Origin of the sequence: Raoultibacter timonensis (assembly GCF_900240215.1) — a bacterium.
GTDB lineage: Bacteria > Actinomycetota > Coriobacteriia > Coriobacteriales > Eggerthellaceae > Raoultibacter > Raoultibacter timonensis.
This window is the reverse complement of the sequence record NZ_LT964679.1, coordinates 1,534,810-1,592,480: the sequence shown is the minus strand read 5'-3', so window position 1 is coordinate 1,592,480 and position 57,671 is coordinate 1,534,810. Positions and strand designations below refer to the sequence as shown.

General features: G+C 60.4%; 42 protein-coding genes and 4 pseudogenes. 34 read left to right on the top strand and 12 right to left on the bottom strand.

Features of this window, described 5'->3' with window-relative positions:
• Nucleotides 1-241 precede the first annotated feature (241 nt).
• The 7 genes and pseudogenes from dnaE (at nucleotide 242) to C1722_RS07065 (ending at nucleotide 12,122) form a co-directional block, all read left to right on the top strand.
• Nucleotides 242-3,469 (top strand): DNA polymerase III subunit alpha, encoded by a 3,228-nt coding sequence (dnaE, locus tag C1722_RS07100; RefSeq protein WP_425319341.1) that lies wholly within the window; start codon nucleotides 242-244, stop codon nucleotides 3,467-3,469.
• 142 nt (nucleotides 3,470-3,611) lie between these two features.
• Nucleotides 3,612-4,763 (top strand): tRNA pseudouridine(38-40) synthase TruA, encoded by a 1,152-nt coding sequence (gene truA / locus C1722_RS17675; protein WP_102379570.1) that lies wholly within the window; start codon nucleotides 3,612-3,614, stop codon nucleotides 4,761-4,763.
• A 378-nt stretch (nucleotides 4,764-5,141) separates the two neighbouring features.
• Nucleotides 5,142-6,233 (top strand): annotated as a pseudogene (locus tag C1722_RS07090) (PHP domain-containing protein); the annotation flags it as partial.
• Between the two features lie 232 nt (nucleotides 6,234-6,465).
• A complete protein-coding gene (gene truA, locus C1722_RS07085; protein WP_342352757.1) occupies nucleotides 6,466-7,275 on the top strand; it encodes a tRNA pseudouridine(38-40) synthase TruA in 810 nt (269 codons plus the stop codon).
• Nucleotides 7,268-8,263 carry a prolipoprotein diacylglyceryl transferase gene (locus C1722_RS07080; protein WP_102378613.1) on the top strand — a complete coding sequence of 332 codons (996 nt, stop codon included), beginning with the start codon at nucleotides 7,268-7,270 and terminating at the stop codon, nucleotides 8,261-8,263. Before truA (C1722_RS07085) ends, C1722_RS07080 begins: the two co-directional genes overlap by 8 nt.
• Before the next feature lie 87 nt (nucleotides 8,264-8,350).
• Nucleotides 8,351-10,363 carry an arsenosugar biosynthesis radical SAM (seleno)protein ArsS gene (arsS, locus tag C1722_RS17125; protein ID WP_219724285.1) on the top strand — a complete coding sequence of 671 codons (2,013 nt, stop codon included), beginning with the start codon at nucleotides 8,351-8,353 and terminating at the stop codon, nucleotides 10,361-10,363.
• Nucleotides 10,364-10,607: 244 nt separating this feature from the next.
• On the top strand, nucleotides 10,608-12,122 hold the full coding sequence (locus C1722_RS07065; RefSeq protein WP_219724284.1) for an SLC5/6 family protein: 1,515 nt from the start codon (nucleotides 10,608-10,610) through the stop codon (nucleotides 12,120-12,122).
• 447 nt (nucleotides 12,123-12,569) lie between these two features.
• On the opposite strand, the gene C1722_RS07055 is transcribed toward C1722_RS07065, so the two are convergent.
• The 4 genes from C1722_RS07055 to C1722_RS07040 all read right to left on the bottom strand — a co-directional run bounded on the left by C1722_RS07055 (nucleotide 12,570) and on the right by C1722_RS07040 (nucleotide 18,439).
• On the bottom strand, nucleotides 12,570-13,865 hold the full coding sequence (locus tag C1722_RS07055) for an MFS transporter (protein ID WP_102378611.1): 1,296 nt from the start codon (nucleotides 13,863-13,865) through the stop codon (nucleotides 12,570-12,572).
• Between the two features lie 185 nt (nucleotides 13,866-14,050).
• On the bottom strand, nucleotides 14,051-15,370 hold the full coding sequence (locus tag C1722_RS07050; RefSeq protein ID WP_102378610.1) for an MFS transporter: 1,320 nt from the start codon (nucleotides 15,368-15,370) through the stop codon (nucleotides 14,051-14,053).
• A 180-nt stretch (nucleotides 15,371-15,550) separates the two neighbouring features.
• Complete coding sequence (locus tag C1722_RS07045) at nucleotides 15,551-15,904, bottom strand: 4Fe-4S dicluster domain-containing protein (protein WP_102378609.1); 354 nt, start codon at nucleotides 15,902-15,904, stop codon at nucleotides 15,551-15,553.
• Between the two features lie 27 nt (nucleotides 15,905-15,931).
• Nucleotides 15,932-18,439, bottom strand: coding sequence for a molybdopterin-dependent oxidoreductase (locus C1722_RS07040; protein ID WP_102378608.1), 2,508 nt, complete (start codon nucleotides 18,437-18,439; stop codon nucleotides 15,932-15,934).
• An 881-nt stretch (nucleotides 18,440-19,320) separates the two neighbouring features.
• On the opposite strand from C1722_RS07040, the gene C1722_RS07030 reads away from it, so the two are divergent.
• From C1722_RS07030 to C1722_RS07020, 3 genes are all read left to right on the top strand, one after another.
• A complete protein-coding gene (locus tag C1722_RS07030) occupies nucleotides 19,321-19,875 on the top strand; it encodes a hypothetical protein (RefSeq protein ID WP_102378607.1) in 555 nt (184 codons plus the stop codon).
• Nucleotides 19,876-20,133: 258 nt separating this feature from the next.
• Entirely contained in the window at nucleotides 20,134-21,399 is a 1,266-nt protein-coding gene (locus tag C1722_RS07025; protein WP_180995072.1) for a helix-turn-helix domain-containing protein, read from the top strand.
• An 81-nt stretch (nucleotides 21,400-21,480) separates the two neighbouring features.
• Nucleotides 21,481-22,149, top strand: a complete 669-nt coding sequence (locus tag C1722_RS07020; protein WP_180995071.1) for a DnaA/Hda family protein — start codon at nucleotides 21,481-21,483, stop codon at nucleotides 22,147-22,149.
• Between the two features lie 31 nt (nucleotides 22,150-22,180).
• Here the strand turns inward: C1722_RS07020 and asnB are convergent, their stop codons facing one another.
• Nucleotides 22,181-24,118, bottom strand: coding sequence for an asparagine synthase (glutamine-hydrolyzing) (asnB, locus tag C1722_RS07015; protein WP_102378604.1), 1,938 nt, complete (start codon nucleotides 24,116-24,118; stop codon nucleotides 22,181-22,183).
• Between asnB and C1722_RS17835 the strand changes: the two are divergent.
• A pseudogene (locus tag C1722_RS17835) lies at nucleotides 24,009-25,778 on the top strand (FAD-dependent oxidoreductase); the annotation flags it as partial. The gene asnB and the pseudogene C1722_RS17835 sit on opposite strands and share 110 nt — an antisense overlap.
• Before the next feature lie 54 nt (nucleotides 25,779-25,832).
• On the opposite strand, the gene C1722_RS17830 reads toward C1722_RS17835, so the two are convergent.
• A complete protein-coding gene (locus C1722_RS17830; RefSeq protein WP_425319370.1) occupies nucleotides 25,833-26,726 on the bottom strand; it encodes a LysR family transcriptional regulator in 894 nt (297 codons plus the stop codon).
• A gap of 152 nt (nucleotides 26,727-26,878) precedes the next feature.
• Between C1722_RS17830 and C1722_RS07000 the strand changes: the two genes are divergently transcribed.
• The 8 genes and pseudogenes from C1722_RS07000 to ychF all read left to right on the top strand — a co-directional run bounded on the left by C1722_RS07000 (nucleotide 26,879) and on the right by ychF (nucleotide 38,470).
• Nucleotides 26,879-28,285, top strand: coding sequence for a DHA2 family efflux MFS transporter permease subunit (locus C1722_RS07000; protein ID WP_102378602.1), 1,407 nt, complete (start codon nucleotides 26,879-26,881; stop codon nucleotides 28,283-28,285).
• Between the two features lie 202 nt (nucleotides 28,286-28,487).
• Nucleotides 28,488-29,870: a sodium-dependent transporter gene (locus tag C1722_RS06995; protein ID WP_102378601.1), complete on the top strand. Its 1,383-nt coding sequence runs from the start codon at nucleotides 28,488-28,490 to the stop codon at nucleotides 29,868-29,870.
• A 675-nt stretch (nucleotides 29,871-30,545) separates the two neighbouring features.
• Complete coding sequence (locus C1722_RS06990; protein WP_102378600.1) at nucleotides 30,546-33,173, top strand: DMSO/selenate family reductase complex A subunit; 2,628 nt, start codon at nucleotides 30,546-30,548, stop codon at nucleotides 33,171-33,173.
• A gap of 13 nt (nucleotides 33,174-33,186) precedes the next feature.
• Nucleotides 33,187-33,639, top strand: a pseudogene (locus tag C1722_RS17360) (4Fe-4S dicluster domain-containing protein); the annotation flags it as partial.
• 241 nt (nucleotides 33,640-33,880) lie between these two features.
• Complete coding sequence (locus C1722_RS06980) at nucleotides 33,881-34,591, top strand: TorD/DmsD family molecular chaperone (protein ID WP_102378599.1); 711 nt, start codon at nucleotides 33,881-33,883, stop codon at nucleotides 34,589-34,591.
• A 91-nt stretch (nucleotides 34,592-34,682) separates the two neighbouring features.
• Nucleotides 34,683-36,377, top strand: coding sequence for an ATP-binding protein (locus C1722_RS06975; protein WP_244902475.1), 1,695 nt, complete (start codon nucleotides 34,683-34,685; stop codon nucleotides 36,375-36,377).
• Complete coding sequence (locus C1722_RS06970) at nucleotides 36,352-37,086, top strand: response regulator transcription factor (protein ID WP_102378597.1); 735 nt, start codon at nucleotides 36,352-36,354, stop codon at nucleotides 37,084-37,086. The genes C1722_RS06975 and C1722_RS06970 overlap by 26 nt, the downstream gene beginning before the upstream one ends.
• 319 nt (nucleotides 37,087-37,405) lie before the next feature.
• Nucleotides 37,406-38,470 (top strand): redox-regulated ATPase YchF, encoded by a 1,065-nt coding sequence (gene ychF / locus C1722_RS06965; RefSeq protein ID WP_102378596.1) that lies wholly within the window; start codon nucleotides 37,406-37,408, stop codon nucleotides 38,468-38,470.
• A 72-nt stretch (nucleotides 38,471-38,542) separates the two neighbouring features.
• On the opposite strand, the gene C1722_RS06960 is transcribed toward ychF, so the two are convergent.
• Complete coding sequence (locus tag C1722_RS06960) at nucleotides 38,543-38,749, bottom strand: helix-turn-helix domain-containing protein (RefSeq protein WP_342352756.1); 207 nt, start codon at nucleotides 38,747-38,749, stop codon at nucleotides 38,543-38,545.
• Nucleotides 38,750-38,981: 232 nt separating this feature from the next.
• On the opposite strand from C1722_RS06960, the gene C1722_RS06955 reads away from it, so the two are divergent.
• From C1722_RS06955 to C1722_RS06945, 3 genes are all read left to right on the top strand, one after another.
• Complete coding sequence (locus tag C1722_RS06955) at nucleotides 38,982-39,587, top strand: cytochrome c3 family protein (protein ID WP_102378594.1); 606 nt, start codon at nucleotides 38,982-38,984, stop codon at nucleotides 39,585-39,587.
• Between the two features lie 77 nt (nucleotides 39,588-39,664).
• The gene (locus tag C1722_RS06950; protein WP_102378593.1) at nucleotides 39,665-41,413 is read left to right on the top strand and encodes an FAD-dependent oxidoreductase; all 1,749 of its coding nucleotides are present in this window, start codon (nucleotides 39,665-39,667) and stop codon (nucleotides 41,411-41,413) included.
• 133 nt (nucleotides 41,414-41,546) lie between these two features.
• Entirely contained in the window at nucleotides 41,547-42,671 is a 1,125-nt protein-coding gene (locus C1722_RS06945; protein ID WP_102378592.1) for an aldo/keto reductase, read from the top strand.
• A gap of 99 nt (nucleotides 42,672-42,770) precedes the next feature.
• On the opposite strand, the gene C1722_RS06940 is transcribed toward C1722_RS06945, so the two are convergent.
• The 3 genes from C1722_RS06940 to C1722_RS06930 are packed head-to-tail and all read right to left on the bottom strand — an operon-like array spanning nucleotide 42,771 to nucleotide 44,816.
• A complete protein-coding gene (locus C1722_RS06940; RefSeq protein WP_102378591.1) occupies nucleotides 42,771-43,847 on the bottom strand; it encodes a DUF4097 family beta strand repeat-containing protein in 1,077 nt (358 codons plus the stop codon).
• Nucleotides 43,840-44,505, bottom strand: coding sequence for a DUF1700 domain-containing protein (locus tag C1722_RS06935; RefSeq protein ID WP_102378590.1), 666 nt, complete (start codon nucleotides 44,503-44,505; stop codon nucleotides 43,840-43,842). The genes C1722_RS06940 and C1722_RS06935 overlap by 8 nt, the downstream gene beginning before the upstream one ends.
• Entirely contained in the window at nucleotides 44,502-44,816 is a 315-nt protein-coding gene (locus tag C1722_RS06930; RefSeq protein ID WP_102378589.1) for a PadR family transcriptional regulator, read from the bottom strand. Before C1722_RS06930 ends, C1722_RS06935 begins: the two co-directional genes overlap by 4 nt.
• A 193-nt stretch (nucleotides 44,817-45,009) precedes the next feature.
• Between C1722_RS06930 and C1722_RS06925 the strand changes: the two genes are divergently transcribed.
• Together C1722_RS06925 and C1722_RS06920 are read left to right on the top strand one after the other, a co-directional pair.
• Complete coding sequence (locus C1722_RS06925) at nucleotides 45,010-45,972, top strand: DUF5692 family protein (RefSeq protein WP_102378588.1); 963 nt, start codon at nucleotides 45,010-45,012, stop codon at nucleotides 45,970-45,972.
• Nucleotides 45,973-46,084: 112 nt separating this feature from the next.
• Nucleotides 46,085-46,732, top strand: coding sequence for a TetR/AcrR family transcriptional regulator (locus C1722_RS06920; protein WP_102378587.1), 648 nt, complete (start codon nucleotides 46,085-46,087; stop codon nucleotides 46,730-46,732).
• A gap of 40 nt (nucleotides 46,733-46,772) precedes the next feature.
• Here C1722_RS06920 and C1722_RS06915 read toward each other — a convergent pair whose 3' ends face one another.
• Entirely contained in the window at nucleotides 46,773-47,174 is a 402-nt protein-coding gene (locus C1722_RS06915; protein ID WP_102378586.1) for a pyridoxamine 5'-phosphate oxidase family protein, read from the bottom strand.
• A 133-nt stretch (nucleotides 47,175-47,307) separates the two neighbouring features.
• On the opposite strand from C1722_RS06915, the gene C1722_RS16675 reads away from it, so the two are divergent.
• From C1722_RS16675 to C1722_RS06870, 9 genes and pseudogenes are all read left to right on the top strand, one after another.
• Nucleotides 47,308-47,514 (top strand): P-loop NTPase family protein, encoded by a 207-nt coding sequence (locus C1722_RS16675; RefSeq protein WP_146040616.1) that lies wholly within the window; start codon nucleotides 47,308-47,310, stop codon nucleotides 47,512-47,514.
• A gap of 207 nt (nucleotides 47,515-47,721) precedes the next feature.
• The gene (locus tag C1722_RS06905) at nucleotides 47,722-49,347 is read left to right on the top strand and encodes an FAD-dependent oxidoreductase (RefSeq protein ID WP_102378584.1); all 1,626 of its coding nucleotides are present in this window, start codon (nucleotides 47,722-47,724) and stop codon (nucleotides 49,345-49,347) included.
• A gap of 172 nt (nucleotides 49,348-49,519) precedes the next feature.
• On the top strand, nucleotides 49,520-51,037 hold the full coding sequence (locus C1722_RS17585) for a response regulator transcription factor (protein WP_102378583.1): 1,518 nt from the start codon (nucleotides 49,520-49,522) through the stop codon (nucleotides 51,035-51,037).
• 276 nt (nucleotides 51,038-51,313) lie between these two features.
• Nucleotides 51,314-51,733 carry an AbrB/MazE/SpoVT family DNA-binding domain-containing protein gene (locus tag C1722_RS06895; RefSeq protein ID WP_102378582.1) on the top strand — a complete coding sequence of 140 codons (420 nt, stop codon included), beginning with the start codon at nucleotides 51,314-51,316 and terminating at the stop codon, nucleotides 51,731-51,733.
• A gap of 11 nt (nucleotides 51,734-51,744) precedes the next feature.
• A complete protein-coding gene (locus tag C1722_RS06890) occupies nucleotides 51,745-52,050 on the top strand; it encodes a type II toxin-antitoxin system RelE/ParE family toxin (RefSeq protein WP_180995070.1) in 306 nt (101 codons plus the stop codon).
• Between the two features lie 171 nt (nucleotides 52,051-52,221).
• Nucleotides 52,222-52,533 carry an Asp-tRNA(Asn)/Glu-tRNA(Gln) amidotransferase subunit GatC gene (gene gatC, locus C1722_RS06885; RefSeq protein WP_102378580.1) on the top strand — a complete coding sequence of 104 codons (312 nt, stop codon included), beginning with the start codon at nucleotides 52,222-52,224 and terminating at the stop codon, nucleotides 52,531-52,533.
• A gap of 129 nt (nucleotides 52,534-52,662) precedes the next feature.
• Nucleotides 52,663-53,658, top strand: a pseudogene (locus C1722_RS06880) (amidase family protein); the annotation flags it as partial.
• Nucleotides 53,659-55,197 carry an Asp-tRNA(Asn)/Glu-tRNA(Gln) amidotransferase subunit GatB gene (gatB, locus tag C1722_RS06875; protein ID WP_102378579.1) on the top strand — a complete coding sequence of 513 codons (1,539 nt, stop codon included), beginning with the start codon at nucleotides 53,659-53,661 and terminating at the stop codon, nucleotides 55,195-55,197.
• A 202-nt stretch (nucleotides 55,198-55,399) separates the two neighbouring features.
• Nucleotides 55,400-55,672 carry a holotricin-3 gene (locus C1722_RS06870; protein WP_102379568.1) on the top strand — a complete coding sequence of 91 codons (273 nt, stop codon included), beginning with the start codon at nucleotides 55,400-55,402 and terminating at the stop codon, nucleotides 55,670-55,672.
• Nucleotides 55,673-55,776: 104 nt separating this feature from the next.
• Here C1722_RS06870 and C1722_RS06865 read toward each other — a convergent pair whose 3' ends face one another.
• On the bottom strand, nucleotides 55,777-56,418 hold the full coding sequence (locus tag C1722_RS06865) for a class I SAM-dependent methyltransferase (RefSeq protein ID WP_102378578.1): 642 nt from the start codon (nucleotides 56,416-56,418) through the stop codon (nucleotides 55,777-55,779).
• Between the two features lie 783 nt (nucleotides 56,419-57,201).
• On the opposite strand from C1722_RS06865, the gene C1722_RS06860 reads away from it, so the two are divergent.
• Nucleotides 57,202-57,671, top strand: a 470-nt coding sequence (locus C1722_RS06860) for an ATP phosphoribosyltransferase regulatory subunit (RefSeq protein ID WP_180995069.1), incomplete at its 3' end; no start/stop codon positions are given.

Here is a 57,671-nt window from a genome sequence, read left to right as displayed (position 1 = left end):
GCCGCCTTCGATCACGAGTGCACCGCGATTCACGCGCACGGCGCCGCCGGCGACGTTGCTCGTGCAGTTCTGGATCGTGGCGCCCGCCTTCAGGGTGAGCGTGCCCCTTTTGCCGTCGACGAGCACGCCGCCGCCGACGGTGCCGCCGTCGAGCACGACGTTCTCGAGGATGAGCGACATGTTGTAGGTGGAGCTGCTGCCGTCGACTTTGAAATGGCGCGCATTCGCCGTTGCCTGCGTGATGGTAAAGGTGTTGCCGTCTTTCGAGGTCAATGTGACGACCCGATTGAAGGGGGCGTCGATGGTGCCCGATATGGTAAAGCTGTTCTGCAGCTCGATGGTACCTGCCGTGCCGACGGGGATGTCCCACATGGCGTCTTGGAGCTCGGTCTGGTTGGNTTCCGCCGCTCGTGTACACGCCGCCGCCGACATCCGCATGGTTCTCGGTGATCGTTGCGTTGTCGCGCATTTCGATGGTCGCGCTCGCCGTATTGTAGCGGTTGAGGCCGCCGCCCTGCTCGGCGGTGTTGTTCTTGATGAGGCTCTCGCCTGTCATGGTGAACGTTATGTCGCGACCCGACCAGTCGGCGTACAGGCACACGCCGCCGCCCGATTCCGCCGTGTTGGCGTCGGCAGCGCTGTCGCCGCCGATGACGCCGCCGTTCATGATGAAGCTGCCGGCGCCGTTCACAAGCACGCCGCCGCCATGGATGCCGGCGATGTTCGCACGTATCGTTCCGCTGTTCATGGTGAAGGACGATCCGTCCTGCAGCACGTTGACGCCCGCGCCGCGGTCGCTCTCGTTTTTCTCGATAAGGCTTTCGCCGCTCATGGTAAACGAGCTGCCTCCAGCAACGAGTACGCCGCCGCCTTGGTTGACGGTGCTCGTGTTGCTGCTGATAGTACCGCCCGTCATGGTGAAGGTGGAGCTGCTCACGAGGTTGATGCCGCCGCCGTTGCCTGCGGTGTTGCTGCCGACCAGTCCGCTCGACATCGTAAGGGAGCCGTCGGTTACGTATATGCCGCCGCCCCCGACGCTGCGGTCGCTGATCGTGCTCTTGTTGTTNGGGCGCGAAGCCAGGGCATCGGCGTCGGCCCCGGCCGCGGTTCGGCCGCTGGCGCCATCGTGGCCTACGCGATGGGCATCACCGACCTCGACCCGCTTTCGAACGGGCTTCTGTTCGAGCGCTTCCTTTCGCCTGAGCGCGTGGAGATGCCCGATATCGACGTCGACTTCGAGGACGAGCGCCGTGGCGAGGTCATCGAGCACATCAAGGAAGTGTACGGCGAGGATCACGTGTCGGGCGTCATCACGTTCGGCAAGCTGCAGGCGAAGAACGCCGTGCGCGACGCCGCGCGCGTGCTCGACTACCCCTACGGCGTAGGCGACCGCATCGCCAAGCTCATCGGCGACGAGCTCGGCATCACGATCAGCGACGCCCTCGCGAAGAACCCCGACCTCAAGAAGGCCTATTCGACGGAGGAAGACGTCAAGCAGGTGCTCGACGCAGCCCTTTCCATCGAGGGCCACGTCCGCGGCGAAGGCGTGCACGCGTGTGCGACGATCATCTGCCGCGATCCGATGGCCGACCACGTTCCCATGAAGCGCGACACCAAGGGCGGCGGCATCATCACGCAATACGATGGGCACTACACGCCCGATCTGGGCCTTCTCAAGATGGACTTCCTCGGCCTGCGCACGCTCGGCGTTATCAGCCGCGCCTGCCGCAACATCGAGGCGCGCTTCGGCGAGCATATCGTGCCCGAGGAGATCCCGATCAACGACGAGAAGGCGTTCGAGCTCATGCGCTCGGGCAACATGGACGGGCTCTTCCAGGTGGAGGGCGCCCTGTACGTGAGCCTGTTCGCGCGTCTTCCCCCGAAGCGCTTCTCCGACATCGTCGCTTCGATCGCGCTCAACCGTCCGGGCCCGCTCGAGTCGGGCATGGTCGACGACTACATCAAGGTGGCGAGCGGCAAGACGTCGGTCCACTACTACGACGACCGCCTGCGCCCGATCCTCGAGGAAACCTACGGCACCATGGTCTACCAGGAACAGATCATGCAGATTTCCATGGCCATGAGCGGGTTCTCGGCGGGCAAGGCCGACAAGCTGCGCAAGGCCATGGGCAAGAAGAAGCTCGACATCATGCGCCAGCTCCAGGAAGACTGGAACAACGGCGCGGTCGAGAACGGCTTCTCGCTCGATATCGCCAAGCAGATCTGGGAAGACGCCGAGAAGTTCGCCAAGTACGCGTTCAACAAGTCGCACTCGGCGGCCTACGCCATCCTGGTCATGCGCACGGCGTTTTTGAAGGCGTACTACCCACACGACTTCATGGCCGCTGTGCTTTCGTCCTACATGGGCAACTCGGACCGCCTGATCAAGTACATTGCCAGCTGCAACCGTTCGGGCATCCCGGTTTTACCCCCCGACATCAACGCGTCGAACCTCGAGTTCACGCCGACCGACGAAGGCGTGGTCTTCGGCTTGGCGGGCGTGCGCGGCGTCGGCGAGAAGGTGGCCGAGGAGATCATCCGCGAGCGCGAGAAGGGCGGAAGGTTCTCGTCGCTCCACGATTTCGTGAACCGCATGGATTCGAAGGCCTACAACCGCAAGACGCTCGAAGCGCTCATCAAGGCCGGCGCGTTCGATTCGACGGGGTACACCCGCAAGCAGCTCATGTACTTCATCGAGGAGACGCCGCTGCTCGAGGGCGCCTCGAAGCGGCAGAAGGACCGCGATATGGGACAGGTGAGCATGTTCGACCTGTTCGCCGACGACCCCGATTCGGATTTCAAGGAGGAGATTCCCGAGCCAGACAACGTCGAATGGGACAAGCGCACCAAGCTCGCCTACGAGAAGGAGATCCTCAAGATCTACGTGTCCGACCATCCGCTGCGCCCGTACGAGGGGCTCATCTCCAGCATGACGAAATTCTCGCTGGGCGACCTGGCCGATCGCGAGAAGGATATCGCGAGCGCGACGTTCGTCGGCATGGTGTCGACCGTCGTGACCAAGCTCACGAAGCGCGGCACGAAGATGGCCACGTTCACGCTCGAGGATACGACGGGGCATGTGGACGCCATCTGCTTCAAGTACGACGACAACGCCGAGGCGATCCAGGAAGACGCGATCGTCAAGGTGAAGGGCAAGTTCGAGCACAGCGATCGCGGCAACCAGCTCATCGCCTACGAGATGGAGGTCATCGAGCTTTCGGAGGACGATGTGCGCCCCTCGCATCTCGAGCTGAAGATCGCCTCGTCGGATTTTGACCAGAACACGTCGATGCGCTTGAACCGCATCCTGAAATCATATCCGGGTCGCGACGGGGTGGTGCTGTTCATCAGCCAGGCCGACGGGCGAAAGTTCAGGGCGGAGCTTCCCGTTACCGTGGACGCCCGCAGCCAGGTCATGCGTTCCGAGATTCAGGATCTGTTCGGAAAGCCGGTCTGGATGGCGTCGTAGGTCGCTGTGCGCCCGATGCCGGGCGTCGATTGTGCGCGGGCGGGATCGAGTTGGATACGCCCCTCGCCGGCGCGTGTCGAGCGGCGCTGTTCGGGTCTTCGAGAGCCGTGTGCGGGTATATTGGCATCGCTGCCATCACAAAATGCTGACGATTCGGCTGTTCCGCTATGTGGGGCAGCCGTTTCTTCTATACTGGAAAGATATGGAAAACGTTATGGAACATACGGTTGCGCTCGAGGTCTCCTATGACGGGGCTCCGTTTTCGGGCTTCGCCCGCCAGCCGGGGCAGCTGACCGTGCAGGGGTCGATCGAAGACGCGCTCGCTCTTTTGTACGGCCGGCCCGTCGAGACGACGTGCGCCGGCAGAACCGATGCGGGCGTGCACGCGCGCGGTCAGGTTGTCAGCTTCGATCTGAGCGGAGACGAGTTCGCTTCGCGCCCGCTTTCCGCGTTGTCCCGCTCGCTGAACGCCCTCATCGACGATCGCGCGTCGGTCAAGCGCATCGGGGAGGCTTCCTTCGGCTTCTCGGCGCGCTTCGATGCCGTCTCTCGGGAGTACCGGTACTTCATATACGAGGGAGCCGACCGCCCGGTGCTCGTTTCCGACCGCGTGTGGCACCTGAAGCGGCGCCTCGACATCCAAGCCATGGCCGAAGGCGCCTCCTATCTTGTGGGTGAGCATGATTTCAAGAGCTTCTGCATGGCGGTGTCCGCCGAAGGGAAGCCTACCTGCAGAAACGTTTCCGAGATCACGATCGGCCGCGAAGAGCTGCTCGGCGAAGAGGTCGCGGTCGTCAAGGTGATCGGCAACGCGTTTCTCCACTCCATGGTGCGAACGATCGTAGGCACGCTCGTCGCNCGAGATGGGCCCGGCGCGCAGTTCGGCTTCGGTGCCTGTCTGGTCGTCGTCTGCGGCCAAAGCCGTCGCTTCGTTCGAGTTCGCCTCGGCGGGGCCGGCAAGGCCTTCCGCATCGATGCCTGGAGCGCTGTCGGCAGGCGGTGCCTGCTCGGGGTCAAGCGCCGTCTCGCCGGACGGGTTCTCGGTTGTATCGTCTTCTGCTTCGCCCGGTTCGCCTTCAGCCTGTTCGCCGAGCGCTGCTTCCTCGGTTGCCGAGGGGTTCGGAGCCGCCGGCGCATCGGTCGAGGCCAGTGCGGATCCGCCGGAAACGCCCCAGAATGCAAGCATTGCAGCAAGGGCTATGAGGAGGAGCTTTGGGGGTCGTTTGATCGTCGGCATGTGTCTCCTTCGTCGTATGTACACCGCATGCTGTGCATGCACAAGCGAAGAATATAACATCTTGCATATATAAAGGCAAGATGTTTCATAGTTTGCCACAAATCAACATCTGAAATGGGGTTATGAAATAGAGAAAGTAATATAATAAACTATATATCATGATGAAGGGGAAGACCGCAACGCGGAAGCGGGCGTTGAGATCCGGGATCGGATGGGCAGGGCATCACTGCCGGCAAGGGCACGTTGTCGGTTGGGCGCGCTCCTCTCTCGGCAGCCGGGCGGATGCCGGTTGGGACACGCTATGCTGTCGAGCGCCTTGCACCATCGGTTGATCGGATAAAAATCCACGCTTTATCCTCAGCGGTTGCGACGGTAAGCTGCTATCATGGTGACGACACCAGAGAAGGCATGCGAGAATTTACAGAGGCACAAGATATGGCATTCGTTCACCTGCACAATCACACCGAATACTCCCTGCTCGACGGCGCAACGCACATCAAAGATATGGTGCGCCGCGCCGCCGAACTCGGCATGCCCGCCGTTGCCGTCACCGACCACGGCGTCATGAGCGGCGTCCCCGAGCTGTGCGATGCGTGCGATGCCGTCGAGGCCGAGACCGGCATCCGCGTCAAGCCCATCTACGGGTGCGAGGTGTACTTCACGACCGACGAGGAGCTGCGGAAGGACACCAAGCCGAAGCTCTACCATCTGCTGCTGCTCGCCAAGACGAACGAGGGGTACCACAACCTCGTGCGCCTCGTATCCGAGTCGCACGTCGATAACTTCTACTACAAACCGCGCACCACGTTCTCGATGCTCGAGAAGTACGGCAAGGGCATCATCGGCTCGAGCGCGTGCATCGCGGGCATCATCCCGAAGATGCTCGACGACCGCCGGTTCGACGATGCGGTCGAATGGGCCAAGAAGTTCGCGAGCTGCTTCGAGCCGGGCGATTTCTACATCGAGCTGCAGAACCAGGGCATCGTAACCGACGCAGGCCTTACGCAGACCGAGCTCAACCACCAGCTTACGAAGGTCGCGCAGACGGCGGGCCTCAAGACCATCGCCACGAACGACTTCCATTACCTCGTGCAGGAGGATGCGCGCGCGCAGGACATCATGCTGTGCATCGGCACCGGCTCGGCGGTCAACGATACGAACCGCATGAAGTTCGAGAACGATCAGTTCTACATGAAGACCGAAGAGGAGATGCGCGAAGCCCTCAAGGATTTCCCCGAGGCGTGCGACACCACCGTCGAGGTTGCGGAGAAGTGCGATGTCGTGCTGGAGCGCGATTCGATCCTGCCGCGCTTCCCCTTGCCCGAGGGCGAGACCGAGGAGAGCTACTTCAAGAAGCGCATCCAGGAGGGCCTCGTCAAGCGCTACGGTGAGCCCATACCCGCCGAGGCGCAGGAGCGCGCCGACTACGAGGCCGGCATCATCATCCAGCAGGGCTTCCCGGCCTACTTCCTCATCGTGCAGGAGTACATCGAATGGGCGCGAAGCCAGGGCATCGGCGTNAAGCCGGTCTGGATGGCGTCGTAGGTCGCTGTGCGCCCGATGCCGGGCGTCGATTGTGCGCGGGCGGGATCGAGTTGGATACGCCCCTCGCCGGCGCGTGTCGAGCGGCGCTGTTCGGGTCTTCGAGAGCCGTGTGCGGGTATATTGGCATCGCTGCCATCACAAAATGCTGACGATTCGGCTGTTCCGCTATGTGGGGCAGCCGTTTCTTCTATACTGGAAAGATATGGAAAACGTTATGGAACATACGGTTGCGCTCGAGGTCTCCTATGACGGGGCTCCGTTTTCGGGCTTCGCCCGCCAGCCGGGGCAGCTGACCGTGCAGGGGTCGATCGAAGACGCGCTCGCTCTTTTGTACGGCCGGCCCGTCGAGACGACGTGCGCCGGCAGAACCGATGCGGGCGTGCACGCGCGCGGTCAGGTTGTCAGCTTCGATCTGAGCGGAGACGAGTTCGCTTCGCGCCCGCTTTCCGCGTTGTCCCGCTCGCTGAACGCCCTCATCGACGATCGCGCGTCGGTCAAGCGCATCGGGGAGGCTTCCTTCGGCTTCTCGGCGCGCTTCGATGCCGTCTCTCGGGAGTACCGGTACTTCATATACGAGGGAGCCGACCGCCCGGTGCTCGTTTCCGACCGCGTGTGGCACCTGAAGCGGCGCCTCGACATCCAAGCCATGGCCGAAGGCGCCTCCTATCTTGTGGGTGAGCATGATTTCAAGAGCTTCTGCATGGCGGTGTCCGCCGAAGGGAAGCCTACCTGCAGAAACGTTTCCGAGATCACGATCGGCCGCGAAGAGCTGCTCGGCGAAGAGGTCGCGGTCGTCAAGGTGATCGGCAACGCGTTTCTCCACTCCATGGTGCGAACGATCGTAGGCACGCTCGTCGCGGTGGGCACGGGCCGTCGCGAGCCTTCGTGGGTCGGCGAGGTTCTCGAAGCGCGCGATCGCCGCGCAGCGGGCGAGAACGCCCCGGCCGCAGGGCTTGTTTTCTGGCATGTCGATTACGGCGACGCCGTATCGGCGCCTATGCGAAAAGAGGGAAACCGTGTTTAGGAAAAGCGCCGAACAGCAGATCATGCGCGAGGCCGACAGGATCGTGTCCATGAAGGAAGACGTCGACGCTATGTCGTGGGGTCGCGTGACGGAGATCGCCAAGCTCCTGCAGGCCGACCACACCGAGGAGCAGCGCTTGGAATGGGCGCGCGAGCTGCTTTCCATCGCGCGTACCAACTCGTGGGTGCTCGACAAGTTCGGCGTTGCTGCTGAAAGCATGACAGGTCAGGTCATACCCTCGGGAATCGAGATCCAGCAGGGTGATCGCTACCTGAACGAGATGGCGGCGGGCGATCTTTCGTCCGTGGGCGAGCAGCCGTCGGCGGCGGATGGCGCAAAGTCCGATTCGCGCGTATTCGCATCGACGGATCCTCTGCAGCCTGAGCCGGGTGCTCGCATATCGTCCGATGCGGCGTGTGATGCGTATTGCGCGTGCGAGGACGCCGAGCCGAAGCCGACGGCGGATCCCGCCGCTTCCGCTTCCGGGGGGACCGCCCCCGAAGCGATTGCGCCCGAAGCATCCGTTATCGACGGGTCCTTCATCGAGACCAAGGGCATGCTCAGGAAGAAGCGCCGCGCCGAGAAGCGCGCCCAGCGAGAGCAGCGCGATGCGGAGGCCTTCATCATTCCGACCGCTCGTCCCGCAGACGATGCGGTATTCGGTTTCGAGCAGATCGCCACCCCCGCTTTGGGGCAGGATGCAACGAGCCTCGACGAATTAAGGGGAGCGAAACCGCAGGTGCAGGCGGAATCTGCTTCGATGCAAGCCGAGGAAAGCGCGTCGGAACACCCCGATTCCATCGATCCGTGCTCAGCGGGTCGATCTGAGCAAACGGCGGACGGTCGGTCCGAGGAAGCTGCTCCGGGGCAATCCCCTCAGGATTTCGCGCGGTTCAAACACCTCTATTCGAACAAGAAGGGGAGCCTGTGTCTGTACGAGGATGCCGATGGGCATCTCGTTGCCGTGGATCCTTCGAGATTCGCATAGACATAGTCAAATACTTGCTGTAATCTCATATTAATCGAACCACCACTATGGCGCGTAGCGCCGATGCTCAAACGCAAGGAGATTTTCATGAGCGGCTGTTCTGCGGCAGGCGGCAAACGACGCAACTTCAAGGATGCGGGCAGGGTCTGTCCGATCGACTACCGGCTTGATCCGAGCCTGTTTCGAGCCGAACCCGCGTTTTCCTGCGACACGCTTTTCGTCGTGGGGGGCGTGTACGGCAATCCGTTCGCACTCGATGCGCTCGATGCCCTTGTTTCGGCTGAGTCGGGGGAGGTTCGCGCGGTTTTGAACGGCGACGTTCACTGGTTCGATCAAACGGCCGAGAACTTCGAGATCATCGAACGCCGTGCAGCGCGCTACGTGCCGCTTGCAGGCAACGTCGAGGCGGAGCTTCGCAGGGAGACCGACATCGGCGTGGGATGCGGTTGCTCGTATCCCGATTGCACGCCGGATGCCGATGTCAGCCGCTCGAACCGCATTCACAAAATGCTGTCGACGGCGCTGTTCCACCGCCCCGAACTTCGCGATATGCTCCAGGACCGCCCTGCCGCCTTGACGGCGAAGGTCGGATCGCGGACGGTCGGAATCACGCATGGTGACGAGCGGCTTATCGGGGGTTGGGGATGCTCGCGCGAATCGCTGCAGGATCCCATCAGACAAGACGAGCTGTCGCGATGGATGCGGGAAAGCGGTATCGATGTGCTTGCCACAACGCATACGTGCTCGCCGGTTGCGATGGCTCTTGCCGACGGCGTCGTGATCAACAACGGGGCGGCGGGGTTGCCCAACTTCGCCGGCCAGAACTTCGGCATCGCTACCCGCGTTGCGACGACCCCCGCAGCCGACGCGCTGTTCGGCGCTCAATACGAGGGGCTCTACATCGAGGCCGTGCCGCTCAGGTACGATCAGGATGCTTACGTGAAATGGTTCGATGGATTGTGGTCGGAAACCAGCCCGGCGGCCGTTTCGTACAGGGACCGCATCGTGGCGGGTCCCGACGACTACATCGAAGACGCCCTTCTCGGCGGTTTTTCGGTTCGTCCGACGTATCGGGCGGAGTCTCGCCGTCCTCGGACGCGGGCGACGGCGCATGACGTCGAGCTGGCGCTCGCGCGACTCATGTACTTCGAAGACATGCTCGAACCCGATCATCTGAAAACGGCTCCCCGTCTGAGTACCGTGCAGGCCAACGTCGGCAAGCTGTGCAATCTCGCCTGCGAGCACTGCCATGTCGAAGCGGGGCCGGGCAGAACCGAGCTGATGAGCCGCGCATGCATGGATGCGATTCTCGACGTGATGGAGTCTCGCGGCATCGAGACGCTCGACATAACCGGCGGCGCACCCGAAATGAACCCCGATTTCGAGTGGTTCATCCGCGAGGCGGCCCGGCGCGTCGGGCACGTCATGGTGAGGAGCAATCTGGTCATTCTGCTTGAACCGGGATACGGGCACCTGATTGATCGGTATGCGGAGCTCGGCATCGAGGTGGTCGCGTCGCTGCCGAACGTCAGTGCTGCGCAGGTGGATAAGCAGCGCGGTGCGCGGGCGTTCACCGGATCGCTCGACGTGCTGAGGCGGCTTAACGAGAAGGGGTACGGAAACGGGGAGGGGCTGGTGCTCGATCTGGTGTTCAATCCCCAATGGCCCGTTCTCGCCCCGAAGCAGGACGAACTCGAGCGGGTGTACAAGCATCGGCTCGCAAAGGATTTCGGTATCGTGTTCGATAAGCTGTTCGCTGTTGCGAACAACCCGATCGGGCGTTACGGAGCCCACCTTATGGCAACCGATCGATTCGACGGCTACATGGACCTGCTCATGGACGCGTTCAACCCGGAAGCGTGCGAGGCGATGATGTGCCGCCACCAGATCTCGGTCGGCTACGACGGACGCATCTACGATTGCGATTTCAACCAAGCCGTCGGCCTCGTGCAGAAGCGCGACGGGCGCGATCTGACCATCTTCGATTATGCTGACGATTCCGCTTTGCCGCTTACCCGGTTGATCGAGTTCGGCAACCACTGCTACGCGTGCGCTGCGGGGTTCGGATCGAGCTGCGGGGGAACGCTCGTTCAGGAATAGCCGTTCAATCGGGTGCGAGCGATGGACCGGCGCTCGAGGTAGTCACGTCGCACGCTGTGCGAAGCGGATGGGCGGCAGCACGTAAAAGATGTAATCTTCTATTGGCAAAACAATATTATTAGATATAATCCAATAATAATATGAGCAGCCGTGATCGGATTTTCGCGGTATCCGGCGTCGGGCTTCCGAAACGCGATGACGGCTGTTCATCCCAGTCTGCAGCAATAAGGAAGGGATGTACGGAATGGACTCGACAACCGGAATATTCTTCTGGGGATTTCTCATCGTGTACGGCATCGTCATGTTTCTCCTTTCTCCGAAAACCGTCAGCTTGGGCGGGTTCTTCAAAGGGGAAGACAAGCACGGACGCGCCGCCAATCCGTGGATGATCACCGCATCCATCTTCATCGCATGGATCTTTGCGAAATCGGTCACCAATGCGGCCAACATGGGTGCGCAGTTCGGCATTGTCGGAGGCATCGGATACGCCATGTACTGGCTTTGCATACCCCTGACCGGTTTTGCCCTCTATCGTTTGCGCCGCAGGTTCGGGGCAACGGGAACGGTGAGCTTTCTGACCAAGCACTACGGTGTCGCGGCGGCGTTCTGCTTTTCGGCGGCCATCCTCGTGCGCCTCTTCAACGAGGTGTGGTCGAACACCTCGGTCGTGGGTGCCTACTACGGCGATTCGGGTTCGGCGCCGTTCATCGTTGCGGCCCTGCTGTTCACCGCCATTACGGTGGGGTATTGCTGCTGGGGCGGCATGCGCGGCTCCATCATCACCGACATCGCCCAGGCCGCGCTGTTCGCCGTGCTGCTTATCGTCGTGCTCGTCTGGGTCGTGCCGCAGGACAATCCCGTCGACTACGTCACCTCGGGCGTGTGGTCGCTCGAGGGCGGTGTCGACTTCATCATAGGCGCGGGGCTCCAGTGCCTTTCGTACGGCTTTCACGATGCGGTACTCACCGATCGCGGGTTCATCTGCGAAGAGAAGAAGATGCTCAAGTCGTTCATCGTGGCCGGGCTGTTGGGCTTCGTGGCGATCGTGCTCTTCTCGCTGATCGGCGTGCACGCCTACGTCAACGGGATGAGCATCGCGGGCTCGAGTGCGCCGGTGGTGGTGGCGCAGAGCCTCGGCATCGTCGCGTTTTTCCTGATGGCCGTCATCATGATAGCTACGGCGGGCTCGACGCTCGATTCGACGTTCAGCTCGCTTGCGAAGCTGACCGCGCGTGACCTTCCGGGCATTCTCGGCGTGACGCCCCAGACGAACCCGCGTATCATCGGCATCATCTTCATGGTCGTCTTCGGCATTGTGGGCAACCTGCCGATGATCATGGGCGCCAACATCATCGCGGCGACCACCATCTCGGGCACGATGATCATGGGATTGGGCCCGATCTTTCTCATGCACGGCGTGGTCAAGCCGACGAAGGTCGGTTTCCAACTGGCATTTTGGATCGGCATGGTGCTCGGCATCGTCGATACGGTCGCGCCTGCGTCGCTCGGTTTCATGAACATCGGCCAGGGAACGTACGCGAATTTCCTCGGCGTGAACCTGTGGGGTGCGATCGCCTGCTGGGCGGCCTATATCGTTCCCGGTCTGATATCGCAGTCCAAGGACAGGAAAAACGGTGTCGAGCCCACGTGGAAGGGGCTATCGAAGGAAGAGATCGCCCGCCTTGATGCAGAACGCGCCAAAGGCGGCTGCGGCGAAGCTATGCCGGAAGCCGACGAACTTGCTCCAACGGGGGCGTAGCGCGGGCTTTCGAGGCGAGCTCGCCCGTTGCGTGTGCGCCCTAAACGCCTATTTGCTTGATGCTGCCTACAGGACGCTCGGACGCTTGCCACCCGATGCTCGGACGGTTGGATGCCCGGTGGGCGGCGGAAGGATCCGCCCCGTTCGCCCGTCTCCTGATGCCCGGTTGGCAGGCGGGGCTTCTCAGGCTCCCGGCTTGTCGGGAAGAGGCGGCGGGAGCTTCGCGCCGCATGACGGACAGGTTGTTGCTTGCCTGTCGGCTACTTCGGCGTTGCACGATGGACACGGTCGTTTGCCCGCAAGTTCCTTCAGCTTGCTGACCTTTCCGCACGCATCGCACAGGTCGCAAACATAACACATCGACATAAGCGGTCTCCTTTCTACGGTACATTTGTTTAGAATAGCTGGCGCATTCGCGGTCCTGCGGATTGTTCGGCTGTTTCCGGATCACTGCTGCGAGGCGTTTTCCCTCCAGTGGAACCGATTCAGGTATCGAAGCGCGATGGCGACGAACACGAAGCAGAGCGCAAGAAGACCGAGCCCGATTACAAGCGTTCCGTAATAGCTTCCGCCTATGTCGTAGAACACGGCGATCATCGTCGTCGTTATGCCGTTGGTGAGCCCTTTGACCGATTGGATCGCCCCGTAGATCTTGCTATGGTCTTTAGGCCCGAAGATATCGCGGATGAGCAGAGGGATGGCATTTCGCATGATCGATCCGTTGAAGCCGTAGAATGCGGCGGCGACGTAAAGGCCGAGAGGCGATCCGCCGAAGAAGAGCATGGTGATGAAAAAGCAAGAGTAGAGACCGAGCCAGATGTAGAGCGCGGGTTTGGTTCCGAATCGGTCGATCACGACTCCTATGGTAATGTTGCCGAGGAAGTCGAACACGCAGTCGACGGAAAGCATGATCGCGGCGATCATGGCGGCATCGGCCATCCATCGCGTTCCCGCCAAGAATTCATCGGCAAAGCCGCTAAAGCTCGATTCGTATCCGCCCCCGGTCGAGAGCAGCAGCACGATGATGATGATTACGAAAAACGGAACGCTTCTGCGGGCGGTTTTGAAGGAGACGCCCCGATCGAGATCGGCATCGACAAGCAGGGCTTCGTTGTCGGTTTTGAGCCCGAGGGGTCTGAGCCCCATTTCTTTCGGCGTTCTCACGTACACGAACAAAGCCCACGGCAGCATGAACACCGCTGCCATCATAAACAAGAACAGATATCCCGCACGGTAGCCGAAGTTGTTGATGATCAGCTGAATGATGATAGGCATGACGATGCCCGCGATGCCTTGAAAGCATACTGCGATGCCCATGAGCTTTCCGCGTACGTTCGCCGCAAACCAGTTTGACGAGAACGTGGTTGTTGCGAGGATCTTCGTTCCCGTCATGCCGAGAGCGTTGAAAACGCCGGCGGCGTAGAGCATCCAGGGAGTCGTTGCCGTGGCAAACAGGATGCAGGCTATTAATACGCACGAAACGCCAGTGGTCATGACGGCGCGTATAGAGACGTTCTTGTTTTGAAGGAGGCTTCCCCAGAGCGGGGAGGCGATGAAATAGGTTATCGCATAAAACGTCATGAACAGGAGAACGGCGGATCGGCTGATTCCCAGCGCATGGGCGAGCGGTAGCACGAACAGGCTGTTGTATGCCGTCTGGTAGCATGCGAACTGGTTACAGCAGATGGCGATAAAAATGAACCAGCCGTAATGTATATTCCCATGGAGTAATCGCAAAACCATGGTTCCTTCCAATCCGATTGCTTGTTATTCGTTCGATTGGGAACAGTCCGAACGCCGATTGAGCATCGCTCGAAGCGAAGAAGCGGCGCTGCTGCTGCTTCTTCGCTTCGCCGAGCGATTGATCTAGGGACGAATCAAACCCAAGTCGTTATCCTTGCATCCGAACACGGTAAGATGCTACTTTACTACGATAGCGTGCTGGTTTCGCCCTTCGGTTGGCCCCAATCGTACTTGCCGACGAAACGAGTGGCTACGAAATAGAGTATGTAAATGATGGCGGCCATGATCATACCGAAGATCAGGATTCCTGAATAGGTACCCGAGAGATCGTAGGCGAACGCTATGCAGGTTGCCATAACGCCAGCGGTCCAGGGCTTGATGGCGTTGCATACGCCCCAGATGGAACCGAAATGCTTATTGCCGAACAGCTCGCGTATAGTGAGCGGTATCGGTGTGCGCAACAGGCATCCATTGAATCCGAAGCATGCGGCTGCGATATAGAATGCCCAGATCTGATTCTCGAAGAGAAGCAGGATGACGAAAAAGAGCAGGAATATCGTCAATCCTGCGAAGGCTGCTTTCATGGGACCGATCTTATCGGTGACGGCGCCGATGAGAAGGTTGGCAACGAAGTCGGTGCCCGACGCGATCGAAACCATGATAGCGGCGACCATGGCAACGTCTTCTTCTCCCATCATGCCGCCGAGACCTTCAAGCGCTATACCGCTGAAGTTCGATTTGAAGCCGTTTTGCATGCCGATGGCGAATACGATGATCAGCATGGCCCAGAAGGCGATGGTCTTCATCGACTGCTTCAATGTCATGCCGTACAGGTTGGCGGTCTTTTCCCTCTCGTCGCTCTTGCCCTCGCGATAACCCAGAGGCAGCAGGCCGACATCCTGGGGCGTTCTCTCGAAGACGAACAGCGTGAAGGGCAGCACGAGCACGACGGTGACGGCGATGAGGAACCAGTAGCCCGCTTGAAAGCCGAAGGCGTTGATGATCAACTGGATGATAACGGGCATCGCCATGCCGCCGAGGCCTTGGAAGCATGACGAAACGCCGATGAGCTTGCCGCGGATGCTTTTGTCGAACCAGTTAACTGCGAAAACCGAGTTTCCGATGATCTTGATACCCTGCATGCTGAACGGGATGAGAAAGCCCGCAGCGTATACCATAAACAGGTTCTGCGCGTATGCCCAGAGAAGATACGAGCAGAGGCTCAGGATGACGCCGATGGTCATCGACACGCGAACCGGAATCTTTGGATTCGAGTACAGGGCACCGAACATGACCGAAGCAATTGCGGCGCCGAAGGCGTATACGGTGGTGAAGAACATGATCGCGCCTCGGGTAACGCCGAGCGCATTGGCCAGAGGCAAGGCGAACAGGCTGTTGAATCCCGTTTGGTACAACGCGAAATTCGCCAGGCATAGGCCTGCGAAAATAAGCCAGCCGCGATGGAGCTTTCCGTCGGGCGTTTTCAATAATGAGGTGACTTTCATAGATGCTATCCCCCTTTGTGAATGGATAGACGAAGGCTGGTATGACTGTGTTCGCTATGTTCGGATGAACGCTCGTCTGACGATCCCCTCGACGTCGTCGACCGTTGGTCCGCCGAGTAGCCAGAGGTTGGCGGACCGAACCTGCGCCGAAGCGTTCGGCGCAGGTTAACGCTTCGGCGGCTAATCTCCCTTTGCGGTAAGCAGCGCCCAACGGGTTTTGCCGTCCATCTTCTTGGCGAGATCCTCGACTTCGCCGTAGTACATGCACCATGCTTGGCAATGCTGCACGCACATGGGCATCTTTCCTGCTTCCACGCGGTCCTCGCACAGGTTGCATGCCTTGGTGAGCGTGGGGGCGAAATGCCATTCCCAGCGATCCTTCCCTTTGCCGGTTCCGTTTTCGATTTCGTACGGACCGACCTCGTTGATCTTGATGCCGAACTCGCCTTTCGGCAGGTGCAGGTATTTCTTGCACGCTACCTCGCAACTATGGCAGTTCGTGCAGTATTCGTAGTTGACCAGAATGCCTTTCATTGGTTCCTCCTTCGGGGCGGCCGGCGGCTAGTTGTTTTCGATGCCCTGCTCTTTCCACATGGTCCTGCAGGCTTCGCGGCGCTTTTGCTGCAGGGGGAATCCGCCCTTTTCGAGAACCTGCTCTGTTGGAGTGATGTCGCCGGGGCGCACGGGATAGATCGTGCATACGCTCGTCTTGTGCGTATTGCCGACACCGTAGGGCGATACCTCGTCGAAGGAGAGCATGTTGTTGGCGTTGGAATCGAACGTGCGGTACAGCGTCGGTTCGTTCGAATCGTCTTCGGGATACCACCATCCGGCTTCGACGGAGATGCAGTAATCCTTCATGGTGGGTACGATGCAGGCTTTCTGCATGAACCGGCCGATCGGACTCTCGATCCACGTCCATTCGCCGTCTTCGATGCCGAACCGGTCGGCGACGTTTTGGTTCATGCACACGAGCGGCCAGGGGTGGAACTCGCGCATGGTTTCCAGCTGGCGGTGCTCGGAATGGAAGAACTCGTAGGAACGAACGCCGTTATTGCAGATGAGCGGGTATTTCTCGAACTCCTCGGGATTGCCGATGGGGCCGTGAATAGGCTCGATGTACTCGGGCAGGGGAGGAACGCCCCAAGCCTGGTAGGTGAGCGAGTACAGCTCGATGCGGCCGGTGACGGTGTTGAAGCCCGGCTGCCCGTCGGAGCGCAGAAGGCCCTTCTCGTACTTGTAGTACGTGCTGCAGAAGTTGTCGTACACCGGCGACATTTCGACCAGCTGGTCGAACGTGATGTTGTGATCCCATTCGTCGGGGGAGGCCACGGCCATGTTCTGCCGACGGTTGAACACCTTCTTGGTTTCCTTCTGCTCTTCGCCTTCCTTCGCCTCCGCCTCGACGCTCTTGCGGTTGAGCGAGGCGTTGCGGGCGAAGGTGTCGTCGCCTTTGAGGCGCCAGTTCATGATATCCTTGCCCTCTTTGATGTAGTCGTCGAGCACGCCGGGGTTCAGGCGGTTGATGAGCTCGATGGCGATATCCTCGTCCGACTTGCATTCCCCGTATTCGGTGATCTTGACGTTGGCGCGGACGGGCGTCCACCAGGAGCGGAACGTGTTGCGCTCGATGGCCATCGACATGGGCAGCAGGATGTCTGCGAATGCCGAGAGGGTCGGGGTCAGGAACGGATCCATGCCCACGACGTATTCGGAGTTCTTGAGCGAATCGTAGATGCGCGGCCCGTCGGGGCAGGCGTTGGCGAGCGGGTTCGACGATTCGTAGATGGACATGCGAATGCGGCGCGGGTCGTGGTTCTCCCAATCGTACATGGATTGCCGCGTATCGCCCCATACGGCTCCGGGACCGACCTCCGCGCGGGTAAGCGCCTTCTTTTCGGGCGACAGATACCCCTCCGAGACGTGATGGGGGAACCCGTAGGCATCGCGGACGAGCACAGCGCCGCCGGGAACGTCGACGTATCCGCAGATGGCGATAAGGTCGAGGCAGATGAGCGTGCAGCTCAGGCATCCGTCTTGCTGGCAGAGGGAAAGGCCCCACTGGATGGAGCCCGGACCTTCGGTGGCGAACATGCGGGCAGCGCCGCGGATGTCCTCGACGTCGAGGTCGCAGATCCCGGCGGCGCGTTCGGGCGTCATCTCGGCGCAGGCCTGCACGAGCTCTTCGAAGCCGTAGGTCCATTTCTCGACGAAGTCGCTATCGTAGAGGCCCTCGGAAACGATGTAGTTGATCATCGCCATGCCGAGCGCAACGTCGGTGCCGGAACGCAGCTGCAAGAAGTAGTCGGCGCGCGCTCCCCACCAGGTAAGGCGCGGGTCGATCGAGATGATCTTCGTGCCCATCTGCATGCATTCGACGAGCCAGTGGCCCAAGTACCCGTCGGCGTTCGATTTCAGGGGTTCGTTTCCCCAGATCATAACGACTCCGGGTACCTTCCATTCTGAGTTCAGGTACCGATCTTCGTGGGTCATCGAGGCGTCGACGATCCAGTAGTCGCCGAAGTTGCAGTTGGACGGTACGCAGCGGGGAGAATAGCATGCGAAGCCGGTCATGAACTGCATGTTGAAAATCGGGGTCTGGATGCCGAGGTACGAAAGCAAACCGCCGCCCCAATCGATGTCGCGCCCGGTGCCGCGCACCACGTTGATGGATTGCTCGCCGTACTTCTCACTGTACTCCTTGATCTTGCCGGCGACCGTGTCGAGCGCCTCTTCCCAGGAGATGCGCTCCCATTTGGTGTTGTCGCCGCGGTGCTCGCGGGCGCGTTTCATGGGGTACATGATGCGGTCCGGATGGTTGGTGGCTTCCGCCATATCGAGGCAGCGCATGCACAGCTTCCCGTTGGAGTACGAGCTGAGCGGGTCGCCTTCGACGTGGTCGAGCAGCCCATCTTTCATGTACATGAGGCAACCGCAAGAATCGTGGCAGCCCGGAGGCGACCACGGGTGGGTGCGATATACGGTAAACCCGTCTTCTTCCCAACTCGTTTCTCCCTCATGATAGGCCGCCCTATCGAGGTTCTTGAGGAATTCTTCGTAGTTGTTCATATAACCTTCCTCTCTTTTTCTTCGAGCACCGCATCGCCGCCCCGATGAAGCCTCCGGCGATCTTTGCCGAACGAGAATCGCGGACGGATACCGCCTTGCGTATCGGGTGTGATGGTGAATGGGTGGTGCCCCCTGATCGGCTCCTTCCGATCTTTGGCCATTGAATCACGCGACGATCGAGAACGAATCGTATAGCGGGGCTTAAAGTCGGCTTGCGCGCCGCGTCGGCCGTTTTTCCGACTATCGATCTGAACGGGTCGATCTTTAGCATCGAGGGGCTTAATTTCTTGTATCCGCGGGCCTTCCGATGATTTCAGACTCTGGGTACTAAGGGGTTTCCTATTTCAGCCCTAAAATAAACGGCTGTTGAAACCTGTCGGCTAGCGTGGGCTATTACAATGTGCGCATCGGGCAGCGGTTTGCCTTTGACGGGGTTCCCCGGTTTCCATCGAAATCATCAAAGCATGCGCCCGCGCCCGATTGCGACGCAGCTGCAAACCCTGATTGAGAACAGAGAGAAAGGACGAAGACGATGTGTTTTAGGCCGCCAGATGCGAAGATCTCGAAGACGTGCGAGAAATGCGGGGAAGAAAACGATTTTACGGCTACCGTATGCGCCGCGTGCGGGGCAGAACTGCCGGAGGGGATGAGCGCGCCCGGAGAGCCGTCGGCTCCGGGGATGCCAGGTGCGCCGGGTATGCCGAAGGCCCCCGGGATGCCGGGCGCACCCGGTGCCCCGAAGGCCCCGGGTGCGCCGAAGGCTCCCGGCCTTTAGGCGCCTGAGCGGGTGGGACGAGGTTGCATGCGGGACCGGAAACGGCAACCTCGCACCGCTTCTCCGGCACGGTGCGAATGCGGGCTTACGATCGATTGGGGGACAGATGAAGCGAAGGTACGGCATTGCGATGGTGATTCTGACGGTGGGTCTTGCCGTGCTCATGGCGTTGTCCGGGTGCGCTTCGGTGTATTCGCAGGACGAAGACACGAGCAACGCGAAAGAGCTCGGCGAGAGCGTCGAAGTGGACGTGGCGTTCAACTTCCTGGTGTTTTACGAACGGGGTCCCTACCGGCTCCGGATCACGCCCCGAGAAATCGTCCATACGACCATGAACGGATCGCCGACGGATTGCGTCAAGGTTGATTACGAGATACTGTCCACGCCGGACGGGAAGCCGGCGGAGTATGCGACCTGCACGACGGCGATCAACCTGCTGACCGAGGGTTATGGCGAGGTCGAGTTCGGGATATGGTGCTCTGACGAGCAGGGAACCCAGATGGATCCGAGGAATTCGGAGCTCGAAGCGGGCAAGACGTACACGTTTTACATCCCGCTTGTTTCGTCGTTCGGCTCGAACGAGAAGCTCAGGTATCTTACCGTGAGCGACAGAAGCGGGTTTTATTCTCGATCGGGGTCGACGTACTGGTATTCTTATTGACGAAGATCTGCCGTAGCATAGGGATATCGTTCGGCATCGGGGGTGCTCATGGGGGATGGATCGACGCGGTTCGCAAAGGCGATAGGCGCATATGCGTCTATAGGGGAGAAACGAGACGATAAGGAGGAAGGCGGCTCAGAGAAAGGGTCCGGTCTGTTTGGGTTTACCGGATGGTGCTGCTTCAAGGTGTGGCAAGCGGCTCTGCTTTTTTTTCCGACATCGCCCTTCTACGGCTATTTGGACAATCGGGTTTCCTTGATGGCGGCTGTAGTTGTTCTCGTTTTGGCACCCTACGGCCTCACTATGTTTGCAACCGATAGGCTTTCGTCGAAGAAAGGCATCTCGGTCGCCCTCGCCATCGCGTGGCTTTGCCTTATTGCCGGGCTTTTTCTGCAAATGGCCGTTCCCGGTGCGGTCATCCTGCAGCTTGTATTGCTCTCTGCGACGATGTGGGGGATACATTTGGCGTGGCAGCCGTATGCGGCGACGCTGAAGGCTCTTCGTCTCGTCGGCGCTCGCGGGCTTGTCGCTTCGGTTGCTTTCGTCGTTTTGGCCTTCGTCGATGCGGCAACGATGCGGATTGTATTCTGGATACTGCCGTTTCTGTCCATTGTATCGCTGGCCGCTCACCAGTCGTTCGAACCTCCCGAGCAGGTGCGGTTTGCAACAAAAGAGGAATCGAAGAGCCATATCGATCTGTTCATTCACAACCCCATGTGGAACATCTGGGAATCGGTTCTGCAGGGAATAGGCATAGGGCTCATGTTCGCTGCGGGCATTTCCGGAGGCGAACACCTTCTGTTTCTCGGCGCAGCCATGTTCGTTGCGGCATTCCTCTTGATCGCTGGTTCGAAATACCTGCTCGAGTTCAACAAGGCAGCCGTTCTCATCGTCGTCATTGCGGTTATGGCTCCGTTGCTGATTGCGGCTGTGTTTTCGCAGGGATACGCCCTTGCCGCCATCGGGGCGGCGGCGTTTCTGATCGGGCGATTTCAGCAGGGGATTGATGTACGCGAGCGGTTCAGCAAACCTTACCTGGAGATATACCTGTTCGGCCGGCGTCATTTTCTTGAGATGTTCGGCATCATCGTTGGAGTGGTGGCGGCGTATGTGGCATTCGATCCGGGCAGCTCGTTCGAGGTTCGGCTTGCCTTCGCCCTGACGGTCCTCTACGTTATGGCGCTGTGTACGCTCGTGTACTATTTCAAAGTGATCGCGAACTACGAGAACTTCATTTACGAAGAGGAGAGCAAAGAGCATCAGGTTAGCCAGGCGCTTTTGGAGGGTGCCGAAAAGAATCGATGGATACGCAAGGTCAACGCGGTAGCCGCATCGGCGGATCTGTCGCCGAGGCAGGTTGAGGTACTGAAGTACCTGTCGTACGGCCGCAATGCGGAAACCATCAGCAAGGAGCTCTTCATTTCGCGTTCGACCGCGAAGTCGCATATATATACGATCTACAAGAAGGTCGGTGTTCATACGCAGCAGGAGCTGCTCGACCTCATTCAGGAGCAATCAGCCTGAACCGGTTACCGTATGCGGTTGATCGATTGTTCCGGCACGGTGCGCAAGGCGTTAGCCTGCGGGAAAGAAGGCGTTTCTGCTATGTATACCTATGATAGCTTCATAGTGTCAGAAGAGAACCGCGAGGGATTCGACGCCATTGCGGCTCTGATCGACGGAAGAACCCGACAAGACGTTTTTCTGTACGGCGTACCGAAGTCGGGTAAAACGCACCTGCTTCACGCTGCACAGGAGAAGACGGGCAATGCGGGCATGTACTGCGCAACGACGGATTTCATGCTGCGTCTCGATTTGGGCGCGGACGACGCTTTCTTCGACCGCATCGGGGCCGTGCCGGTTTTGTTCGTCGATGCGTTCGAGAGGCTCTTCGAGCACGATGCGGCACCCGAGCTCATGCGGCTGCTGCTTGCGGAGCGTGATCGGCTCGGGCTTTCGACCGTGATCGCCTCGCGCTTGCCCCTTTCGGGTTTCGATCTCGGCGAGCTTGCCGAGCCTTTGTCGAGATTCGCAGAAAGCGAGCTCGCGCCACTCGGGATCGACGGGATGTCGGACGCGGTGCGAGTCTACGAGAGCCGTTACCGCACCGATGAGAGCCCCTCTCTTTCCGAGGATGCCGTTCGTGCCATCGCGGGAGGGTCGAAGCGCGTCGCCGATGTCGAAAACGCCGTTCAGTACCTCATGGTCGGGACCGGCAGAAGCGGTTCCGACACGTTGGGGGGCGACGACGTCCGCCTGTTGCTTTCGCTTTAGGGAGCGGCGGTAGGCGCGATGCTTCGGGTCCTTACGAAACCGCAGGCTTCTCGGGCACGGTCTGATCGACAAAGAAGATCCTGTACCACATGAGGAACATGTAGACGATCCAGATCTTGCGCGTGTTGTCGGCAAGGCCTGCCCGATGGTCGTCGAGCAGCCGCATGAGCTTGTCGACCTCGAAGAACCGCGCGGCCTCCTCGCCTGTGAACCAGGCTTTCACCTGCTCGTAGTAGCGGTCCTGCTTGAGCCACGACTTCACGGGGACGGGGAAGCCGAGCTTCTCCTTCTGAGCCCATTCCGCAGGGATGGTGCGCATGGCCGCTTCGCGCAGCGTTATCTTGGTCTGCTCGGCATCGGCTTTGAGCGGCGTCGGAATCGTGCGGGACACGTTCCAGACGTGCCTGTCCAAAAACGGCACGCGGCTCTCGAGCGAGTGGGCCATCGACATCTTGTCGGTTTTCAAGAGAATGTCGCCTACGAGCCAGAAGTACAGATCGACGTACTGCATGCGCGTCGTCTCGTCGAGTGCGGCGACTTCGGCGTAGATCGGCGCGGTGAGCTCTTGGGGCGAGGGACCCGCAACCGGGCGCTTGAGGATCTCGGCGCGCTCGGCGGGCGAGAACGCCACGCCGTTCGCGTTCGTGTAGTACCAGTCCTCGGCCGTCTCCGATGCGCGCTCGAGGTAGTTCGCGCCGCGGACGCCGAGTGTGCGTGCGATTCGCGACGCTCCCTTGAGCAGCGGCTTCGGGCACCAGGAGAGCTTCTCGTTGGAGAACGGCACCTGGTAGATACGGTAGCCGCCGAAGAACTCGTCGGCGCCTTCGCCCGAAAGCACCGCCTTCACCTTCTTGGCGGCCTCCTGATCGACGAAGTAGAGCGCGACGGCGCTCGGGTCGGCGGAGGGTTCGTCCATGTGCCACTGCACACGCTCGAGCACGTCCCAGAACTCGGCTTCGGTGATGGTTTTGGAGTTGTTCTCGATATCGAGCTGTTCGGCCAGTTCGCGCGCCCACGCGATCTCGTCTTTAGCACCTTCGTATTCGGCGAATCCCACGGTGAACGTTTTGATTGCGGGGTTCTCTTCGGCAAGGCAGGCGGCCATGTAACTCGAATCGATGCCCGAGGAAAGGAACGATCCCACCTCCACGTCGGCGACGTTATGGTAGCGCACTGAATCGTGCATGGCCTCGTCGATGGCCTCGACCGTATCCTCGCGGCTGCGGCTTTCGTCGAAGTCGTAGGTTGGAATCCAGTAGCGCTCATCTTCGATCGAGCCGTCGGCTCGCACCGTCAGGCAGTGCGCGGGGGCGAGCTTGAAGATGCCTTTGAAAAACGTTTCGGGAAGCGCTGAGAACTGGAAGCACAAGTACTGTTCGAGCGCCTCCTCGTTGAGTTCTCGTTCGTAGGCGGGGTGCTCGAGGATGCACTTGATCTCGGAAGCGAAGATGAACGAGCCGCCCGCAACGGTGTAGTAGAACGGCTTGATGCCGAAGAAATCGCGCGCGCAGAACAGCTCCTGCTTGTTCGCGTCCCAGATGGCGAACGCGAACATGCCGCGCACCTTCTCGAGCAGGCCCTTGCCCCAGGCCAGGTAGGAAACGAGCAGCACCTCGGTATCGGAATTCGTCTTAAACTCCCAACCCTGCGCCTTGAGCTCGGCTTGGAGATCTTGGTAGTTGTAGATCTCGCCGTTGAACACGATGGCGAACTGGCCGCGGGTGTAGGCGTTTGCGGGTTCGGTTACCGGCGAGGTGACGGCGGCATCCTTCTTGCTGCTTGCGCGCACCATGGGCTGGTTGCCGCCTTCGAGGTCGATGAGCGAGAGGCGCCGGTGCCCGAGGGCGATTCCCGTGTCGATGTACTGGCCTTCGCCGTCGGGGCCGCGATGGGCCATGATGTCGCACATGGATTTGAGGATGGAAGCATCGTTTTCGCCAGCGCCGGTGAAGCCGCAGATACCGCACATAGTAGTCGTTCCTCGCAATCGATTGCCCNAGGACGCACTGATCGATAAAGGAGGAACCATGGAAGAATCAAACGGACAAGGGAAGAGCCTTTCGAGGCGCGGATTTCTCTCCGGTGCGGCGGTTGCCGGTGCGGCTGCGGCGTTGAGCGGTTTGATCGGCTGCTCGCCTGCCGGGGCTTCGGCGGAAGGAGCCGGCGGCGCCGCGGGAAACGGCGCGCAGGCACCGACGGGCCAGCCTTCGTTCATGACGGCGCCGACGGCGATAGCGGATGGCGATATCGCAGAGACCGTCGAAACCGAGGTGCTCGTGATCGGCGCCGGCTATTCGGGTCTTGCCTCTGCCTTGTCGGCCGCCGAAAACGGATTGCAGGTAGTCGTTGCCGAGAAGACCGCACAAGCGAACGGCCGCGGGGCGGGAACCGGCGTCATCAACTCGTCGTACGCGGTCGAGCAGGGCGCGGAAGTGACCGATAAGGCGTCGGCGGCGTTCCGCTGGATGCAGACATGCGGAAACCGCGCGAACGAATCGCTCGTCAGCCTCTTCTTCGAGGAGTCGGGCAAGGCGATGGACTGGCTGCTCGAAAAGGCCGAGCCCTACAACGTCAAGGTCGATCTCTGGGACGGCTATTCGCGCAATCCGCTTCTGCCCGACGAGCCGGGCTACCATATGCTCTCCGTCGACGCTGGGGCTGCGGGCGTTGCCGATTTCGATCAGAACGCGTTCTTCACCGTCGAGTTGCTCTATCACCTCGTGCAAGACGAGGGGGTCGAGTTCTTGTTCGAATCTCCGGCCGTACAGCTCGTGAAAGAGGGTGACCGGGTGATCGGCGCGATTCTCGATACGTCCGACGGGTACAAGAAGGTCGTCGCATCGAAGGGCGTCGTCCTTGCGACGGGCGACATCGCCGGAGACGAGGAGATGGTCGACTACTACTGCCCCGTCGCGAAAAAGGCCCAAGCCATCTACACCCCCGTCGGCGTGAACACGGGCGATGGCCACAAGATGGCTCTTTGGGCTGGCGCCGCGATGCAGGACGCCCCGTTTCCGCCCATGCTGCATCCGCAGCGCTACTGCGACAAGTCCTCCAATCAGCTCCAGGGTCCGTTCATGTTCGTCAACCAGGGCGGGAGCCGGTTCTTCAACGAAGGCACGTGGGTCCAGCCGAAATCGCTTCAGATCATGCAGAACACCGACGACGGAATAGCCTACACGATATTCGATTCGAACTGGCAGAGAGACCTGCTCGACAGCCTTCCCCATGGGGGCGGGATGTTCTGGGACAGCTTCCGCTACCTCGGCACATCGAGCTACGAGGACACGATTTCGTACTACGAGAACTCTTTGCAGGAATGCCTCGAGATGGGCACCGCCTTCCAGGCGGATTCGATCGAGGAGCTCGCCGAGCAGATCGGCGCTCCCGCAGACGTGCTGAAGGCGAGCGTCGAGCGCTACAACGAGCTGTGCGCTGCGGGCGAAGACACCGATTTCAACAAGGACGCCCAATTCCTCTACCAGGTAGCCGAGCCGCCCTTCTACTCGACGAAGGTCGGAGCCTGCCTGCTCACGATCGTCGGGGGCGTGAAGGTCGACAGGAACCTCCAATGCCTCGACGGAGAGAACCAGCCCATCGAAGGCCTGTACGCCGTCGGTAACGCTTCGGGCAGCGTGTACGCCGTCGNGCGGCATCGCGCCCTCGGGTTCGTGTGCGGCCGGTCAGCGCGGCATCGCGCCCTGGTCCATGAGGCGGATGCAGAACGAAGCGAACGCCCTCTCGTGCGCCGACAGCGCGCGCCCTTTTTTGTAGGAGAGGCCGAACCGCCAGGGCAGCTCCGGCATGGGGCGGGCGGTTATCGAGCGATCGTCGCCGAACAGCTCTGCCTTGTGCCGCACGGTGAGGGAGAGGCCTTCGCCCGTCCCCGCCATATGGTGCAGCCAGTCCATCTCGCCCGAAACGGTGCTCTTCCCGAGCCGGACGCCCTTGCTTTCGAGCAGCCTCTGCAGCTCGTTGTGCCCCTTGTATTCGGGCCCGACCGAGTGGAGGGCCTTTCCCTCGAGGTCCTCGATCGCGACAGCGTCCTTCTGCGCAAGCGGGTCGGTCGAGGCCATCCAGATAAAGTGGCTGTCTCGGTACAGCTCGGTGGTTTCGAACTCGTCCGCGTAAGGCCAGAGCGTGAACGCCATGTCGTAGTACCCGTCGCGAAGCCGCTCGTCGCACAGGTAGTCGGGGATGTCCTCGCGCTCGACTCGCACGTTGGGGTAAGCGGCCTGGAAATCGTCGAAAACGGAGAAGGGGACCACGCCCATCACGCCGATGCAGGCCCCGATGCGGATCACTCCGGAGCGGGAGCGCCGGATCGTATCGAAATCCGCATGCAGCTCGCGTATCGATTGGCGGTGTTCGAGCGCGTAGCGATAGAGGCGCACGCCGTACTCGGTTGGGATCTGGGCGCCTGTCGAGTTGTCGAACAGGGGAGCCTCGAGCTCCTTTTCGAGCGATCTGATGGCTTTGGCGAGGCCCTGGGGAGAAATCGGTATGAGCTTCGCCGCCTGGGCGAAGTTATGCTCCTCGTATGCGCGGGCGAAATACTCGAGAGTCCTGCCGTCCATCATTCCCCATATCGAACGCAGCCGTTTTCTTGCCAGTATATCGCTTTTCGCTCAGGCGGGCGGCGCTCGTTGCCGCCGGTTCTCGCAAGCCCCTGCCACCGCTCGCTGGGATCGCTTTGACGGGGCGGTGCCGATAAGCGTATGATCGTGGCATGCCACTTCTGAGAAAACAGTTGGATCCCAAGGTCGTCTTGGGGATCATGCTCACGGGGACGTTTTTCGCATCGGTAAGCCAAAGCATGCTGACGAGCGCCCTTCCCACGATCATGCACGAATTCGGCATCAATGCGACGCTCGGCCAGCTGCTCACCACGTCCTACATCTACGTGCTCGGCATCGTGGCCGCTTTCTCGGCGTACCTTATCACGCGCTGCAACGTGCGCCGGCTCTTCCTCGGCGCTCTGGCGCTGTTCTGCGCGGGATGCGCGGTGGCCTACCTGTCGACCGGCTACGGCGCGCTCCTCGCATCGCGGCTCATGCAGGCGTGCGGTACGGGCGTGCTGATGCCGCTCATGCAGGTGATCGCGCTCGAGCTGTATCCCAAGGAGCGCCACGGCCATGCGCTCGGCCTCGTCGGGCTCGTGTTCGGATTCGCGCCCGTCGTGGGGCCGACGCTTTCGGGCGTGATCACCGACATGCTCGGATGGCGCACGATCTTCGCGATCCTCGGATGCGGCGCGTTGCTCTCTTTGGCGGGTTCTTTGTTTGCGGTTCGCGATGTGGGCAAGCACGAGCGCACCGTTCTCGATGTGCCCTCGATGCTGCTCTACACGTTCGGACTCGTCGTGTTCATGGTGGGGGTGACCGGTCTCGAGCAGTTCGGCTTCTTCGACGCTCGGGCGTTCGGACCCACGCTTGTCGGGGTCGTGCTCGTCGCGGTTTTCGCGGTTCGGCAGCTGCGCGTCGACCGTCCGTATCTTAAGCTTGCCCTCTTTCGCAACCGAACCTTTGCGACGGGGGTCGTACTTTTGGTTATCGCACAGATCGTGATGATGTCCTCGGCTCTGCAGGTGCCGCTGTGCATACAGGAGATCCATGGCTACACGCCGACGGAATCGGGCCTGATCCTGCTTGCGGGCGCGCTGTGCATGCCGCTGCTCAATCCGGTGACGGGCCGTCTGTACGATCGCTACGGCGGAAAGCTCAACGGTACGATCGGCTTTTTCCTCCTCGTTGTGGGCACGGGCTCGTTCGTCTTCTTCTCATCGGACATCAGCCCGCTGTGGATCGCGGGGATGTACATGGTGCGCATGGTGGGCATCGCGTTCGTGCTCATGCCGATGACCGCCTACTGCATGACCGATCTCGAGGGGGCAGACGTGCCCCAAGGCGCCGCTATCGTGAATTCGTTTCGCCAGATATGCGGCTCGCTTGGCTCGTCGGTCATGATGGCCGTGGTCACGTCCGTCTCCGTCGATGCGGGCAGCATCGACGTGAGCATGGTCGGATTCAGCGTATCGTTCGCGATCCAGGCGCTTTTCGCCGCCGTTGCGTTCATCTGCGTGCTTCTGTTCGTGAGGGGAAAACGCCAGACCCGCAAGCCGATGCCGTCTGCCTGAAAAGGATTGTTCCGCTCCCAAGGCATTTCTATACTATAATTATCGAGTTTATTTCGCAGGTCTTCGCATCGTTTTCGATGCGGTGATCGTCTGCGATGGGTTCCGCATGGTTTAGCCCAAGGCGCTTTCCTACGGCAACTATGCGATACCCAGGGGTTTGTACCGGTTGCGGCGCGTGTTCGCCGCTGACACAGGAGGAGTTATGACAACTTCGGATAAGCCCGCCCGTTCCGCGTGGTCGGGCAAGTGGGCGTTCATCCTCGCTGCGGCCGCATCGGCCGTCGGCTTGGGGAACATGTGGCGTTTCCCGTATCTTGCAGCAAAATACGGCGGTGGAACGTTTCTGTTCACCTACTTGGTGCTCGTGTTCACCTTCGGCGTATCGCTTCTGCTGCTCGAGACGGCGCTCGGCCGCAAGACCGGCCAGTCGGCCATCGGCGCGTTCAAGGCGTTCGGCAAGAAGTACGCGTTCATCGGAATCCTGACCTCGGCGATTCCGTTCATCATCGTGCCGTACTACTGCATCATCGGCGGCTGGGTGACCAAGTACACCGCGTCGTATCTGACCATCGGTCCTGAAGCGCTTGCCGACGGCGGCGGGTTCTTTACGGGCTTCATCACGAGCAACACCGAGAGCTACCTATGGATGCTCATCTTCATGGCCATCGTGTTCATCATCGTGGCCCTCGGCGTCAAGGGCGGTATCGAGAAGGCGAACCTCTTCATGATGCCCGCGCTCATCGTCATGGCCGTTGCGATAGCGATCTATACGATTACCATGCCCGGGGCGCTCGACGGCGTGGCGTACTATCTGACGCCCGACTTCAGCAAGTTTTCGCCCGAGCTGGTCATCGGGGCGTTGGGGCAGATGTTCTACAGCCTGTCGTTGGCCATGGGCATCATGATCACGTACGGTTCCTACCTCAGCAAGAAGGACAGCCTGACCCAGAGCGTGACGCGCATCGGCGGCTTCGATCTCGGCGTTTCGTTTCTGGCCGGCCTCATGATCGTGCCCGCGGCGTTCGTCGCCATGGGTTCGGGCGATGCGGTTGCTTCGCAGGCAGGCCCCTCGCTCATGTTCATCACGCTGCCGAGCGTGTTCAACGACATGGGGGGAGCGGCCTCGATCGTGGGCTTCCTCTTCTTCCTGCTTGTGCTGTTCGCGGCGCTCACGAGCGCCATCTCGCTCACCGAAACGTGCGTGTCCATCATCGCCGACGGGGCGGGCTGGTCGCGCAAGCGTTCGCTCGTGACGGTCATGATCGTCATCGTGGCGGCGGGCGTGTTCATCAACGCCGGCTACAACGGCCTCTCGTTCATCGAGCCGCTCGGCCCCGGCTCCTCGATGCTCGACTTCTTCGACTTCATTTCCAACTCGGTCATGATGCCGATTGCCGCGTTGCTCACCTGCGTGTTCGTCGGTTGGATCATCAAGCCGAAGGTCATCGTCGACGAGGTGAAGCAGTCGAGCCCCTTCAGGTTCGAGAAGGCATGGACCGTTATGATCAAGTACGTTGCGCCCGTGCTCGTCACCGTGATCCTCGTCGCGTACGTTGCGCAGCAGTTCGGCCTGTTCAGCATGTAGTATTGACGCTGGCTGCCCGAAGGTCGGCGGCTGCGGATGGAAACGTACTCGAAAGCGGGTGCCGGCATCGGTCGGCACCCGCTTTTTCGCAAGGGGCCGAAACTCCGCAAGGAGCTGAAACGCTATGTTTCTACGTGTTTTTCTTCGTTGTGTTGCGTTTTTGCGCCTCCGATGGACGGCATTGCGATTTCAGGGGCGATATCGGCTCTAGCAATGGGCGGCTCAAGTCTGTGATCAGGCCTTATGCAGGCGGTGAAAGAGACCGCTGCTTCTGGGCGTCTTCGCAATGCAGCACAACGAAGAAAAACATGCAGAAAGGGGGGTTTCCGTGTTCCCAAGGCCCCGAGTTTCCAGATGTTTCTGAATCCGGGGTTTCGGGTGATCTGGGGTTCCAGTGCTCCGAGGCCCCGAGGTTTCGGTGGTCCGAGGCCCTGGGGATCCGAGATCCCGGGGTCCCGCGTTTCCTGATTTTCGAGTGCAGCAGTCTGGTTGAAAGCGCGAGCGTCGTTTATCGGGAGTGCATTACTTGTCAACGGTAATATTTCTATAACATTTCGATAAGGAAAAATGCAGGGAAGCGGCATAGAGGTTCCGCGGCGGGGTATTTAGACTAGTCAGTGGCTAGAAACCTATAGAGGAGAGAAGTTCCCATCGGGAACTCCGAAAGGGGGAAGTATGGTTCAGGAAGCCGCTGGGTCGACGTTACGGTCGCCCGGAATCAGCCGCCGCTCGTTTCTCGCGTGGTCCGGTTTGCTCGGAGCAGGTGTAGCACTCAGCGGGTGCGCGCCTCATGTCGAAGACGAGAAGGCGAGTACGGAGGAACCGGCTACCACGTTCGAGTACGATACCGTCACATGGTCCGGTTGCCATGTGAACTGCGGCAGCCGCTGCCCGCTCAAGATGTACGTGAAAGACGGTACGGTCGTGCGCGTCGGCAACGACAACGACGGTACCGACGACTTCGAGCCGGGCGGCATCTACCAGATGCGCTCGTGCGTGCGCGGTCGCACCAACCGTCAGCGCATCTACAACGATACGCGTGTCCAGAAGCCGCTCAAGCGCGCCGAGGGCACCAAGCGCGGCGAAGGCGTGTACGACGAGATCTCGTGGGAAGAGGCGATTCAGACGATCGCCGACACCATGAAGGAGATCAAGGACGAGTACGGCAACGATGCCTTCTACATCCAGTACGGCACGGGCCAGCTCGGCGGATCGGTCGCCAAATCATGGCATCCCGACTCGACGGCGTTCGCTCGCCTCATGAACCTGTGGGGCGGCTACCTGCGTCACTACTGCGATTATTCGACCGGTCAGATCAACTGGGAGCTTCCGCTGTTCAACGGCGATGCGTACTCCAACAACGAAGTGACCGACCTCGTGAACTCCAAGAACATCATCCTGTTCGGCAACAACCCCGCCAACACCCGCATGAGCGGTTCGGCCATGCAGTACCTCATCACCCAGGTGCGCCTGCAGAATCCCGAGGCCAAGATCGTGGTCGTCGACCCGCATCTGTCCGATACCGCCGTCGGCGTTGCCAACCAGTGGGTTCCCATCCATCCCGGCACCGACATGGCGCTCGTTGCGGGCATGATCCACTATCTGCATACGAACGGCAAGCTCGACGAAGCGTTCATCCGCGACAAGTTCGTCGGCTTCTACAGCGATACGTTCATCGAAGACGTGAAGCAAGCCGAGCCGAAGGATACCACCTTCATGGGCTTCGATAAGGACGGCGCCCTCGAGATCACCGAAGATTTGTCCTACGAGGCCTACCTCATGGGCACCGGCGCCTATGCCGGCTCGGGCGAGAAGACCCCCGAATGGGCGGCGGCCATCACGGGCGTGTCGGCCGACACCATCCGCGAACTCGCCGACCTGTTCGTCGACGGTCCGACCGCTACGATCCAGGGCTGGGGCCCGCAGCGTCACAGCAACGGCGGCAACAACGCGCGCGCCATCGCCATGATCGCCACGCTGACGGGCAACGTCGGCATCTCGGGCGGCGGCACGGGCGCCCGAGAGGGTACGGGCGGCGTTCCCTACAAAGTGGCCACTGCGATCCCGACCTTTCCCGAGAAGAACGGCGTCGACGTGTGCGTCTCCTTCTTCGATTGGTACCAGGCCATAGAGGACTACCAATCCATGAACGACGCCACGTGGGGCGTGCGCCACATCGACGAGACCGGCACCACCTCCTATGCCGAGACGCCGGGCGAGATCACGCTCAAGGCTCCCATCAAGTTCATCTGGAACTACGCTTCGAACGTCATGATGGGCCAGCATGCCGACATCAACGAGTGCCTGCGCATCTACAACCTCCCCGACGAGAAAGATTCGGGCGTGCGCATGATCGTAACGGTGGACTGCTACCTCACGCCCACGGCTCTAGTCTCCGACATCATCCTGCCGGGTACGACCGCGTTCGAGGAAGACGACATCATCACGGGCGGATCCGCATGGACGGGATTCGTGTGCTGCGAAACCGCCGCCATCGATCCTTTGTTTGAGGCGAAGCCGGTCTACGAGATCTGCACGCTCATCGCCGACAGGCTCGGTATCAAGGACGATTTCACCGAGGGCAAGAGCCAGCTCGATTGGGTGAAGTGGTGCTACGAGCAGGGCGTCGAAGCGGGCGAGGATCTGCCGGCGACGTTCGAGGAATTCCGCGAGCAGGGGCTGTTCAAGAAGACCGACGACCACACGCCGGCCATCGCCAAACCCGAGAAGATCGCTACGCCCTCCGGCAAGTACGAGGTGTTCTCGAAGCAGGCCTACAACCTCTCCCAGCAGTGGGACCTCACGTGCGGCGGCTACGTCCCCGACGACGGACGCGACCAGATCACCGGCCTTCCCATCTACTACAGCAACGTCGAGGGCTTCGGCGACGAGGAGACGAAGGCGACCTATCCCTTCCAGCTCATCGGCCATCACACCAAGACCCGCACGCACTCCTCCTACGGCAACGTGGAGTGGCTTAAATCGGTTGCTCCCCAGCAGTGCTGGATCAACGAGCAGGATGCGGCCGACTTGGGCGTGAAGAACGGCGACGACGTCGTCGTGACCACCGAGCGCGGCCGTACGCAGCTTTCGGCCAAGGTTACGCCGCGCATCATGCCGGGCGTCGTATCCATCCCGCAGGGTGCCTGGTACGATCCCGAGACGCGCGATCCCGAGACCCTCGGAAGCAAGGACGTACTCGACAAGGGCGGCTGCATCTCGGTGCTCACCTCGATGAGGCCCACGCCCATCTCGAAGGGCAACGGAGTCCACTCCAATCTGTGCAAGATCGAGAAGGCGTAAGGGGGCGTAAACGATGGAACAGCACGGATTCTATGTCAACACCGATATCTGCACCGGCTGCAAGGCGTGCATGACCGCGTGCTTCGATCGCAATGATCTCGAGGTGCCGCAGAAGTTCCGCAAGGTATGGGAATTCGGCGGCGGCGAGTGGGAGAAGGGCGACGACGGGGCCTACACCTCGACGGCGTTCACCTACTACGCCTCGCTCACCTGCAACCACTGCGATAATCCGGCGTGCGTTTCGAACTGCCCGACCGGTGCCATGCAGAAAGACCCGGAGACGGGCATCGTCAACAACGACAAGGACGTCTGCATCGGCTGCATGACGTGCGAGAAGACCTGCCCGTACAATCACCCGGTCCAGCTGGCCGACGGGCTTTCGCACAAGTGCGTGCTCTGCAGCGACGAGAACGCCGAGGGCGTACCCGACCCGGTCTGCGCGAAGGCGTGCCCGGTGCGCGCCCTCGAGTTCGGCAAGATCGAGGAGCTTCGCGAGAAGTACGGCGATAACTCCGAGATCGGCACGCTTGAAGACAGCACGGCGGCGAACGTCGTGATCGGGCTGCNCGCCGTTTTGCCTGCTGCGGCACCATGCCCGGCGGGTGCGGTGCTCCGACGGCGCGACGGCGGGCAGGGTTTCGCCTGCTTCGCAATCGGCGTCTTGTGGGGTATCATCTGGACAGTCCGGTCTATCGAGAGGAATCCCTATGGCCACCGAATCTGCAATGACGGGCGATGCGGCGCAGGCGTACCGTGTGCTCTGCGACTTCTGCTCGACGATGCTTACCGAAAGCCCTTCCGGCGAATTGCTCGGCCGGCTGATCGATCAGCGCGAGCTTCTGCTCGAAGAGCCGTTTTCCGCGGTTGCCCTCGAGGCGGCAACGGGTTTGCACGACCTGCTGGCTTCGGCCGACAAGCAGGGGCGCGAGGATTTCGAGACGGCTGTGAAGCGGGATTACACCTACCTGTTCTACATGGTCGGCGCAAGCCACACCTCGCCGTTCGAGTCGGTCTACCGCACCGACGATCGCACGATGTTCGGCCCCACGACGCTCGAGGTGCGCGAAGCGTACCGCGCTTGGGAGGTGCAGGTCCCCGAATTCGGAAGCACGCCCGACGATCATCTGGGATACGAGTTCGCATTCCTCGCCCATCTGCTCGGTGCGGCCGCCGATGCGCAGGGCGTTTCGGAAGACGATGCCGCCAAGCGGGCTTTCGCCGATGCGCGTACGTTTCTCTCCGATCACGTGCTCGTATTCGCACGAGTGTACCTAAAGAACGTGAAGGCACGGGCGAAGGAGCCGTTCTACCGCCATGTTGCCGGCATCGCCGAGGCGACGGTGGCCTCTCTCGCAGATGCACTCGATGCGCGGGCTGCCGACGAGATAGACGAAGCTGCCTACCTGCTTGCAAGGTAAGCCGTATAATGGCACAGGATTCGAGGGATGCGCTTTCTTAGCAGCGCGGACGAGGCGGTGCATGGTGGCTGGGCGGAAAACCAATATCAGCATGAAAACCAAGATCATCGGCATGCTGTCGGTGGTGTTGCTCGTCCTGCTCGCCGTCGATATCGTATGGACGTACGAATCGCAGAAGGAAGCGACCGAATCCATGCTGCTCGAAGAGAGCAAGGTGCTCGTCAAAGAGATGGATGCCGTGTGGGATTTCATCTCCATCAACCAGGACACGATCAACTACACGCTCGACGGGGAATACGAGTACAAGGGGCTCCATTGCGCGATTGCGGGAAAGTCAGTGGCGGCGTTCTTCTCGAAGGACAACGACTACAAGATCCGCTTCACCAACACCGAGCCGCGCAACCGCCACAATGCGCCCGATGAGTACGAAAGGGCTGCGCTCGGCGAATTCGCCGACGGATCGGGAACCGAGGAGTACTACGGGTTCGACGAAACCGAAGACGGCGAAACGGTGTTTCGCTACGTTTCGGCCATGAAGGTGACCGAGCACTGCATCGAATGCCACGGCAAACCGAAAGGCGAGATCGATCCCACGGGCTATGCGAAAGAGGGGTGGGAGACCGGCGATTTGGCCGGGGCGGTGAGCGTCGTCATCCCCACCGAGATGCCCTTCGAGAGCATGCGCGCCGCCGTGGTGAACAACGTGCTGTTCTTTCTCGGAATCATGCTCGCCATGGCCGCTATCATCTACGTCGTGCTCACGCGTTTGGTAACGAATCCGCTCGAGAGCCTGCAACGTTCCTTTGCCAAGATGTCGGACGGTTCGCCGAGCGAGCCGCCCGAGGTGCCCGAAGACGTGAACCCGGTGTACTCGACGCGCGAGATCGACGAGCTGTTCGGTCGCTTCGATGCCATGGCGACGAGCCTCTCGTCTTTGTACGCGAACCTCGAATCCGAGGTCGACGAGCGCACGATGCAGCTTTCCGAGGCGAATGAGGAGCTCGAGCGCCAGCGCGCCCACGTGGAAGAAGTCAACGACAAGCTCAAGCGCGAGAACCAGTACAAATCCGATTTCCTCGCCATCGTGAGCCACGAGCTGCGCACGCCGCTCACCTCGATCCTCGCGTTCACCGATCTGATGGCCGATAACGTTTCGTCCGAGAACGCGCTTGTGCGCAAGCAGCTCGAAGAGATCGACAAGAACGGTCGCATTCTGCTCGAAATGGTGGATAACGTACTTGAAACGGCGCGCATTCAGGCGGGGTCGGAAAAGCTCAACCTCGAGCTCGTCGACATCAACGATGTGGTCGGCATGGTGGAGGCTTCGAGCGAATCTCTCGCCGTGAAGAAGAGCATCGCCCTTTCGACGCGCGTTGCGCCCGATGTGCCGCTCATCGTTTCGGATTGGGAAAAGGTAAGGCGCATTCTCGTCAATCTGGTGAGCAATGCGATAAAATTCACCCCAGAGAACGGTTCCGTCGAGGTGCGCGTACGCTACAACGAGGGCGAAAACACCGTTGTCGTCGAAGTGATCGATGACGGCATCGGTATACCGGCAGACAAACAGGATCTCATTTTCGAGAGGTTCGCGCAGGAGAACATGTCGACGGTGCGCCGCTATGGGGGCAGCGGCCTCGGGCTTTCGCTCGTGAAGGATCTGACGGACATGCTCGGCGGCGCGGTGTCGGTTGAGAGCGTGCTGGGCGAGGGGAGCACGTTTAGCGTCGTGCTGCCGGCCGAGCTGCATACAGAGGAGAACGATGACGAAGATAATGCTGATCGATGACGATGAGAGCCTTCAGGTTCTCATCGGGCAGATCGCCGAGCGCGACGGCTACGAGTACTGCTGCGCCGCCAACGGAGCCGAGGGTCTGTCCATGCTGCGCGCCGAGCGCCCCGATTTTCTCATCCTCGACGTGATGCTGCCCGATACGAACGGATACGACATCTGCGAAACCATACGCGGCGAAGGTCGAAAGATTCCGATCATGTTCCTGTCGGCAAAAGGCGATATCGTCGATAAGAGCATCGGGTTCAAGATGGGTGCAGACGATTATCTCGTCAAACCGTTTCAGCCAGAAGAGCTGTCGCTGAGGGTGAGGGCGCATCTTCGTCGCAAGGGGTCTTCCGGCGAGGAGGAGCGCACACCCGCTCCCAAGAAGCACCGATCCTATCAGGTGGGCGATCTCGAGCTTATGTTCGGCCGCTACGAGGTTCGCCTCGAGGGGAAGCCCGTTTCGCTTTCCTCCCGCGAGTTCGAGCTTTTAGAGCTGCTCGCATCCGATCCGGGCAGCGTGTTCACACGCGATCAGATCATGGAGCACGTCTGGGGCGACAAGGACGCCACCGACCCGAACAGCGTGACCGTGTTCGTCCGTAAGATCAGGGAGAAGATCGAAGAGGATCCCTCCAAGCCCCGCTACCTCATCACCGTGTGGCGCGTGGGCTACAAGATCGCAGATCGTGCGCTGTTCGAAAGCGGAACCGAATCCTGATCCCGTGCCGTTGGATTACGGCGGCGTTACGGTCGGCCCGCGACCGTGCCGTGCCCGCCGATTCTATCGTATGATGTCTTCGAAGCTGCGGAGTCCGACCCGCGGCTTCTTCTCGTTATGCGCGAATGCCGCACCGCCCTCGTTGGGTGCGGGTTGCAAGACGGTGTCGTTTCGTACTCCTCGCGGCTTGCTTTCCCGTGGGCGAGCGTTCCGTTTGCCTGCGGCTTGCGTGTTGATCTGAGGTATCGGGGGTTGCGCTTTAGCTCGGCATTCAAATCCTCTATAATGGCTTCTTGCTATCGTAGAAGGAGCCTGTTCAATGTCGCTATCCATCGGAATCGTCGGCCTGCCCAACGTGGGTAAATCAACGCTGTTCACCGCGCTTACCAACAAGGGGGGGCTTGCCGCCAACTACCCGTTCGCTACGATCGAGCCCAATGTGGGCGTGGTGCCGGTTCCCGATACCCGTCTCGACGCCCTCGCGAAAATCGACAATCCGGCGCGCCTCGTTCCCGCGACCGTCGAGTTCGTTGACATCGCAGGCCTCGTCGCGGGCGCATCGCAAGGCGAGGGGCTCGGCAACCAGTTCCTCGCGAACATCCGCGAAACCGATGCGATCTGCGAGGTCGTACGCTTCTTCAGCGATCCCGATGTGGTTCACGTGGCCGGCAGGGTCGATCCGCAAAGCGACGTCGAAACGATCAAGACCGAGCTCATCCTGGCCGATATGGCAACGGTTGAAAAAGCGCTGCCGCGCCTCGAGAAGGAAGCCAAGCGCGACAAGGCGGGCGCGCTCAAGCTCGAAACGGCCAAGAAAGTATTCGCGGGGCTCAACGACGGGCATCGCGTGGCGCGCATGGATCTGACCGAGGACGAGATCGCGAGCGTGTACGACCTGCATCTGCTCACCGTGAAGCCCATGCTCTACATCGCCAACGTCGACGAAGACCAGTTGAGCGCCGAACTGCCCGAGATCGACGGGTGCGCGCCGGTGCCCATTTGCGCCAAGGTCGAAGCCGATCTGGCCGAACTCGATGCCGAAGAAGCCAAGGAGTACCTCGAGGCTATGGGACTTGAAGAAAGCGGCCTCGCCCGCTTGGTGCGCGAGGCGTATCGCCTGCTGGGGCTGCAGTCGTTCTTCACGAGCGGCGAGACCGAAACGCGCGCATGGACCATTCCGATCGGTGCGAAAGCGCCGCAAGCCGCCGGCGTCATCCACACCGATTTCGAGCGCGGGTTCATCAAAGCCGAAACCGCGAGCTTCGAGGACTATGTGGAGCACAACGGGGAAGCGGGCTGCCGAGCAGCCGGGCGTTTGCGCCAGGAGGGCAAGGAGTACGTCGTCGCCGACGGCGACGTCATGCACTTCAAGTTCAACGTGTAGAAAGCGCCATCCGGCTATATCTTCACGGTGTTTACGGTACGGGATGGCCGCTGTCCTCGCGGCATCTGCGCGCTACTCCACGCCGTCGAACAGTTCCGATAACGTGAGGTCGAATCCGTCGGCGATCTTCTTCAGGTTGTGGAGCGAGACGTTGCGGTAACCCGATTCGATCGAGGCGAGGTACGTTCGATCCATCTCGATCTTGTTCGCGAACTTCTCCTGGCTCAATCCCGTCTCGGCGCGCAGCGCCTTGATGCGGGTTCCTAAAACTATCTGCAATCGTTTATCCATTCCCCCATACTGGGGAATTGTTTTATATATAACAACGGATTCTATACAACAATCTGTGCTACAATAGCGCCGTATTGATGACTATATACAACATCGATACGAGCGGTATGCGCGTAAGCAGGGGAGCGATCGGCGCATATCGCCCAGCTGTCCGTGCGGGCCATGCAGCGCCTGCGTTCAGCGGTTTCGCTGCATGGCCGAGAGGGAAAGGTCGGGGTAGATGGGGCACATGAGGGGATCGGCACGGCTCGTGCTGTGCGCAGCATGCGTTGCGGGGGTGCTTGCGTTTGCGGGATGCGCGCCCCAAGCACCAAGCGAAGGGAGCCGGCCGGATCGATCGACGCCGGTAGATGTCGAGTTCGCGTGGTCGGCAGAGGCCGACTGCTCGATGTGTCATGCCGATGAGGCTGATTCGATGACGATGGCAGGCTATCCGGCGGCGACGCACGAGGCCGAGGGAGAAACCTGTGCGAGCTGCCATGCGGATAACGCGGCGCTCGCGAGCGCGCATGAGGGGGCGTTGCCGTCGTCGACGATGCCGAAGCGCCTGACGAAAACGAAGGTAGACGATACGTTGTGCCTGGCGTGTCACGACCAGGAGGAGCTTGCGGAGAAAACGGCTGCAAGCACGGTGCTCGCCGACTCGCAGGGGCTTGTCGAAAACCCCCATGCGCTTCCCGAAACCGAAAACCATACCGCCATCGCCTGCTCCGATTGCCACAAGATGCACTCGCCCGAAACGGCAGCTGAAACCGCCAAGGCGAAGTGCCTCTCGTGCCATCACGAGAACGTGTTCGAATGCAACACGTGCCACGAGGAAATGTAGCTCTGCATCGGAGCCGTAGCTTCGCATCGAGGGGTTTCGCGGGCAACCGCCCGCAGCTAACGAGGAAAGGGGAGATTATGGGAAGCGATGTGACAAGAAGGGGATTTTTGGCGGGTGCCGCGCTTGCGGCAGCGGGAGTTGCGGCGGGAGGTCTGGCGGGGTGCTCGAGCGAGTCGTCCAAGGGCGCGACGTCCGAACCGTCCGCTCCTGCAAGCGCGGGCGTTCCCGCAGCGTGGGATGAGGAGTACGAGGTTATCGTCGTCGGCGGCGGCGTCGGCATGGCTGCGGCAATCGAGGCGGCTGAGGCAGGGGCGGGAGTGGTCGTGCTCGAAAAGGGCGATCATGCAGGCGGCTTGTGGATGACCGCGGGTGGAAGCTGCACGATGGGAGGCAACCACGTCGTGCAGCAACGTGAGGGCATCCAAGACGATGCCGATTCGTGGTTCGAAGCCGAAATGCACAGCTGCGAGTACCGCGGCAATCCCGAAATCATGCGCATGCTCGTCGAGAAGGGCCCGGATACCGTGAAGTGGATGGAGGACCTGGGTATGATCTGGGGTCCGATGACCGCTGGCGTGCTCGGCGGCGACGTGAAGCGCGGGCTTGCTCCCGATCCGAATCCGGGCGTGTACGAAGGCGGTAAGGGAACGCCGAACAGCGGTATCTGCTGGACGCAGCTTTGGGAAAAGAAGCTCGCCGAGCTCGACGTCCCGATTCTGCTCAACAGCCGCATGACGCGCGTGTACCGCGAGTGGGATGGGCCGGTCGTCGGCGTCGAAGTTGAAACGCCCGACGGCATCAAGAACCTTAAAGCCGCCAAGGGCGTTGTGCTCTGCACCGGTACATGGACCGATAACGCGCGCATGGCAGCGGGTTGGGATCCCCGTATCGTCGGGCCCGACACGTACGGTGACGGCGGCATTCCCGCCGAGAACCTACTCTACGTGAACAGCTCGGGCGACGGTCATCTTGCTGCATCGAAGGTGGGGGCGGCATTTGCCGACATGTCGTTCGTATCGTATCTGTATCTGTTCTTCGGAGCGCGTTCGTACTGGGGCTGGGGAGAGGATCCGCTCGACTGGACGACCAACGAGAACTATGCGGCGGGCAAGGGCCTTTCGAGGACGGCCGATCTGTACCAGAAAAGCATCATCGTGAACGGCAAGGGCGAGCGCTACGTCAACGAGGCGTCGGCTGCCGATAAGCTGCCCGAGGGCATGGGCGCGCTTTCGGAAAACCCCGAAATGCCGTTCATGGCCGCGTATCTGGCTCTCGACCAGCCGCGCAACGTGTGGCTCATCGCCGATTCGGCAGCTGCCGAGGAAATGAAATGGCCGATGGACCAGATCGAGAATCCGAATCCGAAGACCGGGAACATGTTCGATCCCGCATGCCTCGCCAAAGCCGATACGATCGAAGATCTTGCGAGCCAAATGGGCGTCGATGCCGCGGCGCTCAAGGCGACGATCGACGCGTACAATGCCGATGCCGACGCGGGCGAGGATTCGGCGTTCGGTAAGCCGGGCCCGCTCAGCAAGATCGAAACGCCGCCGTTCTACGGTGCGAAAGCGAGCCTCATTCGCCATACGCAGCGAAACGGTTTACGGGTCAATACGAAATCCCAAGTCATCGATGCATGGGCCGATATTGCCGACCCGACCGTTCCCGTCTCGTCGATCGACGAGGAGCCGGTCATCCCTCATCTGTATGCAGCCGGCGAACTGGGCGATGCGCTCGGTTGGCGCCGCGTCCACAATTCCCTCGGGCATTACACCACCGCAGCGCGCAATGCGGGTGCGAATGCTGCGGGTGAAACAGCGGTATAAATCTGAGGCATCGGGCATTTGCGCATACTTGGGCGGTTCCTTTCGGAGCCGTCCTTTGCCTTCGCGGATCAAAAACGCCTACAATACGGTGTGTGCGAAACAGGCGTTTTTCTCGACGAGACAAGGAACAGCGATGACATATACCGGTGGGAATATCCCGAAGCTCGGATTCGGCTTCATGCGGCTTCCCGTGATCGAGGGCGACGAGAACGCGACCATCGATATCGAGCAGGTTAAGCGGATGGTCGATGTGTTCATGGGTGCGGGCTTCACGTACTTCGATACGGCTCGCGGCTATCACGGGGGCAAATCGGAGGCGGCCTTGAAGCGGGCGCTCATCGAGCGGTACCCGCGTGAGAGCTTTCAGGTTGCAACGAAGCTTCCCGCATGGATGGCCGCCGATGCCGAAGAGGCTCGGTCGATGTTCGAGACGTCGCTCGTCGAAAGCGGCGCGGGGTATTTCGACTTCTATCTTCTGCACAACCTCGGCGAAAGCAGATCGGCGCTCTTCGAGGATTACGGGTTGTGGGATTTCGCCCGCGAGCAGAAGGACGCCGGGCTCATCAGGAACCTCGGCTTCTCGTTCCATGACAAAGCCGACGAGTTCGAGCGCATCCTGGAAGCGCACCCCGATGTCGATTTCGTGCAGCTGCAGATCAACTACGCCGATTGGGACAGCGAGTCCATCGAGTCGCGGAAATGCTACGAGATCGCCCGCTCTCGAGGTTTGCCGGTCGTGGTGATGGAGCCCATCAAGGGCGGCTCGCTCGTCAAGCTGCCCGAGAGCGTTGCGGCCATCCTGAACGAAGCCGATCCGAGCGCGTCGCTCGCTTCGTGGGCGTTGCGCTTCGCAGCATCGCTTCCCGGTATCGTTACCGTGCTTTCGGGCATGTCGACGCTCGATCAAGTGAAACAGAACGTCGAGATCATGAAGGATTTCGCTCCGCTCGACGAGGGGGAGCGCGCTGCGGTGGACCGTGCACGCGAGGCGCTTGCGAAGCTGCCCGTCATCCCGTGTACCGATTGCCGCTACTGCCTCAAAGGCTGCCCCGAGGGCGTGCGTATTCCCGTGGCGCTCGCCTCGCTCAACATCCTCATCGCCTTCGCCGACGAATACCGTGCGCAGGAGAACTACGATTGGAACGCCGAGGGAGGGGAGGCGTCGAAGTGCATCGAGTGCGGTGCATGCGAAGACGTCTGCCCGCAGCATATCTCGATCATCGACGAGCTGAAGAAAGCCGCAGAGGCGTTCGAGTAGCCAGGTCTTCTTAGCGAAGCGCCCGCCATCGGGGTATGGATGGCGGGCGCTTTTTGCTTGCTGCGGGTTTGCGAGCGAGTGCGGTTGGTGCCGATGCCGCTAGGCGGCCGCTCGCGCGGTTGGCGCTGCCGGGGCGGCAGGAGCTTCGGGGGCCGATGGTGCCTCGGGTGCTGACGGTGCCGAGGGGCTCGAGCCGTCCGAATCCCCTCGCGATTCGCCGCCTCGCGAATCCGACGGTTCTCCGGCTGCGTCGAGCATCGTGAGGCGAATCGATCCGCTCGATGTGACCAGCGACAGATGCTTGTCCGCATCGAGCGCGCCGCGAGGTGCGTTGATCGATCCGCTCGAAGACGAGGTCATGATTACGTACTCGCTTTCGATGCCTTCGATCTGCGCTGTGATATCGCCGCTCGAGGCTTCGAGCGCGATGACCTCGCCCGAGCATCGGGATACGTCGATGTTTCCGCTCGATGTGCCTGCGCCCATCGACACCGTGTCCGTATCGGCGATCCGCACATCGCCGCTCGACGCGTTGGCGGCAAGGCTCGTGGCCGTGGTGCCGGTAATCGAGATGTTGCCGCTCATGGCCGAAGCGGATAGTCCTTCCGCCCGCAGGCTGTCTGCCTCGATGCGTCCGCTTGACGTTTGGATCTCGATGCTGTCGGCATCGATGCCGCGCAGGGCCACATCGCCGCTTTGAGCCCTTACCGTTACCCGGCCCGCGAGGGCGGTATCCGCTATCCGCACGTTGCCGCTTGCCGTTTCCACGGAAACGGAGCCGGTGTAGGAGGCGGGTATTCTGATGACGGTCGTCCGATCCTGAAGATCCATCATGAATATCTTGAACACCGGTTTCGACACCCCCTCGATCGACAGCACGCCGTCTTTATCCGCTACCTCGAAGTGCTTGCCGTCGTTCTCCCAGTACTCGATTTCGATCGAGTCGGAGGAGGTGGATTCGACGCGTACGTTCTCGGAGCCGTCCCGTACGACGATCTCGGTGTGCGCTGCCTCCGATTCGGGTGCGAGCGTATCGGTGATCTCAACCCAGTCGCGGGTGGTGGAGAGGTTGCCCAGGTTGAAATCGGCGAGCGCGAGTACGGTAAAGGAGAGTCCGAGGCCGCCGACCAAAAGAACCGTTGCGACGACGAGGGTGATCTTCTGAGCATTAGACATGGTAGGGTGCTCCTTCCGCCGTGCGCGGATCGAACGGTTCGCCGCTTCTGCGGTTTGCTTCCACGCCGTTTTCCCGGCGCTTAACGAACAGGCTTTTCACCCATTGGGCGAACGAATGCGTGAGTTTGACGAGGCCCTTGCTTGCTGCGAGCACGCCGAACCAAGCGAACAGACCGACGCCGGTTCCCGCGAGCCCGCATCCGAGAATGTAGAGGCCCGGAAGCTGATACCCGTTGACGTAGCACCAGACGAGGCCCGCGATGCCGATCGGCGCGCACAGAAGCAGCAGCACGACGGTGGCCCAGAGCGCGATGACGACCATCCATATGGAAAGATAGACCATGAGCGCTGCCATGGCGAGAGCAAGCGCAAGGGGTACCCAGATGGGGGAGAAAACGGCCAAAAGCACGATGTTCAGGGTACGCGAGCCGGTGTTGGCCTTCGCGATGGCTTTCGGGATGGCCGGGGTTTCGGCGATGATCTGCGCCGCTATGGCTTCGACCGATCCGAGCGCCGCAACGGCATCGGCTTCGGGCATGCCGTCTTCGATGCGGTCATCGATCATCTCGGTGTAGAACGTGATCGTTTGCTCGACCTCGTATGAGGGAAGCTTGCCGAGCGCGCGGCGTAACGCTGCGAGAAATTCGACTTTGTTCATGCGGTGGCACCTCGTTTCACATATTCGTAGACGGCTGCGATGTCGTCCCATTCTTTTAAAAAGTCGTTGAGATAGGCGATGCCTCTCTCGGTGATGCGGTAGTACTTGCGAAGCCGCCCGTTGTGCTCGACGGAGTAAACCGTCAGCATGCCGGCGGTCTCCAATCGCTTGAGCAGGGGGTACAGCGTCGATTCTGTCAAGTGCAGGCTCGGGGGCACGTCCTTGACGATCTGGTATCCGTACGAATCCTGACGGTTGATCGAGGCAAGTACGCACACGTCGAGAAACCCTCGTTTCAGTTGTGCGTCCATATATACCTCCTTTCGCAAGATACTATATGACACATAGTATATTGTGTCAACGGGTATTTGCGGCGAATAAACCGATTTCGTGGGAGCATGTTTTCACATGCAAGGCCTCTGTGTGAAAGAAATCCAAGGAGCGGCTCTCTATACTGACCCCGTAAACCGCGTGAAAAGGCGCGGATGAGGGAAAGGGGCTCGCATGGGAATTCTCTACCAAGCTGCCGATATGTCGTATTGGGTTATCTGGCTGTTCGTCCTGTTCGCCTTGATGGCCTTTAACGAGCTGGGAAGGACATCGCTGTGGGCGGGCATCGCCCTTTTTGCGGTCGTTCCCGTCTTCCTGACGATCTTCGTCTGGCCCGAAACAGCGGCTCCCGGCAACGAGTACGGAACCGGCACCTGGTTCAACTGGGTTAAAACGTATTCGGCGCTTGCGGGGTGTCTCGGGTTCATTGCGCTGCGGTTTGTGAAGTGGCGGGGCAAGGACGGCACGGTCCATCATCTGTACGAGAAGAAGTGGGCGCTCTGCTTCCCTCCGCTCATCCTTGCCGTCAACATCGCCGAAGCGGTATTGCGCGACTTCCAGGTGTTCAGCTTCGGCTTGTGGTCGGGCGGTGTGGTCGAGAACCTGTGGACGATCTCGGGCCCGTGGAACATCATGAACGGCATTGCGGGCATCCTGAACATCCTCACGATTTGCGGATGGTTCGGCATCATCATCTCGAAGGATTCGTCGAAGGACATGATCTGGCCCGACATGATATGGGCGTGGATCATCGCGTACGACCTGTGGAATTTCGCCTACACCTACAACTGCATCTCGGACCATTCGGCCTACTGCGGGCTTGCGCTTCTACTCGCCTGCACGATTCCGACGTTCTTCATCAAGAGGGGCGCGTGGCTGCAGCACCGTGCGCAGACGCTCGGGCTCTGGATCATGTTCGTCATGACGGTCCCGCAGTTCGCCGACGTGCTCGCGCCCATCCCGACGACGCACAACCCCGCGGCGTTCTTCATCGTAAGCCTGCTGGCTCTCGCCGCGAACGGCGCTCTTGCCGTCTACCAGTTCAACAAGATCCGCAAGAACAGGCTCAATCCGCTCAAAGACGAGCTGTACGCCGATACCGAGGCGTATAAGCGGGTCCTCAAGGAGAACGAATAGGCTTGCCGCTGCCGTGGAACAGCGCGAACAACACCCTGTACCGTATAATGGACCTGCCCGGACATCGTTGCCCGGGCAGGTCCATATCCGTTTCGGTGCGAGGGGGCATGCGATGCGACTCGGAAACCGGCAAACCATCTATCAGCCGATTCGAAGCGAATGCGGCCGATCGCTCACCGAGAGCAGAAGGATGTGCGGTCAGGCAGGAGAGATCGTGCTCGCAGCGCGCAAGCTCTTCGAAACGAAGGGTGTTGCGGCGACTACGGTAAAGGATATCGCCGAAGAGGCGGGCGTGACCCGCGAGCTCGTATACTACTATTTCGAGAACAAGCGGGCGGTAACCGATGCCGTGCTCGACGATTACGTCGAAGATCTGGTCGAAAGCGTGATCGTGTGGAACGAGTCGCGCGAGTTCGGCGACACGCCGGGCTCCCTCAAAAAGTGCATCGCGGCCTTTCGCCGCGCCCTCTACGATTCGAACGGTCCGCGTCCGATGATAGGCGTGCTCGAAGAGCTCGGGGTGCGCGACGAGTTCGATGTGCGCGCCGTGCGCGAAACGGTCGATTGCATCAACGCCCACATCGTCACCGAATACGCCGCCTATCACGAAATCGAGATCGAGCTCGTGTACGAAATGTTCTGCGTCGTGATATTCGGGCTGGTCGGACTTGTGAAGATCAACCCGAATATCACCGACGACGCGCTCATGAAAGTGGTTGAGCAGACGCTTCACCTCGATATGGTTCCGCTTGAAAGCTGATGTGCAAGCGGGCGATGCGTGCGGTATGCCGTCTGCGTTCTCAGAACGTAACGGTGCGGGGTTTCTCGGTGAACGAGCAGAACGCTGCCTGGGCGTTCTCGAGGAAGAGCACTTCGCAGTTGCCGTCGTCGGCTGCATACAGCGATTGGAGTTCGGGATACTCGTCGAGCACCGCTTGGCGCGCTTCGAGCCGATCGTCCTGCACGGCATCGGCGACCACGCGCAGCCACGTCGTCCCGCCTGCGTTCGTCGCCGATATGGCGATGCGCGGGTGGGCTTTCATCTGCTCGAAAACCGCTTTCGAATTGCCGGTTTGGATGTAGAGCCTGTCCTCGAACTTCGCAATCGTGCCGAACGGGCGAATATCGGGATCGCCGTTCTCGTCGACGGTTGCGAGGAAGTAGGTCGGGTTCTCTTTCAGATAGGCCAGCACTTCGTCCATGGTGCCCCTTTCTCGTGCAGATATACTATCCATTCGTCCATTGTATACTCATGCAAGGATATTCGGAACGGTTCTTTTCCATGCTGGCGCCACGCTCGGCGGGCGCGACGTCGATCGACTATCGGGGGAAGCGATGAGGACAGCGGTTATCGGATATAGCGGAGCGGGGAAGTCGACGCTAGCAAAACGGCTTGGCGAGCGGTACTCATGCCCGGTACTGCATTTCGACCGCATCGGCTGGACCGAGGGGTGGGTGCAGCGCGATAAAGAAGAGGGAAAGGCCCTGACGGCGAGATTCCTCGATGAGAACGATGCGTGGATACTGGAGCGGTTGCTGTAACGGCTTTTCCGTATACGTGGATTCCGCCTGTCAAGCATAGCCCCAGAACAGGGGGCTCAGTAGAAATTGCGTAAAGCGTTTTAGGCGGCTTTATTACGTAATTTCGGCGCTCGCGACGTAGCTCCTTCAGTGCCGATACTGGTTTCGAGGGAAGCCGGATCGGCGGGTCTGGCTTCGGAAGCAAACCATCAAAGAGGGAGCGATAGCATGGAAGAATTACTGCAATCAAGGCGCGCTTTTATCAAGACGGCGGGTGTTGCGCTCGGCGGCATTGCTGCGGCAAGCATGGTAGCATGCGCCCCTGCTGCGACGGCGGGCAACGATACGGCGGCGTCGGTGAACGAAATCGACTGGGATGAGGAGTACGACGTCATCGTCGTGGGCGGTGGATTGGCCGGCATGGCGTCTGCGGTTACCGTGGCAACCGAGGGAGAAGGTGCGAAATGCCTGCTCTTGGAGAAGGGTCCGCTTGAAACAGGCAACGGTAACAGCGCCTATGCGGCGGGTATGGTGTTGTGGACCAAGGAAAAGGACGATTTCGCCGAGTACGTGCGCGAACTGCGCGGTGCGATGGACAATACGCCCGACGACGTGATCGATGCGTTTGCCGAGGGGATCGCCGAAAACCTCGATTGGCTGAAGAGCCTGCCGGGCTACAGCGACGACGAGGTTACCATCACCGAGTATTTCGAAGAGGGGACGGGGGAGAGCTGCTATCCCGAGCACAGTGAGCTGCCCCATGCCTATTCGCTCGGCCGCATTCGCTGGAATTCCGATAATGCAAGCGGCAACACCCAGGTTACGCTGTTCATGAATTCGGTTAAGAACAGTTTTTCCGATTCGATCACTCACAAGACCAACGCTCCCGCGACAGCGCTTGTGCAAGATCCCGAGACGAAAGAGATCCTCGGTTGCGTATACACTGACGGCAGTTCGAGCAAATACGCCAAAGCGACGAAGGGCGTTATCATGTGCTGTGGTGGTTTCGAGAACAACGCCCAGATGAAGGCCGACTATCTGAGCGCTTCGTGGGCGCGACGGATTGCGGGTGCCTGCAACGACGGCGACGGCATTACCATGTGCGCCAAGGTGGGTGCCGATATGTGGCATATGAACAGCTGCGCAGGCTTTTGGACTTCGATGAGCGCCATCGACAGCGACATCTGCCTGATGAGAACCCCGAAGGAGGAGGGCATTACGGTCGGTGTCAACGGCCGCCGCTTCTACATGGACTGGGATAAGGATGTTGCCGAAGACTGGGATACGTTCGCCGAGGGAGATCTCTCCACGCACGTGGGTTCGCGCCATGGGCATATGCAGTTCGGCGGCGAGTGGCCGCACCTGCCCATGCCCGAAAAAACCTGGTTCATCACCGATGCTGAAGGCTACCAGTCGATCCTTGATAACAAGATGATGGCCATCGACTTCGACCCGATGGACGGCTGGGGTTACACCGCCGATACGATCGAGGGTTTAGCCGAGCTCATCGAGGTTCCGGCAGACGAGCTGGTTCGCACGGTATCCCAGTGGAACGAGTGCTGCGCAAACGGCGAAGACGTTTACTTCCACCGCCCGGCTTCGACGCTCAATCCCGTTGAGGGCGCTCCGTATTACGCGCTCTTCTGTCCACCGACCATGCTGAACACCGATGGCGGTCCCCGCCGCAGCGCGAAGGGCGAAATCCTCGACCTCGAAGGTCAGCCCATCCCTCATCTGTACAGTTCGGGGGAGTTCGGATCGATCTGGTCGAACATGTACCAGGGCGCAGGAAACCTCGGCGAATGCCTGGCCTTCGGACGCATTTCAGCGAGGAACTGCCTCGGCATCGCTTAAGCTTGCCGGTTCCGCGCAAGGGCGCGTGTTCTGTGGGCGAAGATCCCCGTTGCGGGGTCTTCGCCTTGGCTTTTGCTGCGGATGGCTTTCCGGTTTGCATTCGCTCGATCGGCGCAAGGGCACGTGCTATCCTAGAGGTGAATGAGGTGGCGCTGCACGCAAGGAGTATGGGATGCTTCGTTTTCTTCGGTCGAACAGGTCGATGGTTCTCGCGTTGCTCGGTCTGAGCTTTCTCTGGCCGTACTACCAGCGGTCCTTTTTTCGCGTTACCCTGTTTCACCAGCTTGGAGATCTGTCGGAATTTTTCTTCGGCCTGTTTCTCATCGTGTTTCTTGCGGGCTCGCTTGCTTTCGTCGTGTTTCATCGGAGGCTGGGCGATTATCTAGCGAAAGGCAGGACGGCGGCGTTGGTGTTCGCCGCACTATCGCTTATTTCCACCATATACCTTTCGGGCTTGGTTTCCCCCTCTGCCGAGGGGGGCTCGGTCGCTTTGCTGTTCGGATGCTTGGCCACGGTGGGCTATGCGTGCTCGCTGCTTTTCGTATCGATGCTTTGGGCTGTTATGCTCATGCGCATCGTGTATGCCACGGGCCTGTTCCATGCCGTCAGCGTTCTTGCGGCATCGAGCATTCTTGGATTTCTGCTTTCTCCGACGTTCGTTGCATCGAGCCTGTCTATGGGCTTCATGCCGGTATGCGGCGTCTTTGCGGCTGGGGTGCTCGTCTGGATCGAACTCGGGCTTGTCGAAGAGGATGCCGACTCTTCGCAATTCCAGCCCCTATCGCAGGCTCCCTACGTTAAAGCCTGGACAGCGCCTCTGATCGCTTACCTGCTGTTTGCTGTTTCGCATGCGATAGGCTATGCGAACGGTACAAGCCGCGAAGTGCACGTGACGGACGGGCAGCTTATGGCGGCGACGTCCTCGTTCGTCGATTATGCCGTCTTCCTCGTTTTTTCAGCCGTCATCCTTGCGGCGGCGGTGAGGTCGTGGCGCGAGTCGCAGCATTACCAGGAAAAAGCAACGTTTTGGGTAGCGAGCATGGGCGTTTCGATCGGCCTGTTTTTCGGGCTGTTCTTCGCCGATGCGATCAGCCAGCCCGCCTTCAGCGCGTTTTCGGTCATGTCGGCGATCAGCCCCTGCTTCCCGATACTCCTTGCTTTCATTGCGCTGCTTATGACGTATCAAAGCCGTCTTTCTCCGCTGCAGTCGTTCGGGTTGTTTTTCTTCGCTATGCTCGCCGTCGAAAAACTGCTCGCTTACGTTGTATTGACACCGGTTTTCGAGGCGCTGGGAACGTTTCCGACCGAAATCACGCGGGCCATCGATGTTGCAATCGGGGCGGTGTCGCTGATTTCGCTGCTCGTGTTCTTTATCAAATTCTGCCAAAGCAACACGCTGCGCATGCTCTTTTCGGCGGCCGACGGCCGGCCTCATGCAGACGAGGGGTGCAGTGCAGCGGTTCCGCATCATGCGATATGCCTTTCGCTTGCTCGCGAACACGATCTGACGAAACGGGAACTCGATATCCTCAACTACCTAGCGCTTGGCTACAGCGCAAAGCGGATCGGAGAGATGCTGTTCATATCCGAGCGAACCGTGCAGACCCACACCCGCAACATCTATCGAAAGCTCGATGTGCATACGCGCCAGGATGTCATCGATCTGGTGGGTGCTGGGGTTGTTCGGTAGCGATCCGCGCCGTAAAGCGGGTTCTCGAAAAACGATGCAAGATGGGTTGTCGTCGGCATGTTGCTTGCCTCCGCATCGCGGTAGCTCGCCTGACGCGTTTTGTTTGCAGTGCTTTTCGTATAGCGGAAGGCTCGAACCCGTCGGTTTTCTGCAAGCCCATGGCGGTATCCCAACAGCGTTTGCGAGGGGTCCTGCGCGCACTGGGTGCCGGTTGATCGGTTCGTGCAAGAGTGGTAAACTGTTCAACAGGTAAACGGTTTACCATGGAGGTGCGCGATGGTTGATTCTGCAGCGGAGAAGCAGGCTTCGGGGAAAGAGGCCTCGAAGAAGGCTCGCGGCAAAAAGGCCCCGGGCGCTGCTGTCGTACGACCACTCGTTCGCAAGATATCGAGCAAGGGGCAGGTGAGCATCCCGAAGGCCTGGTTGGGGGACGGGGGCTTCAACGAGTACGCCACCATTGCCTTCACCGACGAGGGTATTTTGGTGAAGCCTATCGAGTTGTCAGACAACGACGAATTCGATGCGCTCATTTTGAGGGAGCTCATCGCGCAGGGCCTCGAGGGGGATGAACTCGTCGATGCGTGGGCCGCCGAAAAGCAGGTGCTTCGCGAGGGTGCTGCCGCGTTTCGCAAGCATGTGTTTGAGTCTCTCGATGATCTGGAAGTCAACCCGGACCTCGAATCCGCCTTTGGATGATAGGCGTTCATATGGAATATCGATTCTGGCCATCGTTTCAAAAGGATTTGAAAAAGATACGGCAGAAGAATCTCAAGGAGAAGGTTATCGAGGGGATTGAAGCGGTAAAGCGAGATCCCCTGTCGGGCGATGGCAAGGCAGGCGATTTAGCGGGCTTTTCGACGTATGAATTTCATGTTGCAGGAGTGTCCTATCGAATCAGATACGTGTACTACGAAGAGTTCGATGAGCTCGTTTTTATTCTTGTCGATTCTCGCGAGAGTTTTTATAGTCGCTCCCGAAGGCTTTTTGCGAGTGTCAAGCGGCTAATGGGTTGATTCGAGCTAAGTCTGCAAACCGCATTGGTCCAACAGCACACCTCGTGTAAATCCTCTGTGACGAAAACGGGTTGCGCGGTGTTGCGGACGCGCGCCCTTTGCTATCATGTACGGCGAATGTTTTTGCCGCTCGTTTCTGAAATTCCACAAGGGAAAAGCGAAGGAAGTCCAATGCCCCAACACGTGACCGAAAAGGATGTGCGCGATATCGCGACCTACACGCGGATCGGCCTCACCGACGACGAGGTTTCCCAGATGACCGTCGACCTGAACGAGATCATCGAGAGCCTGGCTCCCATCACCGAGTACGATTTGGATGGCGTCGAACCGACGTTCCATCCGATCGGGGCCTTAAGCAACATCATGCGCGAGGACGAGGAGCTTGGGAGCTTCTCGCAGGAAACCGCGCTCGAAAACGCACCGAAGCAGCAGGACGGATGCTTCCTCATCCCCTCGATTCTCGGGGAAGGGGGCGATCGCTGATGACGAACTACGCCGAAATGAGCGTACGCGCCATCCGCGAGGGTCTCGGTGCGAAAGAGTTCTCCGCTCGCGAAATCGCCGAGGCGTCCATCGCGCGCATCGCCGCCGTCGACCCCGCTATCCACGNTCGCCGCGGGCCTTGCGGCTGTGACGCTCGGCAGCGATACCGGCGGATCCATTCGTCAGCCGGGCAGCTTCTGCGGCGTCGTCGCCGTCAAACCCACCTACGGCGTGGTCTCGCGCTACGGTGTGGTCGCGTTCGGCTCGTCGCTCGACCAGGTGGGCCCCTTCGCGAAGACCGTCGAAGACGCGGCGTACGCCCTCAACGCCATCTCGGGCCGCGATCCGCTCGATTGCACGAGCCAGGATATCACGACCGACTTCACCGCGAACCTCGAACAGGGAGTGCGCGGCATGAAGATCGGCATCGTGCCGGCGTTCATGGAGGCCGAGGGCCTCGACGCGGAGGTGAAGGCGAAGGTCGAGGAGGCCGCCGCCAACCTCGAGAAGCTCGGTGCCGAACTCGTCGAGATCGATCTGCCGAACGCGCAGGCTGCCATGAGCGCCTACTACGTGCTCGGCCCCTGCGAGGCGTTCTCGAACCTCGCGCGGTTCGACTCCGTTCGCTACGGATACTGCGATCCCGGGCATGCCGACCTCGGCAGCCAGTACGAGGCCAGCCGTGCAGGCGGCTTCGGTCCCGAGTCCCGTCGCCGCATCATGCTCGGCAGCTACCTCTTGTCTGCGGGCGTGTACGACAAGTACTACTATCCCGCCCAGCAGGTTCGCACGCTCATCACCGAGGACTACGCGAAGGCGTACGAGAAGGTCGAATGCATTCTGGCTCCCGTTTCCCCGCGTACCGCGTTCACGTTCGGCGAGGTATCCGATCCGACGTCGATGTACCTTTCGGACATGTTCACGATCTCCATCAACATCGCGGGCAACGGCGGCATGAGCCTGCCAGTGGGCCTCGGTGCCGACACGGGCCTTCCCGTCGGCGTGCAGCTGATCGCACCGCAGTTCAAAGACCAGAACATGTTCCGCGTGGCGGCTGCGCTCGAATCCTGCTACGAGATCGAGCGCATCGCCCCCGCTTTCGCCGACGGTAAGGCAGGTGCCTAAATGAAGAAGCTCGAAGAAGTCCTGCAAGATTGGGAGGCTGTGATCGGCCTCGAGGTCCATGCCGAGCTCACCACGCTCGAAACCAAGATGTTCTGCGGCTGCAAGCTCGAATACGGTGCCGATCCGAACACGCACACCTGTCCGGTTTGCTTAGGGCTGCCCGGTGCACTTCCCGTGCCGAACAAGGCGGCTATCGAGTCGATCGTGCTTGCGGGTTTGGCAACCAACTGCGACATCGAGAAGCGCTCGATGTTCTACCGCAAGAACTACATGTACCCCGACATGTCGAAGAACTTCCAGACCACCCAGGGCCCCGTTGCCTTTTGCATGCGCGGCTGGCTCGACCTCGAGGTCGACGGGCCGGCGGCCAAGGAGCGCATCGATCTGCCCGAGGCGACCGAGGCGGGCAGCTACACCGCGCACATCGGCATCACGCGCATCCACATGGAAGAGGATGCGGGCAAGATGAACCACATCGGCGGCTCCGAGGGGCGCATTGCCGGTGCAACCCATTCGCTCGTGGATTACAACCGCTGCGGCACGCCGCTCATTGAGCTCGTGACCGAGCCCGATCTGCGCACGCCCGAAGAGGCGCGCCTGTTCATGCAGAAGCTCCGCCAGATCTACCTGACGCTCGGCATCTCGGACTGCTCGATGGAGGAGGGGTCGCTGCGCTGCGACGGCAACGTGAGCCTGCGCCGGCGCGGAGCAACCGGCCTCGGTACGAAGACCGAGCTCAAGAACATGAACAGCTTCAAGAACCTCCACGACGGCCTCGCCTTTGAGATATGCCGTCAGGCCGAAGTGCTCGAAGAAGGCGGCATCATCTACCAGGAGACCCGCCATTGGGACCCGTCGGCCAAGCGCACGATCGTCATGCGCGTCAAGGAAACGGCCGACGACTACCGCCTGTTCCCCGAACCCGACCTTGCTCCCTACGACCTGTCCGACGGGTTCATCGAGCGCGTGCGGGCGAAGCTTCCCGAACTGCCCGATCAGAAGGCCGCGCGCTATGAGGCCGATTTCGGCCTTTCCGCCTACGACGCCCGGCATTTGGTCGAGCATCGCAGCACCTCGAGCTTCTTCGAGGAATGCATGGCGCAGGCAAGCGACCAAGCGCTTGCCAAGCCGCTTGCGAACCTCATCATCAACGACGTGACGGGCTACCTCAACGCCAACGACGGCGTCGAGTTGGCCGCGACGCCTCTTACGCCCGCTCGCGCCGTCGCGCTCGTGAAGCTGCTTGCCGAGGATGCCGTGTCGTCCAAGCAGGCCAAAGAGGTGTTTGCGGCGATCATCGACGAGGACAAGGACCCGGCGGCCATCGTCGAGGAGCGCGGTATGAAGCAGGTGTCCGACACGGGCGCCATCGAAGCTGTCGTCGACAAGGTGCTCGCCGACAATCCCGACAAGGTGGAGCAGTACAGGGCGGGAAAAACCGGCCTCATCGGCTTCTTCGTCGGCCAGTGCATGAAGGAGATGCGGGGAGCCGGCAACCCGAAGGTCATCAACGAGCTTTTGGCTCAGAAGCTCGGCTAGCCACGGTTGGCTTTGCCTGCGCCGGCGCGTTTGCCGGGAAGCAATGGCGGATGCGGCGATCGCGGCGGGCGCCGTTCGATTCGCTGGTTTCGACGGCGCTAGATTACGGGAAGGCAACGAATGCGGGGCGCTTCGGGCGCCCCGTGCGATACGCGATACGATTTGCGGAAGAGTTGCAGATCGATCGCAGGAGGAGCTCGACATGACCGATGGGAACCGCAGGGCGGGGGATTGGCAGCATAAAGAGCAGCGAAAAGACGCCAACGATCTGATGCGCGATCCGAACGAGAAGAAATGGTCCAAGCAGACGTTCTGGATCGTCTTCTTCCTTTTGATCTTCTGGCCGGTTGGCATTGTGATCTGCTGGAGAAGCGATTGGCATATTGCCATCAAGATCATCGCCACCGTCTACGTGGCCTTTTGCGTCTACATGTCGTGGAACATGTGGCAGATCACCATGCAGATGGGAATGTAGGCTCGTCTATCGCAGCGGAGTCCGCATCCGCGAAAGCTGTTTCAGCGGCTCCGATCGATGCGGAGCCGCTGCCGTTTAGATCGCTCGCCCGTCTTTCCCCGTGCTTACGCGGTCGGTTTCGACAGGATGATCCAGTGGCCCTCGTCATCGTTGTTGATGATGACGAGATCTGCGTCGGTATGTGCGAAAAGCGCACGGTACTCTTCGTCGGCAAGCGCCTTCGAATTCTTCCTGTCGAAGCAGCGCGGCCCTTCGCCGCCGGTTGCATTCCGGGCTTCGGCCATCGCGCGTTTGATCTCGTCTCCGAGCTGCGCATTGCCGAGGCCGCCGCCGATGTACGCCCAGCCGCCGGGGGCGAGTAGGTCGTAGATGCCCGAAAACGCTGCGATCTGATCATCCCAGAACGGCATGCTGCCGCGTGATACGATGAGGTCGAAGCTCTCTTCGGGCAGGTCGAGCGCGCGGGCGTCCTGTAGGCTCGTTTTCATGACGGAACCGAAGCCTCGTTCGAATCCGCGCCGCTCGGTCGCTTTCAGCGCTTCAGGGTTGGCGTCGGCGAACACTGCGGTGGAATAGTTTCCGCGTTTCAGCAGCTCGAATCCCAGATGCCCCCCTCCGCATCCGAGATCGAGGAGCCGACCGCTGCCGATGCCGGTTTTTTCGAGGATGGCTTCGGCGATAACGGGGTAGATGGGCGAGAAAAACTTCTCAGCGATTTCGTCGTAGGGGAATCCCTCGGTCTCCATGGCTCTCCTTTTATCTATTTTCAGGATAATTACTAGTATATACCGAATTCGGGTCCGGTTGCTGNGTGCGACGTGGGCGGCACGGCGTGGGCGATGTGGGGTGAGCCAGGTGCGGCGTGGACGGAGCTGAGTTCTCGGCGCACCATGCGGCCCTTGGCTGTTTTGCGGAAAAAGCCTCGTTGTGTTGCGTTTTGGGGTCTTCGAAGCTGGTCGAAGGGCGCCGGCTGGAACCTGCGGCTGCGAGCAAAAACTCTGCGGCGCACTGACCAGGCGTTATTGGGAAGGGAAAAGAACGAAGGCCGCTGGCACTCTCGCGAAGTGCAACACTTTCGTGAAAAACACGCGGAACGAGAGCGTGGAGGTTTCTCGGGTTCGGTGCGCAAGGCGCACGCTGCTCGGTTTCCGAGAGCGGCGTTCCCTGAAAGCGACCGTAGTGCTCCTTGCGAGCTTGGATGTTTTGTAGCGGATGAAAAAACATGTTGCTTTACTACTCTACTGTGCTAAAGTACATTGGGCAACGTGAAGAATGCGAAGCGGCCCGGAGCGCCTGCAGCAACCTGGGCACGCATCGCATCCCGGAGCTCGATGCGACGGCGTGCCGCGTTTCGCGCTTCAGCGTGACATGCTTCGGAACATGACGACCTCGTGCCGAATGGGCGTGCGGGGTCCGCATTGGAATCGTTGCAGGTAGAATTGGAAGATACGATGGGATCCGATGGCCGATCGCCCGTAGGGCGGCATACGGCGAGCATCGGTATATACGAGCGGACAGAGGAACGAGACATGAATTTCGTCACCCCGGCAGGGTTCAGGGACGTGTTATCCGACGAGGCGCGCGTGCGCGAGGAAATGACCCGCAGCGTGCAGCGCTGCTTCGACGAGCGGGGCTACGTGCCCATCGAAACGCCGACGCTCGAAGTGATGGACGTATTGCAGGCGGGCGGCAGGATGCCCGCTGCTCCGTTCAAATTCTTCGATTCCCAGGGCGACTTGCTCGCCATGCGGCCCGACGTTACCTTGCAGGTGGCGCGCATGTGCTCGACGCGCCTCAAGGGGCAGCCCGGGCCGTTTCGGTTCCGCTACACGCAGCGCGTCTTCCGCGAGGCGGAGTCGGAGATGCAGGCGGCGGCGCGCGAGCTCACGCAGATGGGCATCGAGTGCATCGGCGAGAGCGGCCCTGCGGCCGACGCCGAGATGGTCGGCCTGCTGGCCGAAGCGCTGCGTACGTGCGGCGTCGGGGGATTCAAGCTGGC

Bases quoted from the DNA above. Each gene is read 5' to 3' on its own strand.
- C1722_RS17585 (WP_102378583.1), top strand. From the start codon at position 49,520: ATGCTTCGTTTTCTTCGGTCGAACAGGTCGATGGTTCTCGCGTTGCTC.
- C1722_RS06970 (WP_102378597.1), top strand. From the start codon at position 36,352: ATGACGAAGATAATGCTGATCGATGACGATGAGAGCCTTCAGGTTCTC.
- C1722_RS07040 (WP_102378608.1), bottom strand. From the start codon at position 18,439: ATGAACAACTACGAAGAATTCCTCAAGAACCTCGATAGGGCGGCCTAT.
- C1722_RS17830 (WP_425319370.1), bottom strand. From the start codon at position 26,726: ATGGACGGCAGGACTCTCGAGTATTTCGCCCGCGCATACGAGGAGCAT.
- C1722_RS06905 (WP_102378584.1), top strand. From the start codon at position 47,722: ATGGAAGAATTACTGCAATCAAGGCGCGCTTTTATCAAGACGGCGGGT.
- gatB (WP_102378579.1), top strand. From the start codon at position 53,659: ATGAAGAAGCTCGAAGAAGTCCTGCAAGATTGGGAGGCTGTGATCGGC.
- C1722_RS06975 (WP_244902475.1), top strand. From the start codon at position 34,683: ATGAAAACCAAGATCATCGGCATGCTGTCGGTGGTGTTGCTCGTCCTG.
- C1722_RS06925 (WP_102378588.1), top strand. From the start codon at position 45,010: ATGGGAATTCTCTACCAAGCTGCCGATATGTCGTATTGGGTTATCTGG.
- C1722_RS06930 (WP_102378589.1), bottom strand. From the start codon at position 44,816: ATGGACGCACAACTGAAACGAGGGTTTCTCGACGTGTGCGTACTTGCC.
- C1722_RS06870 (WP_102379568.1), top strand. From the start codon at position 55,400: ATGACCGATGGGAACCGCAGGGCGGGGGATTGGCAGCATAAAGAGCAG.
- ychF (WP_102378596.1), top strand. From the start codon at position 37,406: ATGTCGCTATCCATCGGAATCGTCGGCCTGCCCAACGTGGGTAAATCA.
- gatC (WP_102378580.1), top strand. From the start codon at position 52,222: ATGCCCCAACACGTGACCGAAAAGGATGTGCGCGATATCGCGACCTAC.
- C1722_RS06995 (WP_102378601.1), top strand. From the start codon at position 28,488: ATGACAACTTCGGATAAGCCCGCCCGTTCCGCGTGGTCGGGCAAGTGG.
- truA (WP_342352757.1), top strand. From the start codon at position 6,466: ATGGAACATACGGTTGCGCTCGAGGTCTCCTATGACGGGGCTCCGTTT.
- C1722_RS07030 (WP_102378607.1), top strand. From the start codon at position 19,321: ATGAAGCGAAGGTACGGCATTGCGATGGTGATTCTGACGGTGGGTCTT.
- C1722_RS06890 (WP_180995070.1), top strand. From the start codon at position 51,745: ATGGAATATCGATTCTGGCCATCGTTTCAAAAGGATTTGAAAAAGATA.
- C1722_RS06940 (WP_102378591.1), bottom strand. From the start codon at position 43,847: ATGTCTAATGCTCAGAAGATCACCCTCGTCGTCGCAACGGTTCTTTTG.
- C1722_RS06865 (WP_102378578.1), bottom strand. From the start codon at position 56,418: ATGGAGACCGAGGGATTCCCCTACGACGAAATCGCTGAGAAGTTTTTC.
- C1722_RS07025 (WP_180995072.1), top strand. From the start codon at position 20,134: ATGGCGGCTGTAGTTGTTCTCGTTTTGGCACCCTACGGCCTCACTATG.
- C1722_RS07000 (WP_102378602.1), top strand. From the start codon at position 26,879: ATGCCACTTCTGAGAAAACAGTTGGATCCCAAGGTCGTCTTGGGGATC.
- C1722_RS07020 (WP_180995071.1), top strand. From the start codon at position 21,481: ATGTATACCTATGATAGCTTCATAGTGTCAGAAGAGAACCGCGAGGGA.
- C1722_RS06955 (WP_102378594.1), top strand. From the start codon at position 38,982: ATGGGGCACATGAGGGGATCGGCACGGCTCGTGCTGTGCGCAGCATGC.
- C1722_RS07055 (WP_102378611.1), bottom strand. From the start codon at position 13,865: ATGGTTTTGCGATTACTCCATGGGAATATACATTACGGCTGGTTCATT.
- arsS (WP_219724285.1), top strand. From the start codon at position 8,351: ATGAGCGGCTGTTCTGCGGCAGGCGGCAAACGACGCAACTTCAAGGAT.
- C1722_RS07050 (WP_102378610.1), bottom strand. From the start codon at position 15,370: ATGAAAGTCACCTCATTATTGAAAACGCCCGACGGAAAGCTCCATCGC.
- asnB (WP_102378604.1), bottom strand. From the start codon at position 24,118: ATGTGCGGTATCTGCGGCTTCACCGGCGCTGGCGAAAACGATGCTTCC.
- C1722_RS06980 (WP_102378599.1), top strand. From the start codon at position 33,881: ATGGCCACCGAATCTGCAATGACGGGCGATGCGGCGCAGGCGTACCGT.
- C1722_RS06990 (WP_102378600.1), top strand. From the start codon at position 30,546: ATGGTTCAGGAAGCCGCTGGGTCGACGTTACGGTCGCCCGGAATCAGC.
- C1722_RS06935 (WP_102378590.1), bottom strand. From the start codon at position 44,505: ATGAACAAAGTCGAATTTCTCGCAGCGTTACGCCGCGCGCTCGGCAAG.
- C1722_RS06920 (WP_102378587.1), top strand. From the start codon at position 46,085: ATGCGACTCGGAAACCGGCAAACCATCTATCAGCCGATTCGAAGCGAA.
- C1722_RS06950 (WP_102378593.1), top strand. From the start codon at position 39,665: ATGGGAAGCGATGTGACAAGAAGGGGATTTTTGGCGGGTGCCGCGCTT.
- C1722_RS16675 (WP_146040616.1), top strand. From the start codon at position 47,308: ATGAGGACAGCGGTTATCGGATATAGCGGAGCGGGGAAGTCGACGCTA.
- C1722_RS06945 (WP_102378592.1), top strand. From the start codon at position 41,547: ATGACATATACCGGTGGGAATATCCCGAAGCTCGGATTCGGCTTCATG.
- C1722_RS06915 (WP_102378586.1), bottom strand. From the start codon at position 47,174: ATGGACGAAGTGCTGGCCTATCTGAAAGAGAACCCGACCTACTTCCTC.
- C1722_RS07045 (WP_102378609.1), bottom strand. From the start codon at position 15,904: ATGAAAGGCATTCTGGTCAACTACGAATACTGCACGAACTGCCATAGT.
- C1722_RS07065 (WP_219724284.1), top strand. From the start codon at position 10,608: ATGGACTCGACAACCGGAATATTCTTCTGGGGATTTCTCATCGTGTAC.
- C1722_RS06895 (WP_102378582.1), top strand. From the start codon at position 51,314: ATGGTTGATTCTGCAGCGGAGAAGCAGGCTTCGGGGAAAGAGGCCTCG.